This is a genomic window from Sphingomonas gei, assembly GCF_004792685.1.
GTDB classification, from domain to species: domain Bacteria; phylum Pseudomonadota; class Alphaproteobacteria; order Sphingomonadales; family Sphingomonadaceae; genus Sphingomonas; species Sphingomonas gei.
On record NZ_SRXT01000001.1, the window covers coordinates 568550 to 623765 of the forward strand.

Annotated in this window: 56 protein-coding genes (2 of these 56 cut by a window edge); 24 read left to right on the top strand and 32 right to left on the bottom strand. The window is 66.6% G+C overall.

What is annotated here, in order from left to right:
• A protein-coding gene (gene rsmD, locus E5A73_RS02500; protein WP_240699976.1) for a 16S rRNA (guanine(966)-N(2))-methyltransferase RsmD crosses the window boundary here: on the bottom strand, window positions 1-100 show its start. It extends 440 nt beyond the left edge of the window; the window shows 100 of its 540 coding nt (coding positions 1-100); its start codon is at window positions 98-100; its stop codon lies off the left edge, out of view.
• Window positions 100-1617, bottom strand: a complete 1518-nt coding sequence (locus E5A73_RS02505; protein WP_135962203.1) for a pseudouridine synthase — start codon at window positions 1615-1617, stop codon at window positions 100-102. The genes rsmD and E5A73_RS02505 overlap by 1 nt, the downstream gene beginning before the upstream one ends.
• A gap of 119 nt (window positions 1618-1736) precedes the next feature.
• Here E5A73_RS02505 and E5A73_RS02510 point away from each other — a divergent pair, with 119 nt between their 5' ends.
• Window positions 1737-2168 carry a response regulator gene (locus E5A73_RS02510; protein WP_135962204.1) on the top strand — a complete coding sequence of 144 codons (432 nt, stop codon included), beginning with the start codon at window positions 1737-1739 and terminating at the stop codon, window positions 2166-2168.
• A gap of 21 nt (window positions 2169-2189) precedes the next feature.
• On the opposite strand, the gene E5A73_RS21870 is transcribed toward E5A73_RS02510, so the two are convergent.
• Together E5A73_RS21870 and E5A73_RS02515 are read right to left on the bottom strand one after the other, a co-directional pair.
• The gene (locus E5A73_RS21870; RefSeq protein ID WP_276605797.1) at window positions 2190-2321 is read right to left on the bottom strand and encodes a hypothetical protein; all 132 of its coding nucleotides are present in this window, start codon (window positions 2319-2321) and stop codon (window positions 2190-2192) included.
• Between the two features lie 62 nt (window positions 2322-2383).
• Window positions 2384-3523, bottom strand: coding sequence for an aromatic ring-hydroxylating oxygenase subunit alpha (locus tag E5A73_RS02515; protein ID WP_135962205.1), 1140 nt, complete (start codon window positions 3521-3523; stop codon window positions 2384-2386).
• 57 nt (window positions 3524-3580) lie between these two features.
• Here E5A73_RS02515 and E5A73_RS02520 point away from each other — a divergent pair, with 57 nt between their 5' ends.
• From E5A73_RS02520 to E5A73_RS02530, 3 genes are read left to right on the top strand one after another with little or no spacing between them, the layout of a single operon-like run.
• The gene (locus E5A73_RS02520; RefSeq protein WP_135962206.1) at window positions 3581-4957 is read left to right on the top strand and encodes an AmpG family muropeptide MFS transporter; all 1377 of its coding nucleotides are present in this window, start codon (window positions 3581-3583) and stop codon (window positions 4955-4957) included.
• Window positions 4957-5718, top strand: coding sequence for a tetratricopeptide repeat protein (locus E5A73_RS02525; protein ID WP_135962207.1), 762 nt, complete (start codon window positions 4957-4959; stop codon window positions 5716-5718). The genes E5A73_RS02520 and E5A73_RS02525 overlap by 1 nt, the downstream gene beginning before the upstream one ends.
• The gene (locus E5A73_RS02530; RefSeq protein ID WP_135962208.1) at window positions 5715-6215 is read left to right on the top strand and encodes a DUF2939 domain-containing protein; all 501 of its coding nucleotides are present in this window, start codon (window positions 5715-5717) and stop codon (window positions 6213-6215) included. Before E5A73_RS02525 ends, E5A73_RS02530 begins: the two co-directional genes overlap by 4 nt.
• Window positions 6216-6238: 23 nt before the next feature.
• Here the strand turns inward: E5A73_RS02530 and E5A73_RS02535 are convergent, their stop codons facing one another.
• The 10 genes from E5A73_RS02535 to E5A73_RS02580 all read right to left on the bottom strand — a co-directional run bounded on the left by E5A73_RS02535 (window position 6239) and on the right by E5A73_RS02580 (window position 14232).
• On the bottom strand, window positions 6239-6688 hold the full coding sequence (locus E5A73_RS02535) for a hypothetical protein (RefSeq protein ID WP_135962209.1): 450 nt from the start codon (window positions 6686-6688) through the stop codon (window positions 6239-6241).
• Between the two features lie 107 nt (window positions 6689-6795).
• On the bottom strand, window positions 6796-7233 hold the full coding sequence (locus E5A73_RS02540; RefSeq protein ID WP_135962210.1) for a DUF6628 family protein: 438 nt from the start codon (window positions 7231-7233) through the stop codon (window positions 6796-6798).
• 72 nt (window positions 7234-7305) lie between these two features.
• Window positions 7306-8616 carry a bifunctional folylpolyglutamate synthase/dihydrofolate synthase gene (locus E5A73_RS02545; protein WP_135962211.1) on the bottom strand — a complete coding sequence of 437 codons (1311 nt, stop codon included), beginning with the start codon at window positions 8614-8616 and terminating at the stop codon, window positions 7306-7308.
• Window positions 8617-8730: 114 nt separating this feature from the next.
• The gene (accD, locus tag E5A73_RS02550) at window positions 8731-9591 is read right to left on the bottom strand and encodes an acetyl-CoA carboxylase, carboxyltransferase subunit beta (protein ID WP_135962212.1); all 861 of its coding nucleotides are present in this window, start codon (window positions 9589-9591) and stop codon (window positions 8731-8733) included.
• Window positions 9588-10400 (bottom strand): tryptophan synthase subunit alpha, encoded by an 813-nt coding sequence (gene trpA / locus E5A73_RS02555; RefSeq protein WP_135962213.1) that lies wholly within the window; start codon window positions 10398-10400, stop codon window positions 9588-9590. Before trpA ends, accD begins: the two co-directional genes overlap by 4 nt.
• On the bottom strand, window positions 10397-10633 hold the full coding sequence (locus E5A73_RS02560) for a hypothetical protein (protein ID WP_135962214.1): 237 nt from the start codon (window positions 10631-10633) through the stop codon (window positions 10397-10399). Before E5A73_RS02560 ends, trpA begins: the two co-directional genes overlap by 4 nt.
• A complete protein-coding gene (gene trpB, locus E5A73_RS02565) occupies window positions 10630-11859 on the bottom strand; it encodes a tryptophan synthase subunit beta (protein WP_135962215.1) in 1230 nt (409 codons plus the stop codon). The genes E5A73_RS02560 and trpB overlap by 4 nt, the downstream gene beginning before the upstream one ends.
• The gene (locus E5A73_RS02570) at window positions 11856-12494 is read right to left on the bottom strand and encodes a phosphoribosylanthranilate isomerase (RefSeq protein ID WP_135962216.1); all 639 of its coding nucleotides are present in this window, start codon (window positions 12492-12494) and stop codon (window positions 11856-11858) included. Before E5A73_RS02570 ends, trpB begins: the two co-directional genes overlap by 4 nt.
• 17 nt (window positions 12495-12511) lie before the next feature.
• Entirely contained in the window at window positions 12512-13024 is a 513-nt protein-coding gene (locus tag E5A73_RS02575; protein WP_206366359.1) for a GNAT family N-acetyltransferase, read from the bottom strand.
• A gap of 260 nt (window positions 13025-13284) precedes the next feature.
• Entirely contained in the window at window positions 13285-14232 is a 948-nt protein-coding gene (locus E5A73_RS02580) for an NmrA family NAD(P)-binding protein (protein WP_135962217.1), read from the bottom strand.
• A gap of 69 nt (window positions 14233-14301) precedes the next feature.
• Between E5A73_RS02580 and E5A73_RS02585 the strand changes: the two genes are divergently transcribed.
• On the top strand, window positions 14302-15105 hold the full coding sequence (locus tag E5A73_RS02585; RefSeq protein ID WP_135962218.1) for an AraC family transcriptional regulator: 804 nt from the start codon (window positions 14302-14304) through the stop codon (window positions 15103-15105).
• A 275-nt stretch (window positions 15106-15380) separates the two neighbouring features.
• Here the strand turns inward: E5A73_RS02585 and E5A73_RS02590 are convergent, their stop codons facing one another.
• From E5A73_RS02590 to purM, 8 genes are all read right to left on the bottom strand, one after another.
• Window positions 15381-16055, bottom strand: coding sequence for a lysozyme inhibitor LprI family protein (locus tag E5A73_RS02590; RefSeq protein ID WP_135962219.1), 675 nt, complete (start codon window positions 16053-16055; stop codon window positions 15381-15383).
• Window positions 16056-16067: 12 nt separating this feature from the next.
• Complete coding sequence (gene pyrF, locus E5A73_RS02595) at window positions 16068-16742, bottom strand: orotidine-5'-phosphate decarboxylase (protein WP_135962220.1); 675 nt, start codon at window positions 16740-16742, stop codon at window positions 16068-16070.
• The gene (locus tag E5A73_RS02600; protein ID WP_135962221.1) at window positions 16739-17062 is read right to left on the bottom strand and encodes a LapA family protein; all 324 of its coding nucleotides are present in this window, start codon (window positions 17060-17062) and stop codon (window positions 16739-16741) included. Before E5A73_RS02600 ends, pyrF begins: the two co-directional genes overlap by 4 nt.
• 189 nt (window positions 17063-17251) lie before the next feature.
• Window positions 17252-19540, bottom strand: coding sequence for a patatin-like protein (locus tag E5A73_RS02605; protein ID WP_135962222.1), 2289 nt, complete (start codon window positions 19538-19540; stop codon window positions 17252-17254).
• Window positions 19540-20235, bottom strand: coding sequence for an endonuclease/exonuclease/phosphatase family protein (locus E5A73_RS02610; protein ID WP_135962223.1), 696 nt, complete (start codon window positions 20233-20235; stop codon window positions 19540-19542). The genes E5A73_RS02605 and E5A73_RS02610 overlap by 1 nt, the downstream gene beginning before the upstream one ends.
• 42 nt (window positions 20236-20277) lie before the next feature.
• Window positions 20278-20469 carry a hypothetical protein gene (locus E5A73_RS02615; RefSeq protein ID WP_135962224.1) on the bottom strand — a complete coding sequence of 64 codons (192 nt, stop codon included), beginning with the start codon at window positions 20467-20469 and terminating at the stop codon, window positions 20278-20280.
• Window positions 20470-20787: 318 nt separating this feature from the next.
• Window positions 20788-21375: a phosphoribosylglycinamide formyltransferase gene (gene purN, locus E5A73_RS02625; protein ID WP_240699977.1), complete on the bottom strand. Its 588-nt coding sequence runs from the start codon at window positions 21373-21375 to the stop codon at window positions 20788-20790.
• A complete protein-coding gene (purM, locus tag E5A73_RS02630; protein WP_135962225.1) occupies window positions 21368-22462 on the bottom strand; it encodes a phosphoribosylformylglycinamidine cyclo-ligase in 1095 nt (364 codons plus the stop codon). Before purM ends, purN begins: the two co-directional genes overlap by 8 nt.
• A 201-nt stretch (window positions 22463-22663) precedes the next feature.
• Between purM and E5A73_RS02635 the strand changes: the two genes are divergently transcribed.
• From E5A73_RS02635 to E5A73_RS02650, 4 genes are read left to right on the top strand one after another with little or no spacing between them, the layout of a single operon-like run.
• Window positions 22664-23944, top strand: a complete 1281-nt coding sequence (locus tag E5A73_RS02635) for a heavy-metal-associated domain-containing protein (protein ID WP_135962226.1) — start codon at window positions 22664-22666, stop codon at window positions 23942-23944.
• Window positions 23941-24549 carry a P-loop NTPase family protein gene (locus E5A73_RS02640; protein WP_135962227.1) on the top strand — a complete coding sequence of 203 codons (609 nt, stop codon included), beginning with the start codon at window positions 23941-23943 and terminating at the stop codon, window positions 24547-24549. Before E5A73_RS02635 ends, E5A73_RS02640 begins: the two co-directional genes overlap by 4 nt.
• Window positions 24550-24594: 45 nt before the next feature.
• The gene (locus tag E5A73_RS02645) at window positions 24595-26736 is read left to right on the top strand and encodes an RNA degradosome polyphosphate kinase (protein ID WP_240699978.1); all 2142 of its coding nucleotides are present in this window, start codon (window positions 24595-24597) and stop codon (window positions 26734-26736) included.
• 4 nt (window positions 26737-26740) lie between these two features.
• Window positions 26741-28237 (top strand): Ppx/GppA family phosphatase, encoded by a 1497-nt coding sequence (locus E5A73_RS02650; RefSeq protein ID WP_135962229.1) that lies wholly within the window; start codon window positions 26741-26743, stop codon window positions 28235-28237.
• Window positions 28238-28329: 92 nt separating this feature from the next.
• Here the strand turns inward: E5A73_RS02650 and E5A73_RS02655 are convergent, their stop codons facing one another.
• Genes E5A73_RS02655 through E5A73_RS02670 form a run of 4 tightly spaced genes read right to left on the bottom strand, consistent with a single transcriptional unit; the run spans window position 28330 to window position 30892 of the window.
• Entirely contained in the window at window positions 28330-28620 is a 291-nt protein-coding gene (locus E5A73_RS02655; protein ID WP_206366361.1) for an I78 family peptidase inhibitor, read from the bottom strand.
• The gene (gene rnd, locus E5A73_RS02660; RefSeq protein WP_135962230.1) at window positions 28617-29789 is read right to left on the bottom strand and encodes a ribonuclease D; all 1173 of its coding nucleotides are present in this window, start codon (window positions 29787-29789) and stop codon (window positions 28617-28619) included. Before rnd ends, E5A73_RS02655 begins: the two co-directional genes overlap by 4 nt.
• A gap of 48 nt (window positions 29790-29837) precedes the next feature.
• The gene (locus E5A73_RS02665; protein ID WP_135962231.1) at window positions 29838-30488 is read right to left on the bottom strand and encodes a hypothetical protein; all 651 of its coding nucleotides are present in this window, start codon (window positions 30486-30488) and stop codon (window positions 29838-29840) included.
• Window positions 30488-30892, bottom strand: a complete 405-nt coding sequence (locus E5A73_RS02670) for a hypothetical protein (protein WP_135962232.1) — start codon at window positions 30890-30892, stop codon at window positions 30488-30490. The genes E5A73_RS02665 and E5A73_RS02670 overlap by 1 nt, the downstream gene beginning before the upstream one ends.
• 94 nt (window positions 30893-30986) lie before the next feature.
• On the opposite strand from E5A73_RS02670, the gene aspS reads away from it, so the two are divergent.
• From aspS to E5A73_RS02690, 4 genes are all read left to right on the top strand, one after another.
• Window positions 30987-32825, top strand: a complete 1839-nt coding sequence (gene aspS, locus E5A73_RS02675; RefSeq protein ID WP_168355780.1) for an aspartate--tRNA ligase — start codon at window positions 30987-30989, stop codon at window positions 32823-32825.
• 96 nt (window positions 32826-32921) lie between these two features.
• Window positions 32922-33599 carry a hypothetical protein gene (locus tag E5A73_RS02680; protein WP_135962233.1) on the top strand — a complete coding sequence of 226 codons (678 nt, stop codon included), beginning with the start codon at window positions 32922-32924 and terminating at the stop codon, window positions 33597-33599.
• Complete coding sequence (locus E5A73_RS02685) at window positions 33506-34024, top strand: GNAT family N-acetyltransferase (protein ID WP_135962234.1); 519 nt, start codon at window positions 33506-33508, stop codon at window positions 34022-34024. Before E5A73_RS02680 ends, E5A73_RS02685 begins: the two co-directional genes overlap by 94 nt.
• Window positions 34025-34026: 2 nt before the next feature.
• Complete coding sequence (locus tag E5A73_RS02690) at window positions 34027-34794, top strand: polyphosphate kinase 2 family protein (RefSeq protein WP_135962235.1); 768 nt, start codon at window positions 34027-34029, stop codon at window positions 34792-34794.
• A 14-nt stretch (window positions 34795-34808) separates the two neighbouring features.
• Here E5A73_RS02690 and E5A73_RS02695 read toward each other — a convergent pair whose 3' ends face one another.
• A complete protein-coding gene (locus E5A73_RS02695) occupies window positions 34809-35438 on the bottom strand; it encodes a carbonic anhydrase (RefSeq protein WP_135962236.1) in 630 nt (209 codons plus the stop codon).
• Window positions 35439-35555: 117 nt separating this feature from the next.
• Between E5A73_RS02695 and lipA the strand changes: the two genes are divergently transcribed.
• Entirely contained in the window at window positions 35556-36488 is a 933-nt protein-coding gene (gene lipA / locus E5A73_RS02700) for a lipoyl synthase (RefSeq protein ID WP_135962237.1), read from the top strand.
• Window positions 36488-36979 (top strand): type II toxin-antitoxin system RatA family toxin, encoded by a 492-nt coding sequence (locus E5A73_RS02705; RefSeq protein ID WP_135962238.1) that lies wholly within the window; start codon window positions 36488-36490, stop codon window positions 36977-36979. The genes lipA and E5A73_RS02705 overlap by 1 nt, the downstream gene beginning before the upstream one ends.
• Here E5A73_RS02705 and E5A73_RS02710 read toward each other — a convergent pair.
• Entirely contained in the window at window positions 36910-37440 is a 531-nt protein-coding gene (locus tag E5A73_RS02710; RefSeq protein WP_135962239.1) for a CinA family protein, read from the bottom strand. The two genes, E5A73_RS02705 and E5A73_RS02710, sit on opposite strands and share 70 nt — an antisense overlap.
• A gap of 37 nt (window positions 37441-37477) precedes the next feature.
• Window positions 37478-38620 (bottom strand): bifunctional 2-C-methyl-D-erythritol 4-phosphate cytidylyltransferase/2-C-methyl-D-erythritol 2,4-cyclodiphosphate synthase, encoded by a 1143-nt coding sequence (locus E5A73_RS02715; protein WP_135962240.1) that lies wholly within the window; start codon window positions 38618-38620, stop codon window positions 37478-37480.
• Between the two features lie 83 nt (window positions 38621-38703).
• Here E5A73_RS02715 and dusB point away from each other — a divergent pair, with 83 nt between their 5' ends.
• The 7 genes from dusB to hflX all read left to right on the top strand — a co-directional run bounded on the left by dusB (window position 38704) and on the right by hflX (window position 47807).
• Window positions 38704-39702 carry a tRNA dihydrouridine synthase DusB gene (gene dusB / locus E5A73_RS02720; protein WP_135962241.1) on the top strand — a complete coding sequence of 333 codons (999 nt, stop codon included), beginning with the start codon at window positions 38704-38706 and terminating at the stop codon, window positions 39700-39702.
• On the top strand, window positions 39678-40775 hold the full coding sequence (locus E5A73_RS02725; RefSeq protein ID WP_135962242.1) for a two-component system sensor histidine kinase NtrB: 1098 nt from the start codon (window positions 39678-39680) through the stop codon (window positions 40773-40775). Before dusB ends, E5A73_RS02725 begins: the two co-directional genes overlap by 25 nt.
• On the top strand, window positions 40772-42205 hold the full coding sequence (ntrC, locus tag E5A73_RS02730; RefSeq protein WP_135962243.1) for a nitrogen regulation protein NR(I): 1434 nt from the start codon (window positions 40772-40774) through the stop codon (window positions 42203-42205). Before E5A73_RS02725 ends, ntrC begins: the two co-directional genes overlap by 4 nt.
• Window positions 42206-42331: 126 nt before the next feature.
• Complete coding sequence (locus E5A73_RS02735) at window positions 42332-44518, top strand: sensor histidine kinase NtrY-like (protein ID WP_240699979.1); 2187 nt, start codon at window positions 42332-42334, stop codon at window positions 44516-44518.
• Window positions 44515-45894 (top strand): nitrogen assimilation response regulator NtrX, encoded by a 1380-nt coding sequence (gene ntrX, locus E5A73_RS02740; RefSeq protein WP_135962245.1) that lies wholly within the window; start codon window positions 44515-44517, stop codon window positions 45892-45894. The genes E5A73_RS02735 and ntrX overlap by 4 nt, the downstream gene beginning before the upstream one ends.
• Window positions 45895-46016: 122 nt before the next feature.
• Complete coding sequence (hfq, locus tag E5A73_RS02745) at window positions 46017-46508, top strand: RNA chaperone Hfq (RefSeq protein ID WP_135962246.1); 492 nt, start codon at window positions 46017-46019, stop codon at window positions 46506-46508.
• A 6-nt stretch (window positions 46509-46514) separates the two neighbouring features.
• Complete coding sequence (gene hflX / locus E5A73_RS02750; protein ID WP_135962247.1) at window positions 46515-47807, top strand: GTPase HflX; 1293 nt, start codon at window positions 46515-46517, stop codon at window positions 47805-47807.
• Between the two features lie 546 nt (window positions 47808-48353).
• On the opposite strand, the gene mazG is transcribed toward hflX, so the two are convergent.
• The 3 genes from mazG to E5A73_RS02770 all read right to left on the bottom strand — a co-directional run bounded on the left by mazG (window position 48354) and on the right by E5A73_RS02770 (window position 50185).
• Window positions 48354-49109: a nucleoside triphosphate pyrophosphohydrolase gene (mazG, locus tag E5A73_RS02760; protein ID WP_135962248.1), complete on the bottom strand. Its 756-nt coding sequence runs from the start codon at window positions 49107-49109 to the stop codon at window positions 48354-48356.
• Window positions 49110-49195: 86 nt separating this feature from the next.
• On the bottom strand, window positions 49196-49459 hold the full coding sequence (locus E5A73_RS02765) for a helix-turn-helix domain-containing protein (protein ID WP_135962526.1): 264 nt from the start codon (window positions 49457-49459) through the stop codon (window positions 49196-49198).
• 219 nt (window positions 49460-49678) lie between these two features.
• Window positions 49679-50185, bottom strand: coding sequence for a gluconokinase (locus tag E5A73_RS02770; protein WP_135962527.1), 507 nt, complete (start codon window positions 50183-50185; stop codon window positions 49679-49681).
• 203 nt (window positions 50186-50388) lie between these two features.
• Here E5A73_RS02770 and E5A73_RS02775 point away from each other — a divergent pair, with 203 nt between their 5' ends.
• Both E5A73_RS02775 and E5A73_RS02780 read left to right on the top strand, forming a co-directional pair.
• A complete protein-coding gene (locus tag E5A73_RS02775) occupies window positions 50389-53418 on the top strand; it encodes a glycosyl hydrolase family 28-related protein (protein WP_135962249.1) in 3030 nt (1009 codons plus the stop codon).
• A 235-nt stretch (window positions 53419-53653) separates the two neighbouring features.
• Window positions 53654-55216, top strand: the 5' portion of a protein-coding gene (locus E5A73_RS02780) for a TonB-dependent receptor plug domain-containing protein (protein WP_135962250.1). 1416 nt of this gene lie beyond the right edge of the window; only the first 1563 of its 2979 coding nucleotides appear in the window; its start codon is at window positions 53654-53656; its stop codon lies off the right edge, out of view.

Genomic DNA, 55216 nt, shown 5'->3' on the forward strand with positions numbered 1-55216 from the left:
AGAACAAAGCCTCGCGAGTGCGATCCGCGGTCGGGCGCGTGGCGTCGCCCTTGGGCGCGACGAGCGGGCGACCGCGCCATTCGCCGGCAATGACTCGCATTATTTGCGCGACCTGGGCGGGCGGGCGGGCTTGGACGGCTTGCCGCGACCGCCAGCCGGGCCCTTGGTCGGGCGCTGGCCGCGTGGCCGGTCGCCGATATCGCCGGCGCGGGGTTCCTGCTGGTCGCGATGCGCCCTGGCCCGCGCCGCACGGGCCGGCTTGGCGACGGCGCGAGTCTCTTCGCGGGCAGGGCGCTCGCTACGCGCGGGCGGGGTGCCACGCGGCGTGAAGCGGGCATCTCTCGCGGGCGGGCGCTGGTCTTCGCGCGAAGGACGCTCTGGGCGCGCGGGCGGCTTCGAGCCGGGCTTGCGGATGTCATTGGCAGGCGCGCGCGTTTCGGGACGTGCCGGACGCTCGGCACCGCCAGGCGGTCTCGCGCCCGGCTTGAAGCGCGAATCGCTGCCGAAGGCGCGCGCTTCGCCACGTGCCGGACGATCCGTCGCACCGACGGGCTTCGCACCGGGTTTGAAGCGCGAATCGCTACGTGCCGGACGCTCGGTGCGGCTCGGGGGCTTCGCGCCGGGCGTGAACCGCGCTTCGCCACGAGGCGGGCGACGGTCCTCGCGGGTGTCCTCGCGGGCGGGGCGCTCGGTACGCGCGGGCGGCGTAGCGCGCGACGTAAAGCGCACGTCCCTGGCAGGCGCGGGCGCGGCTTTAGTCGGCGGCGCGCGGCGGAGGCGGCGATCGGGCTCCTCGACGCCGGTCGGTTTCGGTGGGGCCGGCTCGACGCGGGCGCGCACCGAGAATTGCAGGTTCGACGCCGCCTTGCCACCGCCCGGCTTGGACAGCACCGTGCGGAAGGTGGTCAGGTCGTTCTGGCGGATTTCGTCGACATCGCCAGGCGGCAAATCGCCGAGCCAGAAAGGACCGTAGCGCGTGCGGATCAGCCGATTCACTTCGAGCCCGAGATATTCGAGCACGCGGCGGACTTCGCGGTTCTTGCCCTCGGTAAGCGTCATCTCGATCCACACGTTCGCGCCGGTGCGCCGCTCGATATTGGCGTTGATCGGGCCGTAGCGGACGCCTTCGATCTCGACTCCGAGCATCAGCTCCTCGAGCTGCGGCTGGCTGACCTGGCCATAAGCGCGCGCGCGATAGCTGCGCTCGACGCCGGTGGCGGGCAGCTCGAGCTCGCGCTTGAGCTCGCCGTCGGTGGTGAGGAGGAGGAGCCCTTCGGTGCTGAGGTCGAGCCGGCCGACCGGCATCACGCGGGGCAGGCCCGGCGGAAGATGATCGTAGATCGTCTCGCGACCCGCCGGATCGCGCTCGGTGGTGAGCAGGCCGGCGGGCTTGTGATAGCGGAACAGCCGTGCCGGCGCGGGCGCGGCCACGGGTTCGCCGTCGACGGTGACGCTGTCGAGCGACGTGAGCAGCGTCGCGGGCGTGTCGAGGACGACGCCGTCGAGCGCAATGCGCCCTTCGGCGATCATCCGCTCGACCTCGCGGCGCGACGCGATTCCGGCACGGGCCAGCAGCTTCGCGATGCGCTGGGCTTCGGGGGGCTTGGATGGGGACACCGCGGCGATATAGCGATTATGCGGCGCGCGGCAAAAATTATTGCAGCACTGCAAAGGATTTGCGCGTTAGGAGCGGCGTGCGGGGGGCATGAGGCCGTGCCGCGGACCAAGGCGGAACGATGTTGTTCGGGAAGAAGAAGCGGCTGATCGAGCGGATTCTCCTCGTCGAGGACGAGCCGCTGGTCGCGTTCGACACCGAGCATTTCCTCGGCGCCGAGGGCTTCGAAGTGATCGCCACGATCGATTCGGTCGCCGATGCGCTGGAAGTGATCGGGCGCGATGCGGCGATCGATCTCGTCCTGGTCGACGTCAATCTTGCTGACGGCAGCGGAGTCGAAGTCGCGCGAGAGGCGCATGCGCGTGGCGTGCAAGTGCTGTTCGTGACCGGCAATTGCCCCGGCGAAGCGCGCAAGCTGGCGGCGGGATGCCTCGCCAAGCCCTATCCGCAGCGCGACTTGCTGGCGGCGATCGAAGGGATCGAGGCAGTGATCGGCGGCCGCAAGCCGCGCAAGCTTCCCGGCAGCTTCAGCCTGTTCCTCGACGCCGCCTGAGCCGCGGCCGTCGCTGAATGTTCAGCGCCAGAACAACATGAGCACGACGGTGAGCCAAGACAGCAACGACAGCGCTACCGCGACGCGCGCGGTGCCATCGGCGGAGGGATTGGTGTGCGGCGCAAAAGCACGGCTGGTGACAGCGGCGGGCATATTTCAATTCCTGCAACGGTTTAGCCCCATTATAGAATAGCGCACTGCTGCAGACGTTGCTCTCAGGGTTCGTGCGTAGGTGCCAGCCGCGCCTCGACCGTGTCGTGGAACTGGCGGATGCCGAGCTCGAGCATGCCCAAAGTGAGGCGTTCGATCGCACCCGAGGCGAGGCCCTGCTGGCCGAGCTCGCAGGCGCGAAAATCCTCGGCCGCGAACACGCCGCCGTCGAGCAGCTCCCAGCTCCTCTCCCAATGGGCGAGGGCTTTTTCGGTCGCCGGGGCTTCGGGGATGAGCATGAAATCCTCGACCAGCACCCGGTCCGCCGCTTGCGGCATCAGCACCATCAGGTTGATGTAATCGGGACTGACGACGAGCACCGTGCCGGGGAACAGCTGATAGGTATAGGTGATCGCGCCGCGCAACGTCGCCCAGTCGTTCGACGACAAGGCGGCGAGCCCCGCCTCGCGGCCCACCGCCGAGCGCTGGTGCGGGCCGATGCTGTCGGCGGTCGAGACGCCGTCCCTGAAAAAGGGGGCGATCGTGCCGGAATGGAGGCGCTGGATGTGATAGCCCTCGAGAAACGCATCCATGACCAGCTTCCAATTGGCGCGGACGTCATGCGTGCGGCGGCGGAAGAGATGCTGGCCGGCGAGGTCGAACGCCTCGAAATCGCGCGCGAGCGTGTCGGCCTCGGCGAAATCGGCCGATTCGGCGAAGGCGAACCAGATCAGCCCGCCGGCCTCATGCGTGGGCAGGCGATTGAGGCCGTGCGCGGCCTTGTCGAGGCCGGGAAAGGTGTCGGCGCGGGGGAGCCCGACGAGACGGCCGTCGAGCGCATAGCTCCATGCGTGATAGGGGCAGACTAGGCGCGGCGATTTCACTGCCGCGCAGCCTTCGACCAGGCGGGTGCCGCGATGGCGGCAGACGTTGAGGAAGACATGCGCCGTGCCGTTCCGGTCGCGGGTGATCAGCAGCGGCTTGCCGAAGCCGTCGTGCGGCACCGCCATGTCGTTCGCGGGGAGCAGCGCGGAGGAAGCGATGACCAAAGGCACCCGCGTGAAGATACGCGCTTGCTCGGCGGCGTGGCGGGCCGCGCTGGTATAGGCGCGCGCATCGACATAGGCGATCGCGCCCTGGGCGCGGCGGCCGCCTTGGGCGAGCTGGGTAGCGAGCGCGAGTTGGCCCTGGGTCGGCGCGTTCATCCTTCCTCTCCGCAACTTTTCGGCTAGTGTCGCGCGGAAGGCGCAAGGGAGCAAGGGATGGCGGACGGGGCGGTATTGGAGGACGGCACACGCGGCGGGTTCGGCGCGACGATGGCGCCCTATTTCCGATCGCGGCCGATCGCGGCGCTGCTGCTCGGTATCTCGAGCGGCTTCCCGCTGGCGCTTCTGCTCGGGACGATGACCTTCTGGCTCGCCAAGGTGGGGATCGAGAAGAAGACGATCGGCTTCGCGATCGGGCTGACCACGCCGTACACGCTCAAATTCCTCTGGGCGCCGCTGGTCGATCGGCTCAAGCTGCCGGTGCTGACCGGGCTGTTCGGCCAGCGCCGGGCGTGGCTGTTCCTCGTCCAGGCCCTGTTGTTCGGATCGGTGTGGATGCTCGGCGCGAGCCGGCCCGAGCTGCATCTAGGCGTCTTCGCCTTCTGGGCGATCGTCACTGCGTTTCTCGGCGCGACGCAGGACATCGTCATCGATGCGTATCGCATCGAGATCCTGCCCGAGGACGAACTCGCGCACGGCACCGCGAACAATCAGTTCGGCTATCGGCTCGGCGCGTTCTTCGCCGGGGTCGGCACGATCGCACTCGCCTCGACCGAAGGATTCGGGCTGGGCTGGGGGATGGCCTATGGCCTCACCGGGCTGTGCATCCTGCCGGGTATGATCGCGGCATTGTGGATGGGCCCCGGGCTGCACGACAAGGTGCTGAGCAACGAAGCCCCGCGGCAGAGCATAGGCCAATGGCTGCAGACCACCCTGTTCGGGCCGTTCGGCGAGTTCCTGATGCGCCGCGGCGCGGTGCTGATCCTGCTGTTCGTATTGGTCTACAAGCTCGGCGACGCGATGGGACAGGCGATGCTCAACCCGATGATCGTCGAGCTCGGGTTCAGCGACACCGAGTTCATCGCGATCAACAAGGTGATCGGCTTCTGGGGGCTGATTCTCGGCACCGCGCTGTCGGCCCCGCTGCTCGCCTGGCTGGGGATGGGGCGGGCGCTGTTCGTGTCGGGGGTGCTGATGATGCTGAGCAACCTGACCTTCGCGATGCTCGCGTCGCAGGGGCACTCCACCCTGTGGCTGACGATCGCAGTGGCGACCGAGCAAGTGACGAGCGGGCTCGGGCTGACGATCTTCGTGACCTATCTCTCGGGGCTGTCGAGCCTGGCCTATACCGCGACTCAATTCGCCTTGCTGTCGTCGCTGGCCGGAGTCGGGCGGACCTGGCTGTCGAGTCCGGCGGGGATCATCGCCGAGCAGCTCGGCTGGGTCGGCTTCTGGGTGATGACCACCGTGGTCGCGCTGCCGGGCATGGTCCTACTGTGGATCCTGTGGCGCAAGGGCTTCGTGGTGGAGAGCGTGCGCAAGGCACGTGCCGGTGCCGAGGAAGCGGCTCCGGCGGGCGCAGGCGCACGCTGATGCCGTTTCTCGTCGTGATCGGGCTGCAGGTGCTCTGCATCGTCCATCTGATGCGCACCGGGCGCAATCCGCTGTGGCTGACGGCGTTGATCTTCCTGCCGGTGGTGAGCGCGCTCGCCTATCTGATCGTCGAGGTGCTGCCGGGGCTCGGCAGCAACCGCCATGTGCGGACGGCGCGCGCCAAGGCGATCGAGACGATCGATCCCGAGCGCGAGTTGCGTGCCGCGCGCGATGCGCTGGGCCTCGCCGACACTGCCGCCAACCGGCTTCGCACTGCCGATGCGCTGGCCGCGCTGGGGCGGCACGGCGAGGCGGTGCCGCTCTATCGCGAGAGCATCGCGATGACGCCCGGCGAGCCCGATGTGCGGACTCAAAGCAAGCTTGCTTTGTCGTTGTTCGAGAGCGGGCAGGTGGCTGATGCGCTGGCGTTGCTCGACGCGAGCCCGACTCCGCTCGGCCAAAGCGAGCGCGATCGGCAGGGGCTGCTGCGCGCGCGGGTGCTCGATCATCTCGGACGCAAGCAGGAGGCGCTCGACCTCTATGCCGACCTGGTCACGCGGATGCCCGGCGAGGAGGCGCGCTGCCGTCATGCCGCGCTGCTGATCGAGCAGGGCCGCGAGGGCAGGGCGTTCGTCGTGCTCGAGGAAGTCGAAGCGCGGATGCGGCGCCTGAGCCGACACCAGCGCGCTGCCGATGCGGGAATGTATCGCTGGGCGACCGAAGCGCTCGCCGGCTTGCGGGCGAAAGGCGTGGGGCAATGAAACGCTGGATCATCGCGCTGGCCGTGCTGCTGGTGGTGGCAGGCGGCGGATGGCTTTGGGGATCGCCTTACCTCACCCTGATGCAGCTCAAAAAGGCTGCCGATGCGCGTGATCTCACGGCGATCTCGGCGGGGATCGACTATCCGGCGGTGCGCGCGGACCTGAAGACGCAGTTGCACGATCGGCTCGGGCGTTCCGAGGGCTCGGCGCTCGACCGGCTCGGCGCGGCAATCGCCGAGCGATTCGCGGATCCCGTCGTCGATGCGGCGATCACGCCCGAGGGGATGCGCGCGCTATTCGCCAGTGCGGGCGTCGCCGATGCGGCGCGACCGGGTTTCGCGAGCGGAAAGCCCGGCGCAATGCGGGTGCGGAGGGATGCGCTGGGCCGATTCGCGCTGGTGCCGACGAGCGGCGAGGGCCCCGAACTGATGTTCGAACTGCAGGGGCTGCGCTGGCGCGTGACGGCGGTGCGACTGCCGGGAGAGCGGTTGCTCTAGCCCCACTCGCGACGGCTTTGGTGTCAGGCGCGCTGGTCGACGCGGCTGCCGGGCTCGTGCCGTATGACCTGCATGGCCGTCTCCAGCATCTTGCGTGTCATATCGTCGTGGCGCGAGAGCGCACCGGCAATACCATCCTGTGCCAATTGCACGAAATCGACCTGCTCCCGATCATCGATCGCCAGCGGCGCGTTGAAGCCTGCCGCTACCGGAATCCGTATGGTCATCCCGAGAAATGCAGAGCTGTCATCAAGCGACATTTCTCCGCCGATGATCTTGCCGTTCATCCAGTCGAACATTTCCTTGCGGGTCATACGGGTGAAATCGGGCTCCTTATTTTCGACCTTCTCAGCCGGATCGGCGTTCGCCGCCGTCAGGATGGTCGAGAACGGGGCAGCGCCGTTGGACGCCACGGCCGATGATTGCGGCCGTCGAGCGGCCGCCGGAAAGTCGCCGCCTTGATTGATTTTCACCGGATTTCCTTCGTTCGATCGCCGGTATACTGTCTTCTTCTCGTTAATTTCGAACTAAAGGACGGGCTGCTCCGGCAGCCATGCGAGGCCGATGCGCTGACGTCCACTCATGCCGCCACCTCATCCAGCGGCAGCGCCAGGTCGGCGAAGGCATTGGCGAGGGCGTGCACAGTGAAGCCTATGCCGGCGGCATCGCGGATGCCGAGCAGGTCGGCGAGCAGCATTTGCGCACGCACAGGATGCTTCCGGATCCCGGCGACCACTTCGAGCAAGGTCGCCTCAGGGCCGGTCATGCGCGGGCAGCACCAGGGCGCGATCTGGATCGGCCCGATCGACGCGGCCGACATCTCGGCCATCAATGCGCGCAGGAGGACCAGCGGCCGCTGGAAGCCCTTGCCGAACGCAGTGACGAAAGCATGCGCGGTACAGGCGTCGTGGAGACCATGCGCACCCATCTGGCGGACGCCGAACAGGAGCAGCCGGGCGCCGGCGTCTTCAGGCTGGAGCACGGGCAGAGCGGCGGCAAGCGTATTGGCAGCGGACATGAGCGACTCCCGCGTGGATGATGCGGAGGTTGTCGCGTCTACGCTATTGCAAGTCAATCGCAATAAGTCGTTTCAGTCGGGCAGTTCGTCGTTTGCGGCGAGCGCCATACCGGCTAGATAGAGCGATCCGAGAACCAGCACGAGCAGTGTGCCCTCGCGCGGGACAGCCGAAAGCGCGGCGGCAATGTCCGGCGCTTCGCCGCTTGCCAGGCCTGCTCGACGCGCGCGCTCGACGAGATCGGCGGGCGGGTGGTGTGGATGGCCCGGCACCGGCACGGCGGTGAGCGAGCGGGCGATCGGCGCGAACCGGGCGATCATCGCGTGGGCATCCTTGTTCTCGAGCATACCGAGCACGAGGTGGAGCGGGCGGTCCCCGGCGATTTGTGCGGCGGCACGGCTCACCGCCTCGGCGGCGTTGGCGTTATGGCCGCCGTCGAGCCAGAGTTCGGCGCCTGGCGGGAGCAGCGCCGTCAACGGCCCAGGCGACAGGCGCTGCATCCGCGCCGGCCAGCGGGCGCTTCGCGCGGCGGCGGATAAAGCGGCGTCGGGAACACTAAGGGCGCGCTGATGGCGCAGCGCGGCGATGGCGAGCGCCAGATTGGCCGGCTGATGCGAACCGGCAAGGGCGGGGAGGGGCGTGATCACTACGCCCTTCGCGTCGCGATAGTGTAGCGCATCGCCGTCGACGTAGTAGGACCAGACCCGTTGCTCGGCGAAGACCGGGGCGGCGACGGTCTCGGCGAAGCGGTCGACCACGTCGGCGATGTCGGGTGGATAGGCCATCGTCACCAGCGGCACGCCGGGCTTGGCGATGCCGGCCTTCTCGGCAGCGATCTGGGCGAGCGTGTCGCCGAGGAACGACTGATGGTCGATGCCGAGCTGGGCGATCGCCGTGACCAGGGGCTCGGGGATGACGTTGGTCGCGTCGAGCCGGCCGCCGAGTCCGACCTCGACGATGCAGGCATCGGCCGGGGTGCGGGCGAAAGCGAGAAAGGCCGCGGCGGTGGTGACTTCGAAGAAGCTCGCGCCGATATCGCCGCCTGCATCCAGGACTTCTTCGAGCAGGGGGGCAAGGGCGTCGTCGTCGATCAGCGTGCCGGCGAGGCGGATGCGCTCGTTGAAGCGGACGAGATGGGGGCTCGAATAGACATGCGTCGTCAGGCCCGCGGCCTCTATCGCGGCGCGGAGGAAGGCGCAGGTCGAGCCCTTGCCGTTGGTGCCGGCGACATGGAGCACCGGCGGCAGGCGGAGGTGGGGATTGCCGACGCGCTCGAGCAGCAGGGTGATGCGCTCAAGGCCGAGGATATCGGCACCGGGGGATAGCGCGGTCAGGCGATCGAGCTGGCGCTGGACGGCGGGGCTGGAGGAGGTGGCGAAGTCCATCTTACTCCCTCTCCCCTTCAGGGGAGAGGGCCGGGGAGAGGGGCAGTGTCGAGAGGGCATTGCACTTGCCCCTCTCCCCAGCCCTCTCCCCGCGAGCGGGGAGAGGGAGCAGAATCACGCCGCCGCTTTCGCGTCGGTGAGCAGGCCGATCAGCCGGCCGAGCACTTCGCGCAGGTCCTTGCGGTGCTCGACCCGGTCGACCAGCCCGTGGTCGCGATAATATTCCGAGGTCTGGAAATCGTCGGGCAGCTTTTCGCGGATCGTGTTCTCGATCACCCGGCGGCCGGTGAAAGCGAGCGTCGCACGCGGCTCGGCGATCTGGACGTCGCCGAGCATCGCATAGGCCGCCATCACCCCGCCTGAAGTGGGATCGGTGAGCACGACGATATAGGGCAGGCCGGCATCGTGGAGCATCTCGATCGCGACGGTGGTACGCGGCATCTGCATCAGGCTGAGGATGCCCTCCTGCATGCGTGCGCCGCCCGATGCAGTGAACACGATGTACGGCGCGGCCGCGGCGATCGCCGCCTCGACTCCGTGGATGAACGCCTCGCCGACTGCCTGGCCCATCGATCCGCCCATGAAGGCGAAGTCCTGGACGCCGATCACCGCCTTCTGGCCGAGGATCGTGCCCGAGGCGTTGAGGAACGCATCGGGCTCGCCGGTCGCGGTGCGCGCCGCCTTGAGGCGGGCAGGATAGGGCTTCTGGTCGCGGAACCTGAGCGGGTCGTCGACCACCTTGGGGCTGGTCAGGACGGTGAAGCTGCCCTCGTCGAACAGATATTCGAAGCGGCGGGCCGGGCCGATGCGCTCATGATGGTCGCAAGTCGGGCAGACGTAGAGATTTTCCTCCAGCTCCTTGGAGAACACCATCGTCCCGCAACCCTTGCACTTGTGCCAGAGATTGTCGGGGCTCTCGTTGGTCTTGGTCGTCACATAGGCGAGTGCGTTACGGACGCGACTGATCCAGCTCATGCGACTTCCTTGCGGGCGGCGGCGAGCGCCGCGGAGAGGGACTGGATATAGGCGCGGACCTGCGCGGGCGCATCGGGCCCATGCTTGCCGACCAGTTCGACGATCGCCGAGCCGACGACGACGCCATCGGCGACGCGACCGATCTGCGCCGCCTGCTCGGGGGTGCGCACCCCGAAACCTACCGCGATCGGCAGGTCGGTGGCGGCCTTGAGCCGGGCGACGGCGTCTTCGATCGAGGATTGCGCGGCCTGCTGGAGGCCGGTGATCCCGGCGACCGAGACGTAATAGACGAAGCCGGAGGCGCCGGCGAGGACCGCGGGGAGCCGGGCGGCGTCGGTGGTCGGCGTGGCGAGCCGGATCGGGGCGATGCCCTGTTCGCGGAGCATCGGCCCGAGCGCATCGTCTTCCTCGGGCGGAATGTCGACGCAGATCACGCCGTCGACGCCCGCGTCGCTGGCGGCGCGCGCGAACCATTCGGCGCCGCGGCGGACCATGGGGTTGGCATAGCCCATCAGCACCAGCGGCACTTCCGGATGACGCGCGCGGAACTCGCGGGCGATGGCGAGCACGTCGGCGGTGCGCGTGCCCGCGGCGAGGCTGCGGATATTGGCGGCCTGGATCGGCGGGCCGTCGGCCATCGGATCGGTGAACGGCATGCCGAGCTCGATCACGTCGGCACCGCCCTGGACGAGCGCATCGAGGATCGCGCCGGTGGCGGCGGGGGTCGGGTCACCGGCGGTGACGAAGGCGATGAGCGCGGCGCGGTGCTTTTCGGCCGCGCAGGCGAAGACGGAGGCTAAGCGAGTCATCGAATTAGAGCCGAAGAGTCTTGAACCAACAGATCTAACAGGCGCTGGAGCGCGGCAGACTCATCGGGAAAGAGTTCCTTGCCGGTCTCAAGTCCGCGCTCGCTGTAGAAGACTTTGTATTCCGCTCCCTCATTCGCAAGAACATAGCTTTCACTGGGTCGGCCATCGAGGTCATACGCGGTAGGGTCTATCCCAAGCATCGTGGCTTTTTCGACAAATTCACCGCGTGTCATATCTCCACCCCCAGCGCCGCGGCCACGGTGAAGATGTCCTTGTCGCCGCGGCCGCACAGGTTCGCCAGGATGATCTGGTCCTTCCGCATTTCCCGGGCCTTCTTCGCCACTGCTGCGATCGCGTGCGAAGGTTCGAGCGCGGGGATGATGCCTTCGGTGCGGCACAGCAATTGGAACGCGTCGAGCGCCTCCACGTCGGTCGCCGAGGTATATTCGACGCGGCCGATGTCGCGCAGCCAGGCGTGCTCGGGGCCGATGCCCGGATAATCGAGACCCGCCGAGATCGAATGGCCCTCGGTGATCTGGCCGTCTTCGTCCTGGAGCAGATAGGTCTTGTTGCCGTGGAGGATGCCGGGAGCCCCGCCGGCAAGGCTGGCGGCATGCTCCTTGTCGAGCCCGTGGCCGGCCGCCTCGACGCCGAGCATCGCCACGTCGGCGTCGTCGAGGAACGGATGGAACAGCCCGATCGCGTTCGATCCGCCGCCGATCGCGGCGACGAGCAGGTCGGGCAGGCGGCCGGTGCGCGCGAGCATCTGCGCGCGCGCCTCGGTGCCGATCACGCTCTGGAAATCGCGGACCATCTCGGGATAGGGATGCGGGCCCGCGGCGGTGCCGATGATGTAGAAGGTGTCGTGGACGTTGGCGACCCAATCGCGCAGCCCCTCGTTCATCGCGTCCTTGAGCGTCGCCGCGCCGGCAGTGACCGGGCGGACCTCGGCGCCGAGCAGCTTCATGCGGAAGACGTTGGGCTGCTGCCGGACGACGTCGGTCGCGCCCATGTAGATCACGCAAGGCAGGCCGAAGCGCGCGCAGACGGTGGCGGTGGCGACCCCGTGCTGGCCGGCGCCGGTCTCGGCGATGATCCGGGTCTTGCCCATCCGGATCGCGAGCAGGATCTGGCCGATGCAATTGTTGATCTTGTGCGCGCCGGTGTGGTTGAGCTCGTCGCGCTTGAACCAGACCTGCGCGCCCATGCCGGGCGCGGCACCGGTGCGCAGCGCCTCGGTCAGCCGCTCGGCATGATAAAGCGGGCTGGGGCGGCCGACATAATGTTCGAGCAGATCGTCGAACTCGGCCTTGAACGCGGGATCGGCCTTCGCCGCGCGATATTCGCGCTCGAGATCGAGGACCAGGGGCATCAGCGTCTCGGCGACGAAGCGGCCGCCGAACTGGCCGAAATGCCCGCGATCGTCGGGCTGGGCGCGATAGGAATTGGGTACGGTCATAGAGCGGCCAATGCCTTAAGGAATGCGGCGATCTTGTCCACATTCTTGATGCCGGGGGCGGATTCGACCCCCGAGGAGACGTCGACCGAAGTCGCGCCGGTGACGCGCACCGCCTCGACGACGTTGTCGGGGGTGAGGCCGCCGGAGAGCGACCAGGGCAGCGGATGCGAATGCCCCTGAAGCAGGGTCCAGTCGAAGCGCAGGCCCATGCCGCCGGGGAGCGCGGCCGAATCCGGCGTCTTGGCGTCATAGAGGATGCGGTCAGCGGCCTGGGCGAAGCGCGAAGCCATGGCGAGATCGGCGCGAGTCTTCACCGCGATCGCGGCCCAGACCTCGCGGCGCGTGCGCGCGCGGATCGCCGCCACCCGATCGGGCGCGGTCTTGTGGAGCTGGATCGCGTCGAGGCGGCCCGCGGCGATCGCGGCATCGAGCAATGCGTCGTCGGGATCGACGAAGACGCCGACCTTTCGCACCTGCGCGGGAACACGGTGGGCGAGGCCCGATGCCCGATCGAGTGCGAGGTTGCGCGGCGACGGCGCGAAGAACACGAAACCGACCTGCGCGGCGCCGTGGCTGACCGCGGCGTCGAGCGTGGCCGGCGTCGAAAGGCCGCAGATCTTGGCAGTAAGGGGCATCGCCGACGCCATAAGCCTCAGGCGAGCGACTTGACCAGTACCGTCATGAACAGCGGCGGATCGACCGCGAAGATGAAGTCTCGGCGCTCGCCGGTCCGGGCATAGCCGCGGCGCTCGTACCAGCCGATCAACCGGTGCCGCACGTCGATGACGGTCATCTCGATGCGGTCGGCGCCGAGAACGTCGCGCGCGCAGGCCTCGGCCGCGGCGAGCAATTGCTTGCCTGCTCCCGCCGTCTGCAGCGCCGGATCGACGCAGAGCAGACCGAGATAGGCGAGCCCGTCACCCTTGTCGGCGACATTGACGCAGCCGATGACGGCGCCGCCGTTCTCGGCGATCAACAGGCGCTGCGCAGGGTCCGCGACGATTGCCTGCAGCGTCCCGATGTCGGTGCGCTGCCCCTGGAGGAGATCGGCCTCGTGGGTCCAGCCCTGGCGCGCGGACTCGCCGCGATAGGCACGCTCGATCACCGGATGGAGCGCTGGCAGGTGTCGAGGACTGGCGACGCGAATGGTCACGATCTCAGGCATGGCGCGCTATCTCCGACGCGTCGGAGATTTTGGCAAGTGGGGGCGCGGCCATGGCCGGTGGCGGTCCAGGTCGCGAATCCCTAAACGACCGCTTTCGGAACAAGGGTCGGGCGTCGGAGACTGGGTGGAGAGCCAAAGGACGGCTTTTGGGGAGGGCAGGTGCGATAGCCGACATTGCGCGGCGCCGCCCTTTCCCGAAAAAGGGCGGCGGGAAAGATCATACTGTCGAAAACGTCGCTGCCGACCGCCCCTTGCGTCCCTCACGTCGTAGCGAGATCGTCCCGTGCCATCCATTCGAAGAATTGCTTGGGTCCGGTTGATCGCTGCTTGGTCTCCATGCGGTAACGCGGCAGGAACGATGCCCGAATAAAGGCCTTCATGGCCGTCGGCATCGAAGGACGATCGTCGTGGAAGCGGACCCTGCCCTCGTTCAACGCCTCAAGCGTCTGCGTATCGTCCAGCCATTGCTCCAATGAACCGAACCGCTGCAGGAACCCCTGTTCGACCTCTGGTCGGTTCCTGTCGATAAACCGATAGTCCACCGGACGGCCTATCTCTTCGCTCAGGATATCGGCGATTTTCGACATCGAGTAGTCGGCGCCCAACTCGTGCACGATGCGGTGCTGGCCGGTCGGATCCAGCAACTGACCGGCGGCGAAATCGGCGATGTCGTCCGTGGCGACCCAGGGTGCTTCGACGTCCAGGCCCAACGACCAGGCGATCCGGCCATGCTCCACGATCGGGTCGATGAAGCCGAACAGGTTTTCCATGAACCAGCCGGCTTGCAGATGTACCAGATCGATGTCGCTCAGGCGGTTGAGGATCTGATCGAGCTGGTAGAACGGCTGGAAGTGGCCGGTGCTTCCTCTGACCCCCGACCCCATGGCCGTAAGGCTGACCGCGCGCTTGACCGGGGAGTGGCGCAGCGCGTCGAAGAACCGGAGGGCGACCTCCGAATAGTGGCCGTGGATGTTGTTCCAGTCGGTCTTGACCATGAGGAACGCGGCATCGGCCTCGTGGAAAAACCGGTCGAGGTCTCCTGTCCCGGCGTCGAAGCTCCCGATGAACGGGTCGGCACCGATCTCGACCAAGGCGTCCAGGGCCGGACCCCCTCTCGACAGGGCCCTGACCTGATGGCCGGCGCCGAGCAGGGTTCGCGTGAGCTTCGCACCGATTCGTCCGGTGGCACCGACAACAGCAATTCGCATGGCATTCTCCATCATTCGCGATGGACCTTACCGAGTTGCCATGGGGGCAGTAACTCGCGATAATGCCATATGATCGTCAGATTAGGCCAACTCGCTGGGGGTGACACATCCTGTCATACCGCCGTGGTGTTAGGCGGGTCGGACCGAGCGGCAACCGCCGTCCATCTCGACTTCGCCGGCTATGAAGCGGAGATGCCCCACCATCATCATCGGCAGGGCCAGCTCATCCTAGCCTTGCATGGCGCCGTCACCTGCACGGCGGCCGATGGCCTGTGGATCGTGCCGCCGACATGCGCCGTTTGGATCCCTGGCGGCGTACCGCACAGCAACCGCCCCACCCCCAACGCGCGGCTAGCGTACCTCTTCGTGGAACCCGGCGCAGCGGACATGCCGCAGAACTGCTGCACGCTCTCGATCTCTCCGATGGTCCGCGAGATGATCCTGCGCCTGGCGGACGCACCGACGGCGTCCGCGCTGGACGACCATTTTGGCCGCCTTGCCCGGGTGCTCCTCGACGAGTTGACGCTGATGCCGGAAAGCGGTCTCAGGCTACCCACGTCCGCGCATCCCAAGATCGCTCTGGTGACCGGGCTGCTTGCCGCAACGCCGGGGGATTGGCGCCCATTGGGGGAATGGGCGAAACACGTCGCGATGAGCGAACGATCCTTCAAGCGGCTCATGGTCCAGGAGACGGGGCTCAGCTTCGGGCGATGGCGGCGCCAGCTCCACCTTCTCATCGCGCTACGGGAACTCGCGAGCGGCGCGAGTGTCCAGCATGTATCCGGCATCCTCGGATACGAGTCACCTACCGCATTCATCGTTATGTTCAAGAAGGCGATGGGAACGACGCCGGCACGGTATCTCGCAAAGTGATCCGTCGTACCGCGCTTCACGAAGCATCCGACATACTTGTTACCGGTTGGGAACTCTGACCGGGAACGTGGCCGCGCCTATCGCGCAGGCGACGGGCTTCGGGTCTCGCTTTGCCAAAACCCGTTCCAGATTGCCCTATCCCGAAACTGCCGCTCGGAGATGGAGATCGAGAAGGATCGCGCTGAAAGAATGGCTGCTTTCAGTGGCCCGCATCGCTCAACTGAACAGCCGAATCTGGGGCGGAAGCCGATAGGCGGCTTTTATGGGTCTACGGCCTAGTTGGTGGCGGGCAGGAAAACGTCGCTCAGCCCGTAATTGCCCTTGCAATACTGCTTGCAGCCGGCCGAGGCACTGGTGTCGATCCGCGTGACATTCCCGGTCTTGTCCCGGCTGAGGAGGAAGTCGATCCTGCAGGCGCCCGCGCTCCAATGTGCCTTGGCCGCGGAGGCGATCGTGGCGATCGCGCCAGCCTCGCTGTCGTTCGCGGGGAGTTTGCACAGTTGCTCGCCCTCGCGATCGCGAGCGAGCGCGAAGTCGAACTGGTTGGTGCCGATATGGGTGATCGTCAGCGTGGCGACGTCCGCGGTCTTGTAGCTCGCTTCCCAAGTTTCTGCGTCGAAGGTGCGAAGCGTGTCGCGCCGTTGGGTGTAGCTGGCTGCGACCGTTGCGGGATCGCATTTGGCGACGCAGCCGGCGCGTAGAATCTGCTGCCAGTCGCGCTGCTGACGGCGCAGACTTGCTTTGTCGAAGATTTGCGCGAGCTTGGCTTTGTAGAGCGCGGCGACTTCGCCATCGAGCTTCGAAAGCCCGGGACTGGCGCAGATCGTCTTCTCGAGCGGATGACTGGCCTTGGCGCAGTCGAAGCTGGCGGATTGGAGCGGGGTCGCGGCATGGAGGCCGAACAAGGCGAGCAGCAGCGCAAAAAGTCCGAAACCTGCGATCCGCACCATATCCGCTCTCCGCTATAAGGTTGCCTCTATGTCGCGCGCCGCCTGATCCGGGTCTTCCGCCTGGGTGATCGGCCGCCCGACGACGAGAATCGAGGCGCCGGCGTCGAGCGCCGCACGCGGCGTGACGACGCGCTTCTGGTCGCCAACCACACCGTTGGCGGGGCGCACGCCGGGGACGACGAAGAAGCCGTGGGGCCACGCCTTTTTCGCCGCGGCCACCTCCTCGCCCGAGCAGACGATCCCGTCGACCCCCGCCGATTTCGCCAATTCGGCGAGCCGCACTACCTGCTCGTGCGGATCGGGGCTGAGGCCGATCGAGACGAGATCGCGATCATCGAGGCTGGTCAGCATGGTCACCGCGACGACCTTGGTGCCGCTGGGCGCGGCCGCCTTGGCGTCTTCGAGCATCGCGCGGCCGCCGGCGGCATGGACGGTTAGGATCGCCGGCTCGAGCGGACGCAGCGCCTGGATCGCCTTGGCGACGGTGTTGGGGATATCGTGGAACTTGAGGTCGAGGAAGATCGGCAGTCCGATCTCAGCCATTTCGCGCACGCCGTGGCGGCCATTGGCCATGAAGAACTCGAGGCCGAGCTTGATCCCGCCGACATGGTTGCGGACCCGCTGCGCGATGCTGCGGGCGCGATCAATGTCGGGGGTGTCGAGCGCGACGTACAGCGGCGCGCTCATGGCAGCGGATCGGCGATCAGCGGCGGGGTGGGGGAGATCGCGATGCTCGTGGAAGGCTCGGGGGAAACTGCGCGCAGATCGGCGAGCGCCCGCTCGAGTCCGGCAAGCCGCTGGCGTGAGCGCCAGCGTAGCGTCTGATAGGCGACCAGCGGCGGCAACAGGCCGACCAGGAAGGTGATGACCAGCAGCAGCGGCAGGCTGAAATCGGCGACGAGCCCCCCCCACAACCGGATATCGACGCGCTCGTCGCCATTGTAGATCACAAAGGCCGCGACGAGGCCGCCCAGCAACAGCCAGAACAGCACCTTCAGAAACCGCATGCCTTTCCTTTCCTCATGACGACACGACTCTAGGCCGGGTGCGCGGACTTGCCAACTCTCCCTCTCCCATCGGGAAGGGAGGGGAGCCGGCGAAGTCGGTGGAAGGGTGAGTGCAGGGAACAGCCGACCCTCACCCTTCCCACTCGCTTCGCGAGCGGGGCCCTTCCCTCTCCCGATGGGAGAGGGAGTTCAGCCGATCTCGCTTCGCAGCTCTGCGAACAACCCTGGGATTGCCGTCAGCCTTTCTTGCTCCTCGTCGAGGATCGCATGAAAGGCGCTGCGCTTGATCTCCGCCACCCGCGCCTCGGGCAGCCTATCCACGGCCGGCAATGCCGAAAGGACGATATCGATCAGCCGGTCAGCTCCATGCAGACGGCCCCAGAGATAGTCATTCTCGCGATAGGCGCGGCTGAAGAACGCGCCGAAGCTGTTGAACTGGATGCCCTTGAGCGACGCTCCGGCGCCGCCGGCACGGATCGTGGTGGCGTCGTCGGGCGAGATACGGTCGACGCGGATCGGATCAAACTCGTCCATGCCTTCGCCCTGGAGCAGCGGCAAGGTGGCGATGTCGAAGAATGGGAAGCCGAGATGCGCGAGCAGCATCGGCCGGCGCAGATCCTTCGACAGCGCGCTGAAGCCGTCGGAGAGCCGCAGGTCGGTCGCCTGATCGAGTGCCTTCAACTGCATCCGCTCGGCGAGCAGGTCGAGCACGGGGCCGGCATCGTCAGTCATGTCGCGAACTGCGTCGCGAAGGTCGACGAAGGTGTCGGTGCGTTTGAGCTCGAGATAGCCGGCGAGCGATTCGTAGATCGCTTCGCGCATCGGCAGCAGCTCGGCGTGCGAGCGCGGCAAATCGATCTCGGTCAGCCGCCGGGCAAGCAGCCGGAGCCGCCGGATGCGGAAGCCGAGATCGTGCGCGCGGAGGAATTCGAGCGTCTGCGGGCTCGCGCCGTTGGACAAGGTTGCGCCGAAGCGGTCGCCGCCGCGCGCCTGCACCGCCCGCGCGACGGTCGAGCGGATTTCGCGGAGGCGTTCGGGGGCATGGCGGTCGCCGATCGCGTACAGCAAGCGGGCGATGCGATCGATCGTGCCATCGACCTTAAGCAGGCCATACGCCGTATGGCCGTAGCCGGCTTTGGCGGCGGCGGCGACCTGCGCCCGGCGGCGCCATCCGGCGAGCCTCTTGGGGGTCGGGTAATCCAGCCAAAGCGTATAGCCGAACAGCGCCTCGACCTGCGTTTCCACTTCGGAGCGGATTTCCGCGACGATCGCGAGCATGCGCTCGATTCGATCCGACCGCCCGGCTATCGCTTCGAGATTGTCGCGGATCGGCTGCTCGCGCGGCAATTCGGAAAGCGCGCCGATGATGGTCTGGAAGAAGCCGGGCTTCTCCTTCGGCTTGCCGTAGAAATCGAAGCGCACCCCTGGGGCGGGATCGATGAAGACGAAGCGGCGATCGACCTGGCGGCGCGCCGGCCGCTCGCGCAGGGCATCGATCGCGGGGCGGAACGGCGCATTGGCGAGCACCGAACCGTCGATCAGCACCGCATTCTCGGCGCGGTTGTCCGACCATTGCTGCGGCAGCACCGATTCGAGGAACGAGTCGCGCTCGGGCCAGGCAGTGCCGCGCTCGGCAAGGAAGCTGTCCATCTCCTCGACCGTCGCGGGGGGGAAGGCGCCAGGGAAGCTCGACGTCGCGCGCGCGGCGAAGGCGAGCCCCGCGGGATCGGCAAAGGCGACGCCCTCGGCACCGTGATCGGTGAAGCGGAACACCAGCCTGTGCTCGGTCTCGATCACGTGGGCGGGCGAATTGAGGCGAAGCTCCTCGGGGTGGCCGCGGAAATCGGTGACGGTGACGAACAGGTCGAGCGGCTGGCCGGCCGGCAGCAGCCGCTTGTAGCGCGGGCCCGCTGCCATCGCGTCGAAGGCGTCGAGCAGCATGGCGAGCAGCCTTTTGCCGCCGAACGGAGGCTCGAACCAACGCGAGCGGACGAAACGCTCGAGCTTGAGCCGGACCTCCTCGCGCGCAGTCGGATCGACCGTCTCGTCGATCGTCTTGCTGCGATTGGCGAGCATCCACGCGATCGGCGTTGCCCAGATCTTGGCGAAGCGATGCGACGGCGCATGGCCCGGCTCAAGCAGGGCCTCGACATCGGCCTGCTCGATCCACATGTCGGTCAGCGGATCGAGCGACTGGCCGGTGGCGATCGCCTGGGCGAGGAAGACCGCGTTGATTCCGCCCGCACTGGCGCCCGACAGGATATCGACGAGCACGCGCAGATTGATCCCGGAAGTCTCGCGGATCTCGTCGATCAGCTGGCGATAGACGCCATTGCCGTCCTCGCCTTCGCGTGCGGCGCAGCTCGCCCGGGCGAGGCGCCATATCTCCTTGGTGATGCCGTGCATGTAGACCGCGAGGCTGATCCCGCCATAGCAGACGAGCGCGAGCCGCAGCTCCTTGTCGCGGGTCGCGCGCATCAGGCGGGCCGGATCGTCGCCCAGATCGGCAGATGGTCCGATGCAGTGCGCGAATTGAGGCTCTCATGGACGCCGGCGGTTTCGATCACGAGGTCGCGGCTCGCCATGATCCGGTCGAGCCGCGCCATCGGGCGGCGGGCGTGGAAGCTCTTGCCGGTGGCGGCAAAGTCGAAATGCTGGGCAAAATCGCGCAGGCAGCCGCTTTGCGCGCTCCATTCGTTGAGGTCGCCCATCAACACCGTCGGATATTGCTGCGCGCTGGCCTGGAGGTGCGCGATGATCGCATGCGCCTGGCGGCGGCGCCACAGCCCCGAGAGATCGAGATGCATACCGACGATTCGCAACACCTCGCCACGAATCCGCACCTCCGCCATCACTGCGCCGCGCGGTTCGAGCGCGGGGAGATGGACCGCTTCGCAGCCGAGGACCTCGGCGTCCCGGCGGACGAGCAGGGCATTGCCGTGCCACCCCATCGAGCGCGACCGCATGCCGAAGGGGATCGCCTTCCAGTCGCCATGCTCGGCGAGCAGATGGCCGGTGAGCACCGCCTCGCGCGTCCCGAAGCGGCGATCCGCCTCCTGCAGCGCGATCACGTCGGCATTCACTTCGCATAGAACCTGGAGCGTGCGCTCGGGCCGGCGCCGTCGATCGGTGCCGATCGACTTGCGCATATTGTAGCTGGCGACCTTTATCATCTGCGCCCCTTATCGCGGGGGCAGAGGGGAAAGGGCAAGGGCTTAGCTCGGATGCCCTTCGCCGCCTTGCTGGATTGCCGCTTCCTCGGCGGCGGCGAGCAGGCTGTGGCCGGTGGCGACGGCTGCCTCGGGCGTCATCGAGACTGCGACGCCGCTCGGGCCATCGAGCAGGACGAGACCCTGTTCGGCGCTTGCGACGCCCGGTTGCCCCTCGGGACCTTGCGGTGAGATCATGTCGCGCTCTTCCCTTCTTAGGTTGCCGCGTCTGTAGAACCGTCAGAAGAAAACAACTCGGCAGCGCGGCGCGCGTTCCTTCAGCGTCCGCCGGCTTCGAGCAGCCGGCGCGGCGCGGCAAGCTCCCAGCTGCGTGCGATACGGTCGCCGACATGCGCCCAGTCGGTATCGGCGCCGCCGATCGCGAGCCCGACCCAGTCGGCGCGGAAATATGACGGAACTGCGCGAACATCGTCCCCGCGACGAAGAAGGTCGGCTGGCCGTGGCTGGGGCGCTCATCGCTCTCGGGGAGATCGAGCGCGACCGCGCGGACCTGGTCTAGCGGGGAAGCTGTTTGATCCATTCGGTCATTACCCTCGGGTAGAGGCGATGTTCCTCGCGCAGCACGCGCTCGGCTAGCGTCTCGGCGGTATCGCGCGCTTCGATGCGCACCGTTGCCTGACCGAGGATCTCGCCGCCATCGAGTTCCTCGGTGACGATATGGACCGAGCAGCCGGCGTCGGCATCGCCCATCGCCAGCGCGCGGGCATGGGTGTCGAGGCCCTTATACTTCGGGAGCAGCGAAGGGTGGATGTTGACGATCCGACCGCGCCAGCGCGCGACGAAATCGTCGGAGAGCAGACGCATATAGCCGGCCAGGGCGATCGCCTCGACCCCGGCTTCGCGCAGCGCGGCGTCGATCCTGGATTCGTATTCAGGCTTGGGCATGCCCCTGGGGGATTGGGCGAAGGTGGCGATGCCCTGCGCCTCTGCCCAGGCGAGGCCGGGCGCGTCGGGCTGGTCGCTGGCGACGAGGACCACTTCATAGGGGCATTCGGCGGCGCGCGAAGCCTCGACCAGCGATGCCATGTTCGAGCCGCGGCCCGAGATCAGGATGCCGAGCTTCTTGCGCACCATCTCAGTCATTATGCGTGGCGCTCCAATCGCTTCGCGCACTCCACGTCTCGGCGGGGCCGAACACCGTGCAACCGCGCGCTCCCTCCTCGACGACGCCGATGCGGAACACCGTTTCGCCCGCCTCGGTGAGCGCAGCGGCAACGGTTTCCGCGTTCTCCGCCGCCACCGCAGCGACCATGCCGATCCCGCAATTGAAGGTCCGCGCCATTTCCTCGGGCTCGATATTGCCCTGTGCCTGAAGGAACGCCATCAGGCGGGGGAGCGGCCAGGCGGCCGCGTCGATGCGGGCGTGGCAGTTTTCGGGGAGCACGCGCGGCACATTCTCGAGCAGGCCGCCGCCGGTGATGTGCGCGAGCCCGTGAATCATGCCCTTGCGCAGCTGCGGGAGCAGGCTGGCGACATAGATCCGCGTCGGCGCCATCAGCGAATCGAGCAGGATCACATCCTGGTCGAACACCGCCGGACGGTCGAGCTTCCAGCCCTTGTCGGCGGCGAGTCGGCGGACGAGCGAGAAGCCGTTCGAATGGATACCGGTGGAGGCCAGGCCGAGCAGCACGTCGCCCGGGCGGATCGCGCTGCCGTCGAGCAACTGGTCGCGTTCGACTGCGCCGACGCAGAAGCCGGCGAGGTCATAGTCGCCCTCGGCATACATGCCCGGCATCTCGGCGGTCTCGCCGCCGATCAGCGCGCAGCCGGCCTGGCGGCAGCCCTCGGCGATCGACGCGATCACCCGCTCGGCGGTCTCGGGGACGAGCTTGCCGCTGGCGTAATAATCGAGGAAGAACAAAGGCTCGGCGCCCTGGACGATCAAGTCGTTGGCGCACATCGCGACGAGATCGACGCCGACGCCGTCGTGCGAATCGTGTTCGATCGCGAGCTTGAGCTTGGTGCCGACGCCGTCGTTCGCGGCGACGAGCAGCGGATCAGTGAATCCCGCCGCCTTGAGATCGAACACTCCGCCGAACCCGCCCAATGCGGCATCGGCGCCAGGGCGGCGGGTGGATTTGGCCAGCGGGCCGATGGCGCGGACCAGCGCATTGCCGGCCGCGATCGAGACGCCCGCCTGGGCGTAGGTATAGGCTTTTGGGTCGCTCATGCCGAGCCGCTTAGCGCCGAGTTGGCGAAACCGAAACTCAAACCTGCGCACCCTCACCCTTCCGGCGCTTCGCGCCTCCTTCCCTCTCCCGACGGGAGAGGGAAGGGGCCCGCCGCCGCAGGCGGTGGGAAGGGTGAGGGTGGCGGGAGATAGTAGAAGCCGCTTGGATTTCCGCGTCCGCTTCGCCAAAAGGGCGGCCGCATGCAATTGTCCCGGATTTCGCTCGCTACCGCTATTGCCGGCGCCCTCGCTCTCGCGGGGGCGGGCGTGGTGATGGCGCAAGGCGAGGGTGGTGGCGCCAGCGCAGTGCCGATCGACGCTTCGGGCAGCTTCGAGGTCTCGGGCGTCCAGGTCGACGTGACCGGAAAGACCGCCGACCTGGCCCGGCAGGGCGGCTGGCGGATCGCCCAGCGCAAAGGCTGGGAGATGCTGTCCGAGCGGCTGACCGGCAAGAAATCCACCTTGGGCGATTCGGCGCTCGACGCGCTGGTTACCGGGATCGTCGTCGAGCGCGAGCAGATCGGCCCGGCGCGCTACATCGCCCGGCTGGGCGTGCTGTTCGACCGCGGCAAGGCGGGATCCATTCTCGGCGTGTCGACCGCGGTAACCCGTTCGGCGCCGATGCTGCTGGTGCCGCTCGAATTTTCGGGCGGAGTCGGCCGGGTGTTCGAGCGCGAGACGGCGTGGTCGCGGGCGTGGAACCGCTTCCGTAGCGGCGGCAGCACGATCGACTATGTCCGGCTGCGTGGTACCGGGCCCGATGCGATGCTGATCAACGCCGGGCAGACGCTGCGGCGCGGGCGCAATTGGTGGCGCACCGTGCTCGACCAGTATGGTGCTTCGGACGTGCTCGTCGCCGAGGTCCAACTGCGCCGTGAATATCCCGGCGGGCCGATCATCGGCGTGTTCGCCGCCAATCACGGGCCCGACAAGCGCCCGATCGCCAGCTTCGCGCTGCGCGTCGACAATGGCGATTCGCTCGACGCCTTGCTCGACGCGGGCATATTGCGGCTCGACCAAGCCTATCAGAAGGCGCTCGCGTCGGGGTTGCTGCGCCCCGATGCGTTGCTGGCGGCGCGGCCGCCGCGCGTGAAGACCGCCGAGGAGCTCGCCGCCGAGGCTGCCGCGCTGGCCGCCGCGGAAGCGACGCCGACGCCCTCTCCCAGCGCCAGTGGCGACGCGACCGCGAGCTTCACCGTGCAGGTCGACACGCCGAGCGCGGCCGCGCTGACGGCGTCCGAATCGGCGGTGCGCGGCGTGCCGGGGGTGCGCTCGGCGGTGACCACCAGCCTGGCGCTGGGCGGGATCTCGGTGATGCGGGTCGGCTTTGACGGGCCGATCGCCAGCCTGCGCGCGGCGCTCGAGGCGCGCGGCTGGCAAGTCCAGGAAGGGTCGGGCGTGCTCCTGATCCGTCGCGGCGTCGCACGGCCGCCCGCGGCGCAGCCTTCGCCCACGGCCACGAGCATTCCGGCGATCAAATGAGTCAGCTGCGCCTGCCGCTCGGGCTTCCCGAGGCGCGCGAGACGGAATTTCTTGTCGGCGAGTCGAACGCCCGCGCGGTCCACCAGCTCGAGCATTGGGCGACCTGGCCGGTGATGTCGGCACTGCTTATCGGCCCGCGAAAATCGGGACGTAGCCTGCTCGCGCGCATTTTCGCTGCGAAGAGCGGCGGACGGATCCTCGACGATGCCGACCGCGCGAAAGACACCGAGGTCTTCCACGCCTGGAACCAGGCACAGCAGGAGCGCCGTCCGCTGCTGATCGTCGCCGAGGCGACGCCGCCGACCTGGGACGTCAAGCTGCCCGATCTGCGCTCGCGGCTCGCCGCCTCGCCCTTGCTCGAGCTCGGACCGCCCGACGACCTGCTGATGCCGCAGCTGATCGAGCGCGCCTTCGAGCGGCATCTGCTCCACGCCAAGCCCGATGTGATTGCCTGGCTGGCCAAGCGGATCGAACGCAGCCATGTCGCCATCCTGCGCGTTGCCGATGTGCTGGAGACCGAGGCAGTGGACAACCGACTGTCGATACCCGGAATGCGTGCGGTGCTCGTGGCAAATGGTCTCATAACCGAAACGGACGACCCCTAGGCGATGAACAAGGCAGCACCAAAGCAAGCCGCAGGGGGCGCATCGATGACCGATCAACCGGCCACGCCGGAAAAGCGTTACTTCAACCGTGAGCTGAGCTGGCTCGCATTCAATCGCCGGGTGATGGAGGAGGCTTGCAACCCCGCGCATCCATTGCTCGAACGGCTGCGCTTCCTGTCGATCTCAGGCTCCAATTTCGACGAGTTCTTCATGGTCCGCGTCGCCGGGCTGATGGGGCAGCAGCTCCAGCGCGTCGAAGCGCATTCGGCGGACGGGCTCACCCCCGGCCAGCAGCTCGTCGCGATCTCGGACGAAGCCGAGATCCTCGCCGACAGCCAGCAGAGCGTGTGGCATGACATCCGCACCCAGCTCGACGAAGTCGGCATCCACGTTCTCGAGCCCGAAGCGATCGAGGGCGAGACCGAGGCCTGGCTCGAAAACCATTTTCGCGAGCAGATCTTTCCGATCCTGACGCCGCAGGCGCTCGATCCCGCCCATCCCTTTCCGTTCATCCCCAACCAGGGATCGAGCGTGATCTTCGACCTTGTCCGGCGATCGGACCGCGAGCCCATCCGCGAGCTGGTGCTGCTGCCGACGACGATTCCGCGCTTCGTCCGGCTGCCCGGCGAACCGGCGCGCTATGTCGCGGTCGAGGTGCTGCTCAAGCATTTCACCCACCTGCTGTTTCCCGGCTACGACGTGCTCGGCTCGGCGGCGTTCCGCGTGCTGCGCGACAGCGATCTCGAGATCGAGGAAGAGGCCGAAGACCTCGTCCTGACCTTCCGCTCGGCGATCAAGCGCCGGCGGCGCGGCCGCGTGATCCGCCTCGAGATGGAGGACGGCATCGCCCCCGAACTCGAGGCCGTGCTCAAGGAAGAGCTGGGCGGCAGCGAGGCATTACTGACCGAGACCGGCGGCTTCCTCGGCATCGGCGATCTTTCGGCTCTGGTCGACGAGGATCGGCCCGATCTCAAGTTCACGCCCTTCGTCGCGCGCTTTCCCGAGCGGATCCGCGAATATGGCGGCGATTGCTTCGCGGCGATCCGGGCGAAGGACATCGTCGTCCACCACCCCTATGAGAGCTTCGACGTCGTGCTCTCGTTCCTCGGCCAGGCGGCGAGCGATCCCGACGTGGTCGCGATCAAGCAGACGCTCTACCGCGCCGGCAAGCAGCCCGCGGTGATCAACGCGCTGATCGCCGCGGCCGAAGCGGGCAAGTCGGTAACCGCAGTGGTCGAGCTCAAGGCGCGGTTCGACGAGGAGCAGAACCTCTATTGGGCGACTGCGCTCGAGCGCGCGGGCGTCCAGGTGGTCTATGGCTTCATCGACTGGAAGACCCATGCCAAGGTATCGATGGTCGTGCGGCGCGAAGGCAATGGCTATCGCACCTACTGCCATTTCGGCACGGGCAATTACCATCCGATCACTGCGCGCATCTATACCGACCTGAGCTTCTTCACGGCCGATCCCCGCGTCGGACGCGATGCGATGCAATTGTTCAATTATGTCACCGGCTATGTCGAACCGACCGCGCTCGAACGCTTGAGCATCAGCCCGCGCGACCTGCGCAACCAGCTTCTGGCGCTGATCGACGCGGAGACCGCGCACGCCCGCGCCGGACGCCCGGGGGCAATCTGGGCGAAGATGAACTCGGTCGTCGATCCGGCGGTGATCGAGAAGCTCTACGAGGCGAGCGGTGCGGGCGTCGAGATCGACCTGATCATCCGCGGGATCTGCTGCCTGCGCCCCGGCGTGCCGGGTCTCTCCGACAATATTCGCGTCAAATCGATCGTCGGTCGCTTTCTCGAGCACAGCCGCATCTGGGCGTTCGGCAATGGCAAGGGGCTGCCGGGCGACGGCGCCAAGGTGTTCATGTCTTCGGCAGACTGGATGCCGCGCAACTTCGATCGCCGCGTCGAGTTCATGCTGCCGATCCTCAACAAGACGGTGCACGATCAGGTGGTCGATCAGGTGATGGTGGCGAACCTGCTCGACGACGAGCAAAGCTGGCAGCTCCGGCCCGACGGCAGCTATGTCCGCGTCGAACGCGGTGCCGAACCGTTCAACCTGCACCGCTATTTCATGACGAACCCGTCGCTATCTGGCCGCGGCGCGGCGCTAGAGAAGCGCAAGCCGGTGCCGACATTGTCGCTCAAGCGCCGACGCGCAGCCAAAAAGGAAATTTGACGCCATGGCGACCGTACTCCGCAGACCGGAGCAACGTGCGGCCGCTCCCGCCAAAGCACGCGTCGCGATCATCGACATCGGCTCCAATTCGGTGCGCCTAGTCGTCTATGAAGGCGCGGCGCGACTGCCGGCGGTGCTGTTCAACGAGAAAGTGATGGCCGGGCTGGGCAGGGCGCTGAGCGAGACCGGCGCGATCGACAAAGGCGGGCTCAAACGCGCGCGATCGGCCTTGTCGCGCTTCGCCGCGATCGCGCGCGAGATGCAAGTGACCGAGCTGCGTACCGTCGCGACCGCGGCGGTTCGCGACGCCTCGAATGGCGGCGAATTGATCCGCACCGCCGAGAAATTGGGTCTGACGGTCGAGTTGCTGTCGGGCATCGAAGAAGCGACGGCTTCGGGCATGGGAGTGCTCTCGGGCATTCCGGACGCCGACGGCGTGGTCGGCGACCTGGGCGGCGGCAGCATCGAGCTGGTGCGGGTGGTCGCGGGTACGATCACCGATCGTGTGTCGTTCCCGCTCGGCGTGCTGCGGCTCGGTGCAATTCGTGCGGAGGGGAGCGGGATGCTCGACCGGCGCGTCGCCAGGTTGATCGCCGATGCGGGCTGGGCCGGCCGTGGCAAGGGCTTGCCCTTCTATCTGGTCGGCGGCTCGTGGCGCGCGCTCGCGCGGCTCGACATGCATCGGACCGACTATCCTTTGCCGGTGGTCCATCAATATCCGATCGCGATCGAGCGCGTCGGCGAGCTTGAGCAGGTCCTGACCGAAATTCCCCGCGCCGAGCTCAAGGCGATTCCCGACATCTCGGGTGCGCGTATCCCAACTCTCGGCGACGCCACCGCGCTGCTGCTCAGCGTGCTCCGGCATCTCGGCAGCAGCGGCAGCGTGGTATCGGCCTATGGGCTGCGCGAAGGGCTGCTCTATCAGCGGCTGACCGCCGACCAGCGGCTGGAAGACCCGCTGATCGCGGCAGCGCGGGACGAGGGTGAGCGCTCGGGGCGCTTTCCCGAGCATGGCGACTTGCTCGACGGCTGGATCGAACCATTATTCGACGATGCCCCGGAGCTCGCCCGGCTGCGCCACGCCGCCTGCCTGCTCGCGGACGTGGGCTGGCGCGCCAATCCCGAGTTCCGCGCCGAGCGCGGCATGGAAATCGCGCTCCATGGCAATTGGGTAGCGATCGATGCGGCGGGACGCGCGGTGATCGCCCAGGCGCTCTACACGGCGCTGGGCGGCGGACTCGGCTGTCCCGAGCCGCTCGAACGGCTCGCCGACACCGATTCGTTGGCGCATGCGCGACTGTGGGGGCTGGCGATCCGGCTCGGCCAGCGGCTGAGCGGGGGAGTCGCGGCGCCACTCAGGCGCTCGCACCTTGCCCTGGAAGAGGGGACGCTGGCGCTGAGCCTAGAGCATCGCGACGAGGCGCTGTACGGCGAAGCTGTCGAGAAGCGGCACAAGGCGCTGGCAGCGGCGTTCGGACGCGCGCCGGTCTTGGAGGTATAACTCGGCAAGCGCTCCTGCAAAAAGCAGGAGCGCAGAGTTTCACACGAATCGCTTTGCGGCTCTGGGCTCCTGCTTTCGCAGGAGCCCTAAGCTCAGCCGCAATGGGCGCGCGTGACTCTGCCCTTTTCGTCCACATCGAGGTTCAACCGGTCCTCGCGATAGTCCATTGTCACTGCCATTCCCGGCGCGATCCAGCGGATGTTCTTCGCGCCGGAGAGCCGCAGCGCCTGCTTGGCGACCGCTTCGCTGCGGGTCTTGCCGGTCAGGCCTGCGAGCCCGTCGGCGACACATTTGCCCGGCGGCGAGGGCGTGGTCTCGGGAGCCTTGTCGTATCGGCATGCGCCGGTGGCGAGCAAGGCAAGCGGAAGGACCAGACGGATCATGACGGTTCCTCGGTGCGAGTCATCTTGAGCTTGCCGTTGCGCACGGTGAAGCCGAGTTGGCCCTCGACAAGCTCGAGCGCATCGCGGCCGAATTGCTCGAACCGCCAGCCCTCGAGGATCGACAGATCCTTGCGTACGCCGGCGGCGAGCGCCTCCAGGTCGTCCGAGCGCGCGAGCAAGCGGGCGGCGACGTTGATTTCCTTGGCGCGGATCTTGAGCAGTAGCTTGAGCAGGTCGGCGACGAGCGCACCGTCCTTGCCCAAAGCGGGCTTGCGGTCGTCGCGGGGAGGGAGCTCGTCCCCCGACATCGGCTTGGCCGTCTCCAGCGCGGCCATCAGCCGCCCGCCGATATCATTGCCGCCCCAGGCTGCCGAAAGCCCGCGAATCTTGGCGAGGTCGCTCTGCTTGCGCGGCGGGGTGCCGGCAAGATCGGCGAGCGTCTCGTCCTTGATGATCCGGCCGCGCGGCAAATCCTTGCCCTGCGCCTCGATCTCGCGCCAGCGGGCGAGCGCCTTCAATCGGCCGAGCACTTCAGGCTTGCGGCTGGAGACTCGGACGCGCTGCCACGCTTCCTCGGGGTCGTTGTGGTAGTTTTCGGGGTCGGCGAGACGCTCCATCTCCTGGTCGAGCCAGGCGCCGCGACCGGTCTTCTTGAGCTTCTCGAGCATCTTGGGAAAGATCTCGGAGAGATAGGTGACGTCGCAGATCGCATAGTCGATCTGGCGCTTGTCGAGCGGACGGCGGCTCCAGTCGGTGAAGCGCGCGCCCTTGTCGACAGTGATGCCGAGATAGGTGTCGACGAGATTCGAATAGCCGATCTGCTCGCCCTGGCCGAGCGCCATCGCCGCGACCTGGGTGTCGAACAAGGGGTGCGGGGTCTTGCCGGTGAGGTTGTAGACGATCTCGATATCCTGCCCGCCGGCATGGAAGACCTTGAGCACGTCCTCGTTGTTGGTCATCAGCTCGAGCAGCGGCGTCATGTCGATGCCGCCCATCGGATCGACCGCCGCGGCTTCCTCGTCGTCGGCGATCTGGATGAGGCAGAGCTCGGGCCAATAGCTGTTTTCGCGCATGAACTCGGTGTCCACGCAGATGTACGGCTTGGTGGCGAAACGGGCACAGAGATTGGCGAGGGCGACGCTGTCCTCGATCAGACCATGAATATGCATCGGGGGCCCATATACTGGTCTTCGCGCGGGGACAATTGGACGTAGGTTTTATGGCTGATTGATGATCAGCCAAGGCGGTTTGGCGGGCGGCGGCTTGTCCTCGGGCGGGTTGGCGGCCCAGGCGTAGACGCCGAAGCCCGCCAATGCGAGCGGCGTTCCGAGATAGAGCGCCCAGACCAGCGCATCGAATTTGTAGCGCACGTAGAGGAAGCTGCCCTCGCCCATCAACGCGGGGAGGAAGGCGAGAAACTCGGCCATGAAGGCCTTGTCCTCGTCGGTCGTTCCTTTCTCGTGCTGCTCGGCCTTGGCGCGTAGCTCCGCGAGATCGACCGCCGAACCCGGGAGCAGTCCCTTGTAGCGCTTCTCGAGCTTGTCGACGGTGCGCTTGAGCGCGCCGCGTTTCGCTTCGGTCAGCCCGGGAAAGTCGACGCTCTCCACGGTCAGCACCGCGATGGCCTTGGTCAGGACCAGCGCCAGTCCGGCAAATCCTACGACGACGCCTGCAATGGCGAGGCCGAGCCGCGAGGCATGGGTCTGGAGATCGAGACTGCCGAGATTGGTCAGCGAACTGCCCGCGAAGATCCCCACCGCCGTCGCGGTCACGCCGCCGACCAGCCATTTGGCGGTGTCCCTGAGGCTCGCTACGGCAGCGCGGTTGGCGGCGAGGATCGCGCTCTCCGGGTCGGCGTCATCCGCCATCAATCGGGGTCATCCTCGAGGTCGAGCATCAGCATGGCGTTGTCGAAACGCTTGCCGATCTCCTCCGAAAGCCGGGCAAGGCTTGCCGGATCGAATTCCTCGACTCCCTTGACGACGACGATCGGCAGGGTGGCCCCGTCGGCAGCCTGCTCTCCGAGATCGAGCCCCTGCAGGATTTGGGTGACTTCCGAATCGTCGAGCTTGCCCGGCACATGAAAGGCCGGCCATCCACGGCGCCAATCGCGGCCCTGCTTGGTCGACAGCGGGGGCGACGGAGCAGGAGAGGATGCGGGCTTCGGGGCAGGGGTGCCGGTCCGCGCGTGCCGTGTAGCCACCTCGAAGGCCTTACCATGCGCTTCGAATCGGATCATACCGTCGATGTCGGGTGTCGCCTTGATCGCCATCTCGCTATCCCCCGCAGCAGAAGAACACCATCCGCGGCGCTTGACAACGGAGTTTCGATCCGGTGTGGCGGCGCCCTCTTTGCAGGACCCGGACATGCACATTTATCGCACCCATAATTGCGCCGCGTTGCGCGCGACTCATGTCGGCGAGGAAGTTCGCCTGTCGGGCTGGGTGCATCGCAAGCGCGACCATGGCGACCTCGTCTTCATCGATCTGCGCGACCATTATGGCATCACCCAGATCGTCACCGATGTCAGCGGGCCTGCCTTCGCGGCAATCGAGTCGCTGCGCGCCGAGTCGGTCGTGACCGTCACCGGCAAGGTGGTCGCGCGCGACGCCAGCGTGGTGAACCCGAACCTGCCGACCGGCGAGATCGAAGTCCGCGCTGCCGAGGTAATCGTGCAGAGCCCCGCGCAGGAATTGCCGCTGCCGGTGTTCGGCGATGCCGAATATCCCGAGGATATCCGCCTGCGCTATCGCTTCCTCGATCTGCGCCGCGAGCGGCTCCACAAGAACATCCTGCTGCGCTCGAACGTCATTGCGTCGCTGCGCCGCCGGATGATCGATCAGGGCTTCACCGAGTTCCAGACGCCGATCCTCACCGCGAGCAGCCCGGAGGGCGCGCGCGACTATCTGGTCCCGAGCCGGGTTCATCCCGGCAAATTCTATGCGCTTCCTCAGGCCCCGCAGATGTTCAAGCAGCTGCTGATGGTCGCAGGGTTCGACCGCTATTTCCAGATCGCACCGTGCTTCCGCGACGAGGATGCCCGCGCCGATCGCAGCCCGGGCGAATTCTACCAGCTCGATTTCGAAATGAGCTTCGTCACCCAGGACGATGTGTTCGCGGCGATCGAGCCGGTGCTCCACGGCGTGTTCGAAGAATTCGCGAACTGGGAGGGCAAGGGGCGCAGTGTTTCGGCGCTGCCGTTCAAGCGCATCCCGTACCGCGAATCGATGCTGAAGTACGGCAACGACAAGCCGGACCTGCGCAACCCGATCCTGATCACCGACGTCTCCGGGCACTTCAAGGGCTCGGGCTTCAGCCGCTTTGCCTCGATGGTCGAAGGCGGCGACGTCGTCCGCGCGATCCCAGCCCCGAACACGCACGAGAAGAGCCGGAAATTTTTCGACGACATGAACAGCTGGGCGCAGTCCGAAGGCTTCCCCGGCCTCGGCTATGCGACGCAGAAGGACGGTGTGTTCGGCGGCCCGATCGCCAACAACCACGGCCAGGAAGGCATGAAGGCGATCGCCGACGCGCTCGGGCTCGGCCCGAACGACGGCATCTTCTTCGCCGCGGGCAAGGAGGCGCAGGCCGCCAAGCTCGCCGGGTTTGCGCGCACCCGCGCTGCCGAGCAGCTCGAATTGATCGACAAGTCTCGCTTCGAATTCTGCTGGATCGTCGACTTCCCGATGTTCGAGGCCGATGAGGACACGGGCAAGATCGACTTCAGCCACAACCCGTTCAGCATGCCGCAGGGCGAGCTCGCGGCGCTGGAGACCAAGGATCCGCTCGACATCCTCGCTTTCCAGTACGACATCGTCTGCAACGGCGTCGAATTGAGCTCGGGCGCGATCCGGAACCACCGTCCGGAGATCATGTACAAGGCCTTCGAAATCGCCGGCTACACCCAGGCCGACGTAGACACGAACTTCGCCGGCATGATCAATGCGTTCAAATTCGGCGCGCCGCCGCACGGCGGGTCGGCCCCGGGCGTCGACCGCATCGTGATGCTGCTGGCCGACGAGCCCAACATTCGCGAGGTGATCGTCTTCCCGATGACGCAGAAGGCCGAGGATCTGATGATGCAGGCGCCCAGCTTCGTCAGCGAGAAGCAGCTCAAGGAGCTCAACATTCGCCTCGCGCCGCAGATTGCCGCCGACCTCGCCAAGAAAGGCACCGACGGGATCGTGGACCCGGCCGCAGGCTGAGGGTCGCTTTCCCGGGCACGTTGCGCCAAGGTCCCCCGCACTGGTTCGGGGGACTATATGCTTGACGAGACGTGGGTAACGAACTTGGTCGCGATCGTGGCGGCGCTCATCGCCGCTGCGTCGGCGATATTCGCATGGCTGACCGTCCGCTCCGCGCGCATTCAGTTCGAGCGGACGGAAACGCGCGAAGGAAGGGCGTCCATTGCCGGCAATTATCTCGCGCTGGAGACCGCCTCGAGCGAGATTTTCAAGTATATGGCGGAGAACCACGACAGGATCGGTAAATTGCGGGGTACGGTTCCCGACAAGGTGTTGGGCGCGTCGAAGAACGCCGAGGCACTGGGTGTGCTGCTGCAGCTTTATTATCAGTCGTTGAACCTGTTCGAAGTCTGCGCGCGCTTCCGACGCGACGACCTCGTCAAACCCGAGGTTTTCGCCAGCTGGATCGCCTGGATGGTCGAAATCCTCGAGGACAGCTATTTCCGCCGGCATTGGGGGGCACTGATCCGCTCCAACTACACCCGCGATGTCCGCGACATCTTCGATATCGGCGTCGACATTTTCTCGCGCCCACTCGAAGAGCAATTGCGAAACCGGGCTTTTTATGAGGCGGTTGGGGAAATCATGGGCAATTGCCCGGTTATTGCCAACTGGCTGTCCGATACGAAGAAGGCAACGAAATGGACCGATCTGACGAGCCATCGCAAATATCTCTCGAATGGAACAATGCAGCCGGCATCGCCCGTGCAGCTGCCGATTTCGCCAGCCGCGTAATCGGATCCGATGCGCGCTATATCAGCCATGGCGAAATCCAGACCGGATTGAGCCCCGACGGCAAGCGATGGGCCGACAACCTCGATGCGCTTTATGCCGCCGACTTCGCCGAGCTTGGCGATGTGCGCGACTTGCTGACGGGACGCGACGGGCAGGGCGCGATCGTCGCGATGGCGATCGTGGCGTGGGAGGCGACGTCTCGCCGGCGCTTCGCGGTGCTCGAAGACATGGCGGTCGATCCGGCGCTGCGGTCGCTCGGTATCGGCGAGCAGGTCCTCCGCGCCGTCGAGGGGCGCGTCGCCGAGCGCGGGATCGACCTGCTGTTCCTCGAGAGCGGGCTCGATAATCACGGCGCGCACCGCTTCTTTGAACGAAGCGGCTTCCACACCGTTTCCCACGTGTTCATGAAGCAGGTCACCCGATAGCAATGCCCATCGATCTGAGCGACTACGAAGCCGGCGAGCCCGTAAAACACTATAAAAAGGCGCTGAAGAAGCTCCAGGAGCGGCTCAGCCACATCCACTACGCGCATATCGTGCACAAGCGCCGCGCGATCATCGCGTTCGAGGGCTGGGACGCGGCGGGGAAAGGCGGGATCATCCAGCGGCTCACCGCTGAATGGGATCCGCGCTATTTCGAGGTGTGGCCGATTTCGGCGCCGACGCCCGAGGAACTCGCGCATCATTATCTCTGGCGCTTCTGGCGGCGGCTGCCCGCGCAGCACAATATCGCGATCTTCGACCGCAGCTGGTACGGTCGGGTCCTGGTCGAGCGCGTCGAGGGCTTTGCCAAGGAGGCCGAATGGCAGCGCGCCTATGACGAGATCAACGATTTCGAGGCGCAGCAAGTCGCGACCGGGACGACGTTGGTCAAGGTCTTCGTCCATGTCACGCAGGATACGCAGGACCAAAGGCTGCGCGATCGGCTCGCGCATCCGTGGAAGCGCTGGAAGACGGGGCTGGAAGATTATCGCAATCGCGCGAAGCGGCCGGAATATCTCGAAGCGATGGCCGAGATGCTCGCGCGTACCGATACCAAGCACGCGCCCTGGATCGTCGTGGACGGCAACGACAAGAAAGCCGCGCGGATCGCGGCGTTGACGGCGATTGCGGATCGGCTCGAGGCGCACGTGCCGATGGACCCGCCCGAGCTCGACCCTGCGGTCGCGAAGGCGGCGAAGAAGGCGTTGGGCTGACGCCTTCTCAGCAACTATGCGGGAGCGAACGCCCCCGAATCGTCCATCACGTGCAGGACGCCTTCCGCGATGGCGAAATAGGCGCCCTGGATCCTGAGCGTACCCGCGGCTTCGCGCTCGGGAATGCACGGAAAGGTCCGCAAATTGGCGATCGAGACGCGAACCGTCTCCAGCTCGAGCGCGCGGATCGCTTCCTCGCCTTCGCCATATTGGGCGACGATCCGATCGCGGGCCTCGTCGAGCATATCCACCCAATGTGCGATGAATCCGCCGGCGCCGGGCGCCTTGCCTTCGAAGCGGCGAGTCAGCGCGGCATGGACCCCGCCACACGCGCCATGCCCCATCACGACGATCTCGGGGACTTCGAGCTGCGTGACGGCGAATTCGAGCGCCGCCGAGACGCCGTGGCGGCCGCCGCCCAGCTCGAACGGCGGCACGAGATTGGCGATGTTGCGGACGACGAAGATCTCGCCGGGCGACGTATCGAATATCTGGGCGGGATCGACTCGGCTGTCCGAGCAGGCGATCACCATCACCTTGGGCGCCTGGCCTTCGGATAATTCGTCCCAGCGGTCGCGCTGGCGGCGATATTCGGTCTGGCGGAAACGGCGATAGCCGCTGAGCAGGTCGCTGAAATCGGTCATGGCGCCTCCATAGCGAAAGTCGGAGCGTTGCGAAGCCGGTACGCGCGCCGGAAACTGCAAGCAGACGTGCACGCACGGTTGTTGTGCCTGCACGCGTGCATCGCTATCTGGCTTCACATGAACGAGATGTCCCCGCTGCCGCGGCCCGAGCGCGTGCGGAAACCCGACTGGATCCGCGTCAAGGCACCGACTTCGGAAGGCTTTGCGGCGACGCGCGCGCTGATGCGCTCCAAAAGTCTGACCACGGTGTGCGAAGAGGCCGCCTGCCCGAACATCGGCGAATGCTGGTCGAAGAAGCACGCGACGGTGATGATCCTCGGCGACACCTGCACGCGGGCGTGCGCCTTCTGCAACGTCAAGACCGGCATGCCGCGCGCAGTCGACCCGATGGAGCCGGAGAATGTCGCCGATGCAGCGGCGCAGATGGGGCTCTCGCACATCGTCGTCACCTCGGTCGACCGCGACGACCTGCCCGATGGCGGCGCGAAGCAGTTCGTCAAGGTGATCGAGGCGATCCGCCGCTCGAACCCAACGACGACGATCGAGATACTGACCCCCGATTTCCGCAACAAGCATCAGCAGGCGGTCGAGATGATCGTGGCGGCGCGGCCCGACGTCTACAACCACAATCTCGAGACCGTCCCGCGGCTCTATCCGACGATTCGCCCGGGTGCGCGCTATTACGCCTCGCTGCGGCTGCTCGAGACAGTGAAGCGGCTCGATCCGTCAATCTTCACCAAATCGGGGATCATGCTGGGGCTCGGCGAGGAGCGGCTCGAGGTCCACCAGGTGATGGACGACATGCGTTCGGCCGACGTGGATTTCCTGACGATGGGCCAGTATCTCCAGCCGACCCCGCGCCACACCAAGGTCATCGAGTTCGTCACGCCGCAGGCGTTCGGCTCGTATGGTGCGATTGCCCGCGCCAAGGGCTTCCTCTTGGTAGCCTCGTCGCCGCTGACTCGGTCGAGCTATCACGCCGGCGACGATTTCGCGAAGATGCGCGACGCGCGGGCCGCGAAGCTGGCGAAGGTGACCACGACCGTCTGATGCCCAAGCATACCGAGACCCGCGCGCTACCCTATAGCCCCGAGCAGATGTTCGACCTGGTCGCCGATGTCGGCCGCTATGGCGAGTTCCTGCCCTGGGTCTCGGCGGTGCGGGTGCGCACCAACAGCGACACCCAGATGGTCGCGGACCTGATCGTCGGGTTCAAGGGGCTGCGCGAGAGCTTCACGTCGCGCGTCGAGAAGCAGCGGCCCGGGCACCTTCGAGTCGATTATCTCGAAGGGCCGCTCAAGCACCTCAACAACGACTGGACGTTCCGCAGCGACGGCAAGGGCGGCTGCCTCGTCGATTTCTGCGTCGATTTCGCGTTTAAGAACCGCGTGTTCGAGATGCTGGCGGGGCAGGTGTTCGATCGCGCGCTTCGGAAAATGATCAACGCCTTCGAGGAACGCGCGGCGCGGCTCTACGCCGATTCGGCGGCGCCCTCGGGCTCGCCCGGCATCAGCAGTTCGAGCGCGCAAAGCGCCGCCTGAAGCCGAACGCCGGCGCGACCGGTGTTTTCGAAATGGCGTGAATCGGCGACGATGTGCTGCGGGTCTGCACCGCGCTCGGCCTGCGCGAAAACGACCGTGCCGACCGGCTTCTTCTCGCTGCCGCCGTCGGGGCCGGCGATTCCGGTGATCGCTACTGCGACGTCGGCGCTGCTGCGCTTGAGCGCGCCTTGCGCCATGCTCCACGCCACTGCGATCGACACCGAACCGAAGGTCTCGAGCACGTCGCTGCTCACCTTGAGCACTTCGGTCTTCGCTTCGTTCGAATAGGTGACGAAGCCGGCCTCGAACACGTCGGATGAACCGGGGATCTCGGTAAGCGCCGCGCTGACCAGCCCGCCGGTGCAGCTTTCGGCCACTGCGATGCGGCGCCCCGCGGCGCGGTTCGCCTCGATCACCTTGCGCGCGGAGTCGACCAACTGGGCGGGAAGAATCGTGTCCATGAAAGGCCCTGTGCCACCGGGATGTTTCGATAGCGAGTCAGGCGTTGTCCGCAGGTACCCGGACGGTCGCAATCGCCTGCGCGGCCATGCCTTCGCCGCGCCCGGTGAAGCCGAGCCGCTCGGTGGTGGTGGCCTTTACGCTGACCGACGACTCGGGAAGGCGCAGGATAGCGGCGATGCTGGCGCGGATCGCCTCGCGGTGGGGTCCGATCTTGGGTGCTTCGCAGATGATCGTCACGTCGACAAAGTCGATGATCCCACGCTGGGCGGCGATGAGCCCGGCGGCGTGCTCGAGGAAGCGCGCCGAGGCGGCACCGCGCCATTGCGGGTCGCTCGGCGGGAAATGCATGCCGATATCGCCCGCGCCGATCGTACCCAGCAGCGCGTCGGTGATCGCGTGGAGCACGACATCGGCGTCGCTATGCCCCGACAGACCCTTGCTGTGCGGTATGAGGATCCCGCCGAGCCACAGTTCCTCGCTCTCGGCGAAGCGATGGACGTCGTAGCCGATGGCGGTGCGGACGCGCATCGCCGCGAAGTGGCGCGCCTCCGCGGCGGCAAAGTCAGCGGGGTGCGTGATCTTTTCCAGTGCGATGTCTCCGGGAACGATGGCGATTTCGATGCCGAGCGCGCGGACCATCTGTGCGTCGTCAGTGGCTTCGGAGTCCGCTGGCCAGGAGTTGTGCGCCTCACGAATGGTCTCGATGCGAAACGCCTGCGGGGTCTGGACGCGGACGAGCCCGTCGCGCGGCACGGTCTCGCCAAGTGTCACGTCGCCGTGCGCGAGCGTGTCGGCCAAGGGGAGGGCAGGGAGGGCGCCTTCGTGGGTGTCCAGCGCAGCGAGTAACGAGTCGATCACGGCGTGGGAGAGAAAGGGGCGCGCCGCGTCGTGGATCAGCACCCGTTCGGCGTCGATCGCATCGAGGCCGTTGCGCACGGACTCGCGCCGCGTGTCGCCGCCGATCACGAAAGCCACGTCGCCAAGCGCGTCCCGCAGCGCCGCCTCCTGGCCCTCCCCGATGACGATCAGGACGTGATCGATGCTCAGGTGCGATGACAGCGCCGCATAGCTATGGGCCAGCATCGGCATGCCCGCGAGCGGCGCGAATTGCTTGGGCACGGTCCCCCCGGCACGAATGCCCTGTCCGGCGGCGACGATCAGCGCGGCGGTTTTGCCCATGAGGCCGCGGGTAGCGGGGAAGCCGCGGCTTGCCAATCCGCGCTTGTGCCGCTAGGCGTCGCTGCCTATTTTTCAGGCAGATCATGCGCGAACTCGCCCCCATCCAGATCGGCCCCGTCCGGGTCGAAGCCCCGGTGCTGCTCGCGCCGATGACCGGCGTGACCGATCTGCCGTTCCGACGAATCGTCCGGCGCTACGGCTCGGGGCTCAACGTCACCGAGATGGTCGCCAGCCAGGCGGCGATCCGCGAGACGCGCCAGTCGCTTCAGAAATTCGCCTGGGATCCGATCGAAGAGCCGGTGTCGATGCAGCTCGTCGGCTGCACGCCGTACGAAATGGCCGAGGCGGCGAAGCTCAGCGAGGACCGCGGCGCTGCGATCGTCGACATCAATATGGGCTGCCCGGTGCGCAAGGTGACCAGCGGCGACGCGGGTTCGGCGCTGATGCGCGACCTCAAGCTCGCCGCGTCGCTGATCGAGGCTTGCGTCAAGGCGGTCAGCGTTCCCGTCACGGTCAAGATGCGGATGGGCTGGGACCATGCCAGCCTCAACGCGCCCGAGCTTGCGCACATCGCCGAGGATCTCGGCGCGAAGATGATCACGGTGCACGGCCGCACCCGCAACCAGATGTACAAGGGCTCGGCCGACTGGGGCTTCATCCGGACGGTGAAGGACGCAGTGTCGATCCCGGTGATCGCCAATGGCGACATCTGCACCGTCGACGATGCGCGCACGGCGCTGGCGCAATCGGGCGCGGACGGGGTGATGATCGGCCGCGGATCCTATGGCAAGCCATGGGTGCTGCGCCAGGTGATGGACGCGCTGACCGGCAAGCCCGAGCGGCCCGAACCCTCGCTCGACGAGCAATACCGCGTCATCGTCGAGCATTATGCCGACACCCTCGGCCATTATGGCAACGAAGTGGGCGTCAACATGATGCGCAAGCATATCGGCTGGTACACCAAGGGCATCCATGGCTCGGCCGAGTTTCGCAACATGGTCAACAAGATTTCCGATCCCGTGCGCGTGCTCGACATGCTCGCCGAATTCTACGCGCCATGGTCTTCGCGCGCGGCAGCCTGAGGCGCGCCAGGCCCGAACCGGTAAAGGGACCTGGCTTTGGCGACCTGTTCGCCGCGCTTCCCGTCGCGGTGCTGGTGATCGATCCCGACGGCCGCATCGCCCATGCCAATTCGGCTTGCGAGCTTTTGCTCAACCATAGCGAGACCACGATGGTGGGGCAGCCTTACGAGGCGGTATTGCTCCCGCCCGAGGATTATGCCGACCGCCGCGACGGACACGGCTTCGCGGCGTTCGACATCGAGATCGAAGCAGTGCGGGGCCCGCGCATCCGAGTCGATTTCGTCGAGACGCCGATCGCCGATCAGCCCGGCTGGCGGATCGTCACGCTTCACCATGCGCCGCATGCCCGCAGAGTCGCGCAGGGTGCCGATCGTACGGCCGGGGCGCGCGCGGCAGTTGGCGCGGCGGCGATGCTGGCGCACGAGATCAAGAACCCGCTTTCGGGGATACGCGGCGCGGCGCAATTGCTCGAGAGCGGCGGCGAGGAGCGCGAGCTCACCCAGCTGATCACCACCGAAGTCGACCGCATCGTCGCGCTGATCGACCGGATGCAGGATTTCACCGACACCCGGCCGCTCAAACTGGCGCCGACCAATATCTACCCCCTGCTCGATCATGCCCGCCGCGTCGCGCTCGCCGGCTTCGCGAGGAATATCGCGATCGAGGAGCATTTCGATCCCTCGCTGCCGCCGGTTCTGGTCGATTCGGATGCGTTTCTCCAGGTCCTGCTCAACCTGCTCAAGAACGCCGCCGAGGCGGTCGGCGACCTTGCCAAGCCGCGGATCACGCTGGCGACGGCGTATCGCCACGGTATGTCGGTGAGCACCGGCGCGGGCCGGCCGCGCCAGCCGCTGCCGATCGAGATCCTGGTGACCGACAATGGCCCGGGCGCCCCCGCGGATATCGCCGAGCATCTGTTCGAGCCGTTCGTATCGGGCAAGCCCGAGGGGAAGGGGCTCGGCCTGCCGCTGGTCGAGAAACTGGTCCGCGACATGGGCGGAATCGTCCAATATGCCCGCGAGCGCGAGCCGGAAGTCACTGTGTTCCGCATCCTGCTGCCGAGGGCGGCATGAGCGGCAGCGTCCTGATCGTCGACGACGATGCCGCGATCCGCACCGTCGTCGCCGCGGCGCTCAAGCGCGAGGGGCACCGCGTGACCACCGCGGCGAGCATCGCGGAGCTGCGCCGGGCACTCGCCGGCGGCGTGCCCGACGTTCTGGTGACCGACGTGGTGCTGCCCGACGGCAACGGGCTGGATGTCGCGGCCGCGCTGGCGAGCGAATATCCCGAGCTGCCGATCATCGTTTTTTCGGCACAGAATACGCTCGCCACCGCGGTGCGCGCGACCGAAGTCGGCGCGTTCGACTATTTGCCCAAGCCGTTCGACCTCGACGTGCTCACCCAGGCAGTCCGCGGGGCGATCGCGCGGCGCCAGCGGCCGCCGGCCGAGTTTGCCGAGGCGGAGATCGGCGGCGGCTCGACCTTGATCGGCCGCTCGCCGGCGATGCAGGAAGTCTATCGGGTGATCGCGCGCGTGGTCTCCAACGACTTGACCGTGCTGATCTCGGGCGAATCGGGGACCGGCAAGGAACTGGTCGCGCAGGCGGTTCACGAGCTCGGACCGCGCCGCCGCGCGCCTTTCGTCGCGCTCAACATGGCGGCGATCCCGCGCGACCTGATCGAAGCCGAATTGTTCGGGCACGAGCGCGGCGCGTTCACCGGTGCGGCGACTCGCGTCGCCGGCAAGTTCGAGCAGGCGGCGGGGGGGACGCTGTTCCTCGACGAGATCGGCGACATGCCGATGGACGCGCAGACCCGGCTGCTCCGCGTGCTCCAATCGGGCGAGTTCACCACCGTCGGCGGTGCGCGGACGATCCGGGCCGATGTCCGCATCGTCGCGGCGACCAACAAGGACCTGGGCGCGCTCGTCCAGAGCGGACAGTTCCGCGAGGATCTGTTCTACCGGCTCAACGTCGTGCCGGTGAGCCTTCCCGCGCTGCGCGAGCGGCGGCAGGATGTGCCCTTGCTTGCCCGCCATTTTCTCGATCGCGCAGCGGAAGCAGGTCTGCCGCGCAAGCAGCTCGATCAGGGCGCGATGGCAGTGCTCGAGGGCTATGACTGGCCCGGCAACGTGCGCGAGCTCGAGAATCTGATGCGGCGCATCGCCGCGCTCAGCCGCGACGAATGGATCGACGCCGACGCGATCCGCCGCGCGATCGGCGAGGCGGGGAGCTTCCAGCCCGCCGCGCGCGATCCGGGGATCGACGCAGCGGTACGCGCGCGACTCGAGCGCATGGCGATCGAGGAGCCGCGCGCGCTCGACGACGGCAGCCTGTACGAACGGATCATCGGCGAGGTCGAGCGCCCGCTGATCGAGGCGATGCTCGCGCGGCACCAGAACAACCAGCTGCGCGCCGCCCGGGCGCTGGGGATCAATCGCAACACGTTGCGCAAGCGGCTCGACACGCTGGGGATCGAGATGGGACCGAACGGTGCCGATTAGCGACGATTAGCCCAAAATTATGTGTTCTTTCGGCCACAATATCGTTGTATCCCGGCAACGATGGATGCGGCGAGAGAGTCAGCTATCGTAGGGGTTGAGCGCGAACCCCGCTTCGCGCGCACCCGCATGCTGGAGATCGCGGTTCTCGCGTTGGTGCTAGCGGCTCCGCTTGGTACCTATCTGTTCGTCACCCGTTTTTGGAGTGGCCAGCTGTTCAGCCCTGGCGTCGCTGCGCTGTTGCTCCTCGCCAACCTGCTTCCCTGCGTCGCGCTGATCGTGCTGGTCGGGCGGCGAATCGCGATCCGCCGTGCCGCCCAGCGTGGGTTGGCGGAGCGGGGCCGACTGCACGTCCGCCTCGTCGCAGTGTTCAGCTTGATGGCGACCATCCCGATCGTGCTCACCGTCATCGCCGCTTCCGTGATGTTCCAGTCGGGTGTGCAGCTCTGGGGCTCCGAACGCGCTCAGAAAGCGTTCAACTCCACGGTGGCGATTGCGAAGGAGGGGCAGAATCTTATCGTAAAGCGATGGACCGGCGAGGCCCGGACCATGGTTGATGACTTGTTGAGGAAATATCCTCAAATTCCAGAGGGGTCCGCGGACTTCCAACTCCGTTTTCTCGAGCAGACCTATCTTCGCAGCCTCTACCAGTCGGTGCTGTTTCGGGTCGTAGACGGTAAAACCGTGGAAGCGCTTTACGCGTACGAAGCCCCCGAGCCGGCGGTCTTCACGGCGCGCGTCTCGGCGCAGGTGCTCAGCCAATTGCGCAACCAGGACAGCGCCACGAATTATGATTCGAACATGTTGTGGGTGGTGACCCCGGTAAACCGGGCCCAGAACCTGTTTCTCTACGTGGCCACCCCGGTCAACGTCGACTACCTCAATCGACAAAGCCAGGCAGCCGCCGGCATCATTGCCGAATATGATACACTGCAGAAGCGTGCCCGCTCCCTTCAGATCCAGTTCAATGCGGTGCTGTTCGGCGTCGCGCTCCTGATCGTCGGGCTCGCGACTGCCATTGCGCTCGCGGTGGCGGACCGTCTCGTGCGTCCCATCGACGAGTTGGTGACGGCGGCGCGACGGGTCGCGGGGGGCGATTTGGGCGCGCGAGTCGCCACGCCGAAGCATGAGGACGAGATCGGCACGCTCGGCGATGCCTTCAATCGGATGACCGCACAGCTCGAACTCCAGAACACCGCACTCGTCACCGCCAACGCCCAGCTCGAGAGCCGCCGCGCACTGATCGAGGCGGTGATGTCGGGGGTTTCTGCGGGCGTCATCTCGATCGGCGCCGATCGCGTGATCCGGCTGATGAATGCCTCGGCGCTGGCGCTGCTCCGGCGCAGCGAAGCGGAATCGCTGGCCAAGCCGCTGGTCTGGATTGCCCCCGAGCTCGATGCATTGCTCGACGGTGCGGAGCGCGAGGCAGTGGCGCAAGTCACCGTCGGCGGCGAGGCGCGGACGCTCGCGGTCAAGATCACCTCGGATGAAGCGGGCAAGGTACTCACCTTCGACGACATCACCCAGCAATTGCTCGACCAGCGCCGCGCCGCCTGGTCCGACGTCGCGCGCCGCATTGCCCACGAGATCAAGAACCCGCTGACGCCGATCCAGCTTGCCGCGGAACGCCTCCAGCGGCGCTACGGCAAGCAGATCGAAGGCGGCGAAGGGGTGTTCAGCCAGTTGACCGGGACGATCGTCCGCCAGGTCGGCGATCTCCGCCGGATGGTCGACGAATTCTCCTCGTTCGCGCGGATGCCCAAGCCGCTGTTCCGCCCCGAGTCGCTGATCGATATCGCGCGCCAGTCGCTGTTCCTCCACGAAGTCGCCCATCCGGCGATCCGCTTCGAACTCGATTCGCCCGCCGAGCCACCGAGCCTGGTCTGCGACCGCCGCCAGATGGGGCAGGCACTGACCAACGTCATCAAGAACGCGGTCGAGGCGATCGAGGCGCGCGGCGAGGGATCGGCGCTGCCGCACGGCGAAGTCACGCTTTCGATTGCCGTCGAAGACGATGCGCGCATCGTGTTGACGGTTGCCGACAACGGCGTCGGCCTGCCGGTCGAGCGCGATCGCATCGTCGAACCCTATATGACGACACGCAGCCGCGGCACCGGGCTGGGCCTCGCGATCGTCAAGAAGATCGTCGAGGAGCATTGCGGGACGATCGGCTTTACCGACCATGCGGGCGGCGGGACGATCGTCACGATCGGCTTCGATACCGAGGCGCTCGAGCGCCTCGCCCAGCAGAACAATGACGCCGAACCGGCCGAGCCCAAGGCCCCGGCGCTTACCAGAAGCGGAAAATCCCAATGAGCCTCGATATCCTCGTCGTCGACGACGAACGCGACATTCGCGAGCTCGTCGCGGGTGTGCTGGAGGACGAGGGCTATGCCACCCGCGCCGCCGCCGACAGCGACGCCGCGCTCGAAGCGATCGCCGAGCGCCGGCCGAGCCTGGTCCTGCTCGACGTATGGCTGCAGGGCTCACGGCTCGACGGGCTCGAATTGCTCGACGAGATCAAGCGGCGCGATCCCTCGATCCCGGTGCTGGTGATCTCGGGGCACGGCAATATCGACACCGCCGTCGCCGCAATCCGCCGCGGCGCCTCCGACTTCATCGAGAAGCCGTTCGAGGCCGAGCGGCTGCTCCTCCTCGTCGAGCGGGCGACCGAGACCGACCGGCTGCGCCAGGAAGTGGTCTCGCTGCGCGCCTCGGTCGGCCGCGAGAACGACCTGACGGGCAATTCCGGCGCGATCAACGCCGTGCGCGCGACGTTGAAACGCGTGGCCTCGACCGGCAGCCGAGTGCTGATCACCGGCGGCGCCGGCGTCGGCAAGGAAGTCGCCGCGCGGCTGCTCCATGGCTGGAGCCAGCGCACTTCGGCCCCCTTCGTGATCGTCAGCGCGGCGCGGATGATCCCCGAGCGCGTCGAGGAGGAATTGTTCGGAGTCGAGGAGGCGGGCGACCTCGTCCGCCCCGGCCTGCTCGAACAGGCGCATGGCGGCACGCTGTTCCTCGACGAGATCGCCGACATGCCGATCGCGACGCAGGCGCGGATCCTGCGCGTGCTCACCGACCAGAGCTTCAGCCGAGTCGGCGGCACGCGCATCGTCAAGGTCGACGTTCGTGTCGTCTCGGCGACGGCGCGCGACCTGATGGCGGAGATCGCGGCGGGGCGCTTCCGCGAGGATCTATATTACCGGCTCAACGTCGTCCCCGTCGCGATACCGTCGCTGACCGACCGGCGCGAGGACATCCCGGTGCTCGTCGAGCATTTCGTCGCGCATTATGCCAGCGACCGGCGGGTGCCAACTCCCGAAGTCGCGCCCGACGCGATGGTCGCGCTGCAGAGCTACGAATGGCCGGGCAATGTCCGCCAGCTGCGCAACGTCGTCGAGCGGACCGTGATCCTCGCGCCGGGCGACCGGATCGGTCGGATCGACCTCGACTTGCTCCCCCCCGAAGTGCTCGGCCGCCAGGGCGAGGGCGGAGGCAGCACGGGCGCGAATGCGATCATGGGCGCGCCGCTCAAGGAAGCGCGCGAGACCTTCGAGCGCGAATATCTGCGGGTGCAGATCCGCCGTTTTTCGGGCAACATCTCGCGCACCGCGAGCTTCATCGGGATGGAACGCTCGGCCCTTCACCGCAAATTGAAGCTGCTCGGGATCACCGAGACGCGCGAGGAATAGGTTGGACGCGGCCCGGCAGAACCAATAGACTGCGGGCTCCGCACCAAGGTGGCGCGGCATTCCGACGCCGGGAACCGGCGCGAAGCGGGACATGATCCCGCCAAGAATAGAAGGAAACTATAATGGCCGAGAAGCAGACTTCGCTTCAGGACCTGTTCCTCAACTCGCTCCGGCGCTCGAAAGTGCCGGTCACGATGTTCCTCGTGAAAGGCGTCAAGCTTCAGGGCATCGTCACCTGGTTCGATAATTTTTCGGTGCTGCTCCGCCGCGACGGCCAGTCGCAGCTGATCTACAAGCATGCGATCTCGACGATCATGCCCGCCGGCCCGATCGATCTCGCCACGCTCCTCGAAGCGGCGGGAGAATTCCAGCACAAGAACCCGGTTCTGCAGGAAATCTTCCTCAATGCGGTGCGCAAGCAGCAGGAAAACGTCACGATGTTCCTGGTCAACGGCGTGATGCTGCAGGGCCAGATCGCCGCATTCGACCTGTTCTGCATGCTGCTCCAGCGCGAGGGCATGGCGCAATTGGTCTACAAGCATGCCGTCTCGACGGTCCAGCCGGCGCACCCGCTCAACCTGGCCGAGGAAACAACTGCGCCCGACGGCGATTGAGCATTCATGTCCACAGGTTTTGACCGCGACGCCGACGAATTTGCCCGCGGTGCGCGCGCGATTGTCGTCTACCCGGAAATGGGCGCCAGTTCGCGCGACGCCGACGCGCGCCTCGAAGAGACTGCGGGGCTTGCCGCGGCGATCGGCGTCGAAGTGCGCGAGAAGCTCGCGGTCAAATTGCGCCAGCCCAAGCCGGGGACCTTGATCGGTTCGGGCCAGGTCGAGGCGATCGCCGAAACCGTTCGCGATCAGGAACTTCAACTCGCGGTCTTCGATGCGGCCTTGACCCCGGTGCAGCAGCGCAACCTCGAAACCGCGCTCAAGTGCAAGGTGATCGACCGCACCGGGCTGATCCTCGAGATCTTCGGCGAGCGCGCGCGCACCGCCGAGGGGCGACTGCAGGTCGAGCTCGCGCATCTCGATTACCAGGCGGGCCGGCTGGTGCGCAGCTGGACCCATCTCGAGCGCCAGCGCGGCGGCTTCGGCTTTCTCGGCGGCCCGGGCGAGACCCAGATCGAGGCCGATCGCCGACTGATTCGCGACCGCATGGCGCGGCTCAAGAAGGAGCTCGACCAGGTCTCGCGCACACGGACCTTGCACCGCGACCGGCGCCAGCGGGCGCCCTGGCCGGTGATTGCGCTGGTCGGCTATACCAACGCTGGAAAGTCTACGCTTTTCAACAGGTTAACTGGCGCTGACGTCATGGCGGAGAATTTGCTCTTCGCGACGCTGGACCCGACCTTGCGACAGATTTCGCTGCCGGGGATCGACAAGGCGATCCTGTCCGACACGGTGGGGTTCGTCTCCGAGCTGCCGACCCAGCTGGTCGCGGCGTTCAAGGCGACGCTGGAGGAAGTGGTGTCGGCGGATCTCCTCATCCACGTCCGCGACGTGGCGCATCCCGACAGCGAGGCGCAGCGCGCCGATGTCGAGAAGGTGCTGAGCGAGATCGGCGTGGCCGAGGCGACGCCGCGCTTCGAGGCGTGGAACAAGCTCGACCTGCTCGACGAGGAGCGGCGCGCGCAATTGCTCGAGGATGCCGGCAAGCGCGAGGACGTGATGCCGCTCTCGTCGTTGACGGGGGAGGGCGTGGATGCGCTGATCGCCACGGTTGCGACTCGGCTGACCGCGGGGCATCGGCGCTTCTGGATCACGCTGGCCTCGGGCGACGGCGCGGGCGCGGCGTGGCTCCACCAGCATGGCGAAGTCGTCGAGCAGCGGATCGAGGACGATCAGGCGCTGTACGAAGTGCGGATGGCGCCGGGGGATTATGAGCGGTTTCTGACGCGGCAGGGCTGAACGCGGAATTTGCGGACGCGGGAAACGCGTTTTGCGCGCGAGGTGCGGTTGTCGCGCATTTGCGAGGGGAATGTGGAACAACATGCCGCCGAAGTTGACAGTGTGACGCTTTGCGGATTCTGCATTCCAGGGCGTGGCGACGACGGCCAAACACCGTCATCCCGGCGAAAGCCGGGATCCCGGTTATTTGGCGATGACCTGATTGGCTCTGGGCCCCGGCCTCCGCCGGGGTGACGAAAGGGGGCGTGTGGGGGCAGCTCTACGGTTCAAAGGGCGGGGCTGGTGGCCAGCGCCGGTCAGTCGAGCAGGCGAAACCCTACATTGCAAGCGCCGACACCGGCTGGGCAGCATGCGTATTGTTGCGACGCGCGCGCTCCATCACTACGATCAGATCGGCCCACTCGACCAATTCGCCGGTCCAGCGGATTTTCGGCATGGTGATTGGTGCCGGCTGAACTGACCTCGATCGCCGGATGGCCCGCGAAGATCTGCTCGGCGATGGGCTTCGGAGACGGTTCTGGCTGCAGACGAAGAGGAGCTTCTTCATCAAACGCCACTGGCTTTCGCGCTTTGCCAAAGCGCTTCCTTGCCCTCCAGATCGAGCCCCGCGAACGCATCCCCTGCTTCGTCCTCCATCGCCTTGAAGCGGCGTTCGAACTTGGCATTGGCGCCGCGCAAAGCGGCTTCGGGGTCAACGCCGTGCTTGCGGGCCCAGTTGACCATTGCGAACAGTAGGTCGCCGATCTCTTCCTCGCGCTCGTCAATGGTTTCGGCGGCTTCGACTTCGGCCAGCTCCTCGTCGATCTTGGCGCGGGCGCCGCTCGGATCGGGCCAGTCGAAGCCGGTGCGCGCGGCGCGCTTCTGGAGCTTTTCGGCGCGGAGCAAGGCGGGAAGGCCGAGCGCCACGCCGTCGAGCGCGCTTTCGTGGCCCTTGGCGCCGCGCTCCTCGGCCTTGATCTGCTCCCAGAGGTGATGGCCGCCCTCGGCTTTGCCGAGGAAGATGTGCGGGTGGCGGCGCTCCATCTTGTCGCTGATATTGTCGATCACGTCGGGAAGCGCGAAATGCCCCGCCTCCTCGGCAATGCGGCTGTGGAACACGACCTGGAGCAGCAGATCGCCGAGCTCGTCCTTGAGCTCGGCCATGTCGCCGCGCTCGATCGCGTCGGCGACTTCATACGCCTCCTCGATCGTATAGGGGGCGATCGTCTCGAAGGTCTGGACCGTATCCCATTCGCAACCGGTCTTGGGATCGCGCAGCCGCGCCATGATCGAGACGAGGCGGTCGATATTCACTTGGCGCATGCTCAGGGGGCTCTTCTCGGGCGGGAACGGGTGCCCAGCATAGCGCCGCCGCCGCGCTGCCGCCACCGCGCGGATCCCGCCTCAGCTCATGCGCGCCAGGCGCCGCCCCAGCCGAAATCGCCCGCGGCGATCGCGGCCTGGGTGCGGTTGCGGACGTTGAGCTTGCGCATCACTGCGGTCATGTGAACCTTGACCGTGGCCTCGGCGATGCCGAGCTCGTACGCGATCTGCTTGTTCAGCAGCCCCGAATGGACGCAACGCAGGACTTCCATCTGGGTCGGCGTGAGCCGCGGCGGTGGGCAGGGAGGCATGGGCCTCCGCTCGTGATCGAGACTGTCATGCAGATCCATCGCGGCATGCATAGTACCTCTCCTGTTCGCGTCCGATTTTGAAGGCGATCATCGGCTTATGCCGAAAACGCCTTGGGATACGTTAACGCTAACAATACCGGAATCAGTCAGACAGGTTCAAGCGATATTTTGCTGGCAGCGTTGTCAACGTGCGAAAAAAGCGCGTGATACTGCGGCTTACCCAGTAGAACGGCGCTTGAAACCTGTCTGACAGCTTTGTCAGAGAGCAGGATGCCGCGCCGATCCGCCCGGCAATTGCGCCAGGATGAGGTCGCGCAGCAATAAGGGCTGACTTTCATCGGCGAAGATGATCGAGTCGGCTTCGTCCAGCGGTCGTTCGAGCGTGGCCAATTGGCTGTCGAGGAGAGTGGCCGGCATGAAATGTCCGCCGCGATCGGTCAGTCGCTGCAGCAGTTGCGCGCGTGGAATGTCGAGCAGGACGAAGCGAGCCGGCCGACCGATCGTCGCGCGCAGCCGGTCGCGATAGGATCTGCGCAGCGCCGAGCAGGCAGTGACGGCGGCGCCATGCTCGGCAATCGCACGGGCAGTGGCCGCGCCGAGGCGCTCGAGCCACGGCCAGCGATCCATATCGTCGAGCGGCTGGCCGCTGCGCATCTTGGCGACTGCCTCGGGTGCGTGAAAATCGTCGCCGTCGAGGAACGGGCAATGCAGGGCCTCGGCGAGGAGCGCTCCCAAAGTGGTTTTTCCGCAACCACTGACGCCCATCACGACGATTGCCAGCGGGGCGGAGTCAGGGGGTGGCGGCAAGTCGGCGTCCTCAGCAGCCGGGCGGCTCCCGGGCTCACACCGCGGGCGATGCTGCCGGGCTTTCTGGATCGGCGCCCCTCGGCTGGAAACTACGACCTTGGTCGCACGTGCCTCACACGGGAGCGCGGGGTAGCCACGCTGGTCACGCGAAGGAGAATAGGATGGAGATGCGCTGCGTATGGGCCGGGTTGCTCGCGGCAACCGCGCTGACCCTTCCGGCCACGGCCCAGGCACAAGGCGCATCGGTGTTCCCGACCGCACCTGCCGAACCCGGCGCGGTCACCGTCAAGGCCGCTGGCGACGGCAAAGCCGACGACACCGCCGCGATCCAGCAGGCGTTCGACCAGGCGCGCGGCAAGACCGGGCACGGCATGGTGTTCCTGCCTTCGGGCAGATATCGCATCACCCGCAGCTTGATCGTGCCGGCAGGCGTGCGGGTCTATGGCGTCGGGGCCACCCGCCCGGTGATCCTGCTCGGGGCGAGCACGCCCGGGTTCCAGCAGGGCGTCTCGACGATGATCGTGTTCGGCGGCGAGGCGCAATATCAGACGGGTCCGGTGCCGGTGCCGGTGCCGACGATCGTGCCGCGCGACAAGGTGGTGCGCGATGCCCATTCGGGCACCTTCTATTCGTCGATGCGCAATGTCGACATCGAGATCGGCGAGGGAAATCCGGCCGCAGCCGGGGTGCGCTTCCGCATGGCGCAGCATGCCTTTCTGAGCGACATGGAGTTTCGCCTGGGGACCGCCTTTGCCGGGGTGTACCAGGCGGGCAACGTCATCGAGAACGTCCATTTCAGGGGAGGGCGCTACGGCATCGTCACCGAGAAGACGTCGCCGGCGTGGCAGTTCACCCTGATCGATTCGACCTTCGACGGGCAGAGCGATGCGGCGATCCGCGAGCATGAAGTCGATTTGACTCTGGTCAATGTCGCGATCCGCAACACCCCGGTGGGGATCGAGATCGACCGCGGCTATAGCGACTCGCTGTGGGGCAAGGATGTGCGGTTCGAGAAGGTCAGCCGCGCGGCAGTGGTGATCTCGAACGAGAACAACGTGTTCACCCAGATCGGGTTCGAGAATGCGCTCGCGGTCGACAGCCCGGTGTTCGCGCGGTTTCGCGACAGCGGGCGGACGATCGACGGCAAGGGCAAGGCGTACAAAGTCGCGTCCTTCTCCTACGGGCTGAGCGTGCCCGAGCTGGGGCAGATGGGCAATTATGCGACCGAGGCGGATATCCGGCCGCTGCGCGCGATGCCGAAGCGGCGCGCGCCTGCGATCCGGGCGCTGCCCAAAATGGCCGAATGGGTCGATGTGCGCGGCCTCGGCGTGGTCGGCGACGGCGCTGCGGACGATACCGCCGCGATCCAGCGCGCGATCGACACGCGGCGCGTGCTCTATTTCCCGGCGGGCTTCTACAAAGTCACCGACCGGCTCAAGCTGCGCGCCGACACGGTGCTGATCGGGCTGCATCCGGCGATGACTCAGCTCTACATCCCCGACGATAATCCGCGGCATGCGGGATTGGGCAGCGTGCTGCCGATCCTCGAGACCCCGCGCGGCGGCGACAACATCCTGTCGGGGCTCGGGCTGTTCACCGGGCGGGTGAACCCGCGGGCGTCGGCCCTGCTGTGGCGCTCGGGCGAGCACAGCTTGGTCGAGGACGTCAAGATCATGGGCGGCGGCGGGACGCCCACCGCTGATGGCAAGCCGCTCGGCACGCTGTCGGCGCGGAGCGGCGATCCGGTATCCGACGGGCGGATGGACGCGCAATATCCGAGCATCTGGGTGACCGACGGCGGCGGCGGCACCTTCGCCGATGTATGGAGCCCCAATACCTTCGCTTCGGCGGGGTTCACGGTGACCAACACCAGCACGCCGGGCCATGTCTACGAGATGTCGGTCGAGCATCATGCGCGCAACGAGTTCGTGCTCGACAATGTCCAGAACTGGGAGTTCCTCGCGCCGCAGACCGAGCAGGAAGTCGCCGACGGGCCCAACGCCGTCGGGCTCGAGATCCGCAATTCGCGCAACCTGTTGTTCGCCAATTATCACGGCTATCGGGTGACGCGCAGCTATGCCCCGCAGCGCAGCGCCGTGCGGCTGTTCAACTCGAGCGACATCCGCTTCCGCAATGTCCATGTGAACGCCGAGAGCGGCTATGCGAGCTGCGACGACGAAGGCTGCGGGACCTTCCTGCGCGCGAGCAAATATCCGTTCGACAATGCGATCGAGGATGTGACGCGCGGGCTTCTCGTCCGCGAGCGCGAGTTTGCGAAGCTCGATATCGGGCCGGCCGAGCGGGCCATCGCGGCGCGGGTGCCGAATGCGGTGCCAGTCGACAAGGTCGCGGAGGGGTTCTGGTCGATATCGGGCGCGGCGGTGGACGCGAAGGGCGCGCTCTATTTCATCGACCGAAGATTCCAGCGGATCCATCGGTTCACCGAAGCCAAGGGGCTCGAGGTGGTGCGCGATCATGCGCTCGATCCGGTCAATCTGGCGGTCGATGCATCGGGGAATCTGCTGGTGCTGTCGTCGCTCGGGCCGAAGGGCGGAGTCTATTCGCTCGATCCGGACGCGCCCGCGGACCAGCTGAAGGTGATCGCGCCGACGCCGGTGCGCTCCCGCGCGAAGGGCAGGACGCTGCTGCCGGTCAATTGGTGGCACAATGGCGAGTTTCGCGACCAGCTCGATCCGCAGAGCCATCAGTTCGCCACGCTCGCCGAGATGTTCGCGCGCGAGGCCGGTACGGCCAAGCCGCAGGAATATGTCTCGCCCGACGGCAGCCTGGCGCTGCCGGCGTTCCGCGTCTGGCAGCAGGGGCCGATCGACCATGTCGGCTGGCGCTGGTCGAACGGGCTCAACGCCAATGGGCTGGTGAGCGGGCGGCAGGGCGAGCGGCTGTTCGTCACCAACGGGTCGGAGAACGTCACTTATAGCGGCGCGGTGGGCGCTGGGGGCACGCTGACCGACCTCAAGCCCTTCGCCAATCGCGGCGGCGAGAGCGTCGCGGTCGACGACCAGGGCCGTGTCTTCGTCGCGAACGGCCAGGTGTTCGTCTACGCCGTCGACGGGAAGGAAGCCGGGCGGATCGACGTTCCCGAGCGGCCGCTGCAGATCCTGTTCGGCGGGCCCGACCGACGCACCTTGTTCATCCTGACTCACCACGCGCTCTACGCGGCGCGGCCTTAGGGCGTTTCAAAATCCCCCTCCCGCTTAGGGAGGGGTTAGGGGTGGTAAGAAAAGGTCGGGCTCGATGCCCGGCCTTTTCTTTTTGATCGACACAGCTCGTTGGGCTCGCACCCACCCCTCCCTTGCAGGGAGGGGAGTTTGCCTTGGCCCTGTCGCTACGACCTATGTCGTACGTGCGGTGCGGCGGGGCGGGAGATACCGTCCGGACACAAAACAAGAAGGTTGGAGGGGACTTATGAAGGGGATTTTCGCACTCGATCGGCAGCGCTGCGGCGTCAGCATGATTGCGCTCGCCGCGATGGCGCTGGCTGGGACCGCGCACGCGCAGACCGCGCCGCAGGAGGAAGTCGCCCCGCCGCCGGCCCAGACCGTGCCCGAAGCCGCCGCCGAGCGCGATGCCGACGACATCGTCATCACCGGCTCGCGCATCATTGCGAGCGGGTTCAACGCGCCCACGCCTACGACGGTGATCGGCGCGGAGCAGATCGCCGCCAACGCCCAGCCCAACCTGTTCAACACGATCGCGCAATTGCCGTCGCTCCAGGGTTCGACGGGAACCTCGACGGGGACATTCAGCACTTCGAGCGGCCAGCAGGGGCTGAGCTCCTTCTCGCTGCGCGGGCTCGGCGCGATCCGGACGCTCACCTTGCTGGACGGCCAGCGCGTCGTCGGCGCGAACGTCACGGGCGTGCCCGACATCAGCATGTTCCCGCAATTGCTGGTCAAGCGCGTCGACGTGGTCAATGGCGGCGCCTCGGCGACCTATGGCTCGGACGCGGTCGGCGGGGTGGTCAACTTCATCACCGATACGCGCTTCACCGGCTTCAAGGGCAATGTGCAGGGTGGCGTCACCACGTATGGCGACAACGAGCAGATCCTCGCGCAGGCCGCCTGGGGCACTGCATTCGCCGACGACAAGCTCCATCTGATCGTCAGCGGCGAATATGCCCATGACGGCGGCGTCGGCCCGGGCGATTTCGGCACCGATCTCGCCGGCAAGCGCGACTGGTATCGCGCCTCGACCCTGCTCAACACCGGGCAGACCAACAACGGCGCGCCGCAGTTCGTCTACAGCGACTATGCCCAGCCTTATCAATATGCGCGCTACGGGCTGATCAACAACGGCCCGCTGCAGGGCATCGCGTTCGACGTGAACGGCACGCCGTACAATTTCAACTACGGGTCGGGCGGGGCGCCGCTCGGCAATGGCCGCGTGTCGAATTGCTACCCCGGCAACAGCTTCTGCGTCGGCGGCGACCTGTCGGGTGCGCCGGGCTCGGGCGCGTCGCTGGTTTCAGAGCTCCAGCGAGTCAACGGCTTCGGCCGGATCGGCTACGATTTCGCCCCGAACAACGAAATCTACCTGACCGTCAACGTCGCGCAGGTGAAGACCAACAACCAGCCGAGTCCGGGGTACAACCGGCCCAATCTCACCGTGCAATGCGCCAATCCGTTCCTGCCGCAGCTGGTGCGCGATCGCTGCGCCACCGCGGGGATCACCAACTTCAACTTCGGGACGAGCAATGGCGCGTTTCCCGACACCCGAGTCTATACCGATCGCCGCCAGTATCGCTTCGTCGGTGGCGTAAAGGGCCAGTTCGGCATTGGCGGAGGCGACTGGAACTATGACGCCTATTACGAGCATGGCACCACCATTTCCCATATCGACGTCAACAACATCGTCCTGCAGAACCGCTATGTCGCGGCCACCAACGCAATCACGCTGAACGGCGCGATCGTCTGCGCCGATGCCGGCGCGCGGGCGGCGGGATGCCAGCCGATCAACGTGTTCGGCGGC

Coding starts and splice junctions, on each gene's coding strand:
- E5A73_RS02510 (WP_135962204.1), top strand. CDS start 1,737: ATGTTGTTCGGGAAGAAGAAGCGGCTGATCGAGCGGATTCTCCTCGTC.
- E5A73_RS21870 (WP_276605797.1), bottom strand. CDS start 2,321: ATGCCCGCCGCTGTCACCAGCCGTGCTTTTGCGCCGCACACCAATCCC.
- E5A73_RS02515 (WP_135962205.1), bottom strand. CDS start 3,523: ATGAACGCGCCGACCCAGGGCCAACTCGCGCTCGCTACCCAGCTCGCC.
- E5A73_RS02520 (WP_135962206.1), top strand. CDS start 3,581: ATGGCGGACGGGGCGGTATTGGAGGACGGCACACGCGGCGGGTTCGGC.
- E5A73_RS02525 (WP_135962207.1), top strand. CDS start 4,957: ATGCCGTTTCTCGTCGTGATCGGGCTGCAGGTGCTCTGCATCGTCCAT.
- E5A73_RS02530 (WP_135962208.1), top strand. CDS start 5,715: ATGAAACGCTGGATCATCGCGCTGGCCGTGCTGCTGGTGGTGGCAGGC.
- E5A73_RS02540 (WP_135962210.1), bottom strand. CDS start 7,233: ATGTCCGCTGCCAATACGCTTGCCGCCGCTCTGCCCGTGCTCCAGCCT.
- E5A73_RS02545 (WP_135962211.1), bottom strand. CDS start 8,616: ATGGACTTCGCCACCTCCTCCAGCCCCGCCGTCCAGCGCCAGCTCGAT.
- accD (WP_135962212.1), bottom strand. CDS start 9,591: ATGAGCTGGATCAGTCGCGTCCGTAACGCACTCGCCTATGTGACGACC.
- trpA (WP_135962213.1), bottom strand. CDS start 10,400: ATGACTCGCTTAGCCTCCGTCTTCGCCTGCGCGGCCGAAAAGCACCGC.
- E5A73_RS02560 (WP_135962214.1), bottom strand. CDS start 10,633: ATGACACGCGGTGAATTTGTCGAAAAAGCCACGATGCTTGGGATAGAC.
- trpB (WP_135962215.1), bottom strand. CDS start 11,859: ATGACCGTACCCAATTCCTATCGCGCCCAGCCCGACGATCGCGGGCAT.
- E5A73_RS02570 (WP_135962216.1), bottom strand. CDS start 12,494: ATGCCCCTTACTGCCAAGATCTGCGGCCTTTCGACGCCGGCCACGCTC.
- E5A73_RS02575 (WP_206366359.1), bottom strand. CDS start 13,024: ATGCCTGAGATCGTGACCATTCGCGTCGCCAGTCCTCGACACCTGCCA.
- E5A73_RS02580 (WP_135962217.1), bottom strand. CDS start 14,232: ATGCGAATTGCTGTTGTCGGTGCCACCGGACGAATCGGTGCGAAGCTC.
- E5A73_RS02585 (WP_135962218.1), top strand. CDS start 14,302: ATGATCGTCAGATTAGGCCAACTCGCTGGGGGTGACACATCCTGTCAT.
- E5A73_RS02590 (WP_135962219.1), bottom strand. CDS start 16,055: ATGGTGCGGATCGCAGGTTTCGGACTTTTTGCGCTGCTGCTCGCCTTG.
- pyrF (WP_135962220.1), bottom strand. CDS start 16,742: ATGAGCGCGCCGCTGTACGTCGCGCTCGACACCCCCGACATTGATCGC.
- E5A73_RS02600 (WP_135962221.1), bottom strand. CDS start 17,062: ATGCGGTTTCTGAAGGTGCTGTTCTGGCTGTTGCTGGGCGGCCTCGTC.
- E5A73_RS02605 (WP_135962222.1), bottom strand. CDS start 19,540: ATGCGCGCGACCCGCGACAAGGAGCTGCGGCTCGCGCTCGTCTGCTAT.
- E5A73_RS02610 (WP_135962223.1), bottom strand. CDS start 20,235: ATGATAAAGGTCGCCAGCTACAATATGCGCAAGTCGATCGGCACCGAT.
- E5A73_RS02615 (WP_135962224.1), bottom strand. CDS start 20,469: ATGATCTCACCGCAAGGTCCCGAGGGGCAACCGGGCGTCGCAAGCGCC.
- purN (WP_240699977.1), bottom strand. CDS start 21,375: ATGACTGAGATGGTGCGCAAGAAGCTCGGCATCCTGATCTCGGGCCGC.
- purM (WP_135962225.1), bottom strand. CDS start 22,462: ATGAGCGACCCAAAAGCCTATACCTACGCCCAGGCGGGCGTCTCGATC.
- E5A73_RS02635 (WP_135962226.1), top strand. CDS start 22,664: ATGCAATTGTCCCGGATTTCGCTCGCTACCGCTATTGCCGGCGCCCTC.
- E5A73_RS02640 (WP_135962227.1), top strand. CDS start 23,941: ATGAGTCAGCTGCGCCTGCCGCTCGGGCTTCCCGAGGCGCGCGAGACG.
- E5A73_RS02645 (WP_240699978.1), top strand. CDS start 24,595: ATGACCGATCAACCGGCCACGCCGGAAAAGCGTTACTTCAACCGTGAG.
- E5A73_RS02650 (WP_135962229.1), top strand. CDS start 26,741: ATGGCGACCGTACTCCGCAGACCGGAGCAACGTGCGGCCGCTCCCGCC.
- E5A73_RS02655 (WP_206366361.1), bottom strand. CDS start 28,620: ATGATCCGTCTGGTCCTTCCGCTTGCCTTGCTCGCCACCGGCGCATGC.
- rnd (WP_135962230.1), bottom strand. CDS start 29,789: ATGCATATTCATGGTCTGATCGAGGACAGCGTCGCCCTCGCCAATCTC.
- E5A73_RS02665 (WP_135962231.1), bottom strand. CDS start 30,488: ATGGCGGATGACGCCGACCCGGAGAGCGCGATCCTCGCCGCCAACCGC.
- E5A73_RS02670 (WP_135962232.1), bottom strand. CDS start 30,892: ATGGCGATCAAGGCGACACCCGACATCGACGGTATGATCCGATTCGAA.
- aspS (WP_168355780.1), top strand. CDS start 30,987: ATGCACATTTATCGCACCCATAATTGCGCCGCGTTGCGCGCGACTCAT.
- E5A73_RS02685 (WP_135962234.1), top strand. CDS start 33,506: ATGGACCGATCTGACGAGCCATCGCAAATATCTCTCGAATGGAACAAT.
- E5A73_RS02690 (WP_135962235.1), top strand. CDS start 34,027: ATGCCCATCGATCTGAGCGACTACGAAGCCGGCGAGCCCGTAAAACAC.
- E5A73_RS02695 (WP_135962236.1), bottom strand. CDS start 35,438: ATGACCGATTTCAGCGACCTGCTCAGCGGCTATCGCCGTTTCCGCCAG.
- lipA (WP_135962237.1), top strand. CDS start 35,556: ATGAACGAGATGTCCCCGCTGCCGCGGCCCGAGCGCGTGCGGAAACCC.
- E5A73_RS02705 (WP_135962238.1), top strand. CDS start 36,488: ATGCCCAAGCATACCGAGACCCGCGCGCTACCCTATAGCCCCGAGCAG.
- E5A73_RS02710 (WP_135962239.1), bottom strand. CDS start 37,440: ATGGACACGATTCTTCCCGCCCAGTTGGTCGACTCCGCGCGCAAGGTG.
- E5A73_RS02715 (WP_135962240.1), bottom strand. CDS start 38,620: ATGGGCAAAACCGCCGCGCTGATCGTCGCCGCCGGACAGGGCATTCGT.
- dusB (WP_135962241.1), top strand. CDS start 38,704: ATGCGCGAACTCGCCCCCATCCAGATCGGCCCCGTCCGGGTCGAAGCC.
- E5A73_RS02725 (WP_135962242.1), top strand. CDS start 39,678: ATGGTCTTCGCGCGCGGCAGCCTGAGGCGCGCCAGGCCCGAACCGGTA.
- ntrC (WP_135962243.1), top strand. CDS start 40,772: ATGAGCGGCAGCGTCCTGATCGTCGACGACGATGCCGCGATCCGCACC.
- E5A73_RS02735 (WP_240699979.1), top strand. CDS start 42,332: ATGCTGGAGATCGCGGTTCTCGCGTTGGTGCTAGCGGCTCCGCTTGGT.
- ntrX (WP_135962245.1), top strand. CDS start 44,515: ATGAGCCTCGATATCCTCGTCGTCGACGACGAACGCGACATTCGCGAG.
- hfq (WP_135962246.1), top strand. CDS start 46,017: ATGGCCGAGAAGCAGACTTCGCTTCAGGACCTGTTCCTCAACTCGCTC.
- hflX (WP_135962247.1), top strand. CDS start 46,515: ATGTCCACAGGTTTTGACCGCGACGCCGACGAATTTGCCCGCGGTGCG.
- mazG (WP_135962248.1), bottom strand. CDS start 49,109: ATGCGCCAAGTGAATATCGACCGCCTCGTCTCGATCATGGCGCGGCTG.
- E5A73_RS02765 (WP_135962526.1), bottom strand. CDS start 49,459: ATGGATCTGCATGACAGTCTCGATCACGAGCGGAGGCCCATGCCTCCC.
- E5A73_RS02770 (WP_135962527.1), bottom strand. CDS start 50,185: ATGGGCGTCAGTGGTTGCGGAAAAACCACTTTGGGAGCGCTCCTCGCC.
- E5A73_RS02775 (WP_135962249.1), top strand. CDS start 50,389: ATGGAGATGCGCTGCGTATGGGCCGGGTTGCTCGCGGCAACCGCGCTG.